This window comes from Janthinobacterium agaricidamnosum NBRC 102515 = DSM 9628, assembly GCF_000723165.1.
Taxonomy (GTDB): Bacteria; Pseudomonadota; Gammaproteobacteria; order Burkholderiales; family Burkholderiaceae_D; genus Janthinobacterium; species Janthinobacterium agaricidamnosum.
On record NZ_HG322949.1, the window covers coordinates 1,972,592 to 2,029,125 of the forward strand.

Sequence of the window (56,534 nt, forward strand, 5' to 3'; positions counted from 1 at the left end):
CCAATCCGGGCCAGACCCTGCCTTTGCCGGCCTGGTCGGGAACTGTTTCGCCGGGTAATTTTGGCAGCGGCCTCGGCGGCGGTTCCGGTTTCCTGTCGCGTTTCTGGACGCTGGAACCGGGCGCGATCGCCGCCTGGCAAAGTGCCTACAACGGCGTCGACCTGGGACCGAACTACCAGGGTAATTTCAAGATCAATGAAAAGGTCGCGGCCGCCTACGGCATGGTGAACCTGGCCGGCGACGGCTGGCGCGGCAATGTCGGTCTGCGGGTGGCGAATACCCGCCAAAGCAGCATGGGTTACAACTTCGACGCCACCACCTTGCCGGTGGCCTTGACGGTGGAACACAATTACACCGATGTGTTGCCTAGCGCAAACATCAAGTTCGACTTGAACCAGGACCTGGTGGCCCGCCTGGCCGCCTCGAAAACCATGTCGCGTCCGGATTATTCGGCGTTGACGCCGGCGGTGACGCTGAACAATATCAACAACACTGGATCGGCCGGCAACTCCGACTTGAAACCGATCCGTTCGAATAATGTCGATGCGACGCTGGAATGGTATTTCGCGCCCCGTTCGTTGTTGTCGGTGGCCGGCTTTTACATGGACATGCCGTCGTATGTCACCTTCGTCCAGAGCAACCGGCGCTACTTGAATACCTCGGTCAATCAGTTCGCCGATTTCTCGCTGACGTCGCCGGTCAACATCGCGGCCAAGAACAAGGGTGTTGAACTGGCCTGGCAGCAACCGCTGTGGCGTGACTTCGGCGCGTTGCTGAACTATACCTACGCCAATGGCCGCACGGCCGACGGCATGTCGCTGGTCGGTTCGTCGGCGAACACGTTCAACACCGAGGTCTACTACGAAAAAGAAGGGTTCAGCACGCGGCTGGCCTATACCTACCGCTCCTCTTTCCTGGTCGGCCTGGCCAATGTTTCGCCGCAATACGCCGCAGGCATGGGAACACTGGCGATGTCGCTCAATTACAAGATCAACGATCACGTAACCGTGACTTTCGATGCATTGAACCTGAACAACCCAGTATTGAAGTATTACGCGAACGCCGAGCGCCCGCAGGCATTTTATTCGAGCGGACGGCAGTTCTTCCTCGGCGTACGACTGGCCAATTAAGCGGCCGGTGATAGTCGCCAGGCATGACCTGGCGAACAACAGCATCACCCTGTAATTGGTTTCAATTTAAATAATATCCTGTCTCGGGAGGGGGGAGTATCGCCTGATGGTTTTGCATCCGGCGCTGCCGCCCGCCCAGGGGGGAGTGCATCCAAAAATTGCTGTTCATACGAACGGTGACCCGGGGCGTTTTGCTCCATAACCTGAAGAGGTAGCCAAATGAATCAATATTTTCCGCAGTTTTCCAAACAATTAGTGGCTTGCGTCGCCAGCGCCGTGCTGGTGGTCGGTTGCGGCGGCGGTAACGAGCCGATCGGCAGCAGCCGGCAAGCGGCCCAGTCGGTCGCCGTGGCGGCAGCGATCGACCACGATGCAAGGTTCCCTGCTGCGACGCTGCAGTTCTTGAAGGATACAACGGGACTGGACGGCGAACAATGGGACAACATCATGCAGTTAGTTAACAAGCCCGAGCAGGACCAGCTCGATTGGACCAAATTTTATGGTTACTGTGAAAAACTGGGCGATGGCCGCGGCTACACCATCGGTATCTTCGGCGCCACTACCGGCGGCTCGAACGACGCCAATCCGGATGGCCCGGAATTATTCACCGCCTTCGACCGTGCCAGCGGCACGGCCGTGCCCAGCATCGCCGGCGGATTGGCGCTTGCCGGCCTGAGCGCAGCAGCCACGCCTAGTGCCAACGGCAAAACCATCAAAGTGACGGACGGCCCGGCATTTATCGCCGGTGTTGCCAAATTGCAAGACAATCTTGCTTGGCAAGATGCGATGTGGAAAACCTTCTACAAGGTCTACATTCAATATTCCGTCCAGCAAGCGAGCCAGCGCGGTTTTGCCGATGCGCTGACGATCGGCTCCTTCGTCGATACCGCACTGAACCAGGGGGCCGACGGCGGCAAGAATACCTTGGAAGGCTTGTTGAAGCGCACCAGCACCAGCACGGACGAGGTGACGTTCCTGACAGATTTCTACGCCAAGCGCGCGCTGGTCGTCGATACCAACCAATTCAACCAGAAGCCGAACGGCGCCCACCGCGTCCAGCAATGGCTCGACCTGATGAATCTGCAATTGTTCTCGCTTAAAAACGCCGACGACGCGGTCGTCAAGGTGACCAGCTGGGTCGTGAAGTAATACCGGCAAGCCTGACCTTCGATGATCGCCGCAGTCGCCAGGCCAGCCCTGGCGACTGATGGCATCCCCCTGTAATGCATTGTAATTCAAGAAATATCCTGTTTCGGAAGGCAGGGCATCGCCTGATGGTTTGCCATGCGGCGATAGCGCCTGCCCGGAACAGGCTTACCCGGAGCATTTTGCTCCCTTGTTGTTAACCTGGAGAGGCATCTGATGAAGCAACATTTCAAACAATTAGTCGCTTGCGTGGCAAGCGCCGTGCTGGTGGTCGGTTGTGGCGGCGGCAACGAACCGGCCGGCAGCAGTCAACAACAACTGGCCAAGTCGGTCGCCGTGGCGGCAGCGATCAACCATGATGCGAATTTCCCTGCCGCGACGCTGCAGTTCCTGAAGGAAAAAACGGGGCTGGATGGCGAACAGTGGGACAACATCATGCGCGTGGTCAACAAGCCGGAGCAGGATTCGCCGGACTGGAACAAGTTTTATGGTTATTGCGAAGATATTAAAGATGACCGCGGTTACACCATCGGTATTTTCGGCGCCACCACCGGCGGCTCCAACGATGGCAACCCGGATGGCCCGGCATTGTTTACCGCTTTCGACGCCGCCAACGGCGCCGCGGTGCCTAGCGTGGCCGGCGGATTGCAGCGTGCCGGCGTGAACGGTGTCATGAACGGCAAGATCCTGAAAATTACCGACACCGCGAAAGTGTTTTGCAAACAGATCAAGGGTTTGCAAAACAATCCTGCCTGGCAAGATGCGATGTGGAAAACCTTCTACAGCGTCTATATCGACTACACGATTCAGCAAGCAACCCAGCGCGGTTACACCAGCGCGCTGACCATCGGCTCCTTCCTGGATACGGCGCTGAACCAGGGGGCGGACGGTGGTGAGAATACCCTGGAAGGCCTGTTGTCGCGCACCAGCGGCACGGATGAGGCAGCGTTCCTGACGGATTTCTATGCCAAACGCACGCTGGTGGTCGATACCCACCAATTTAACCAGGCGCCGAATGGCGCCCACCGCGTCAAACAATGGAGCGATTTGAAGAATCTGGGCCTGTTCACGCTCAAGGATGCCGACGCTGCCGTTGCGAAAGTCACCAAGTGGACCTTGAAATAAGCGATATCTGACGGTTGAAATCGACGACGGCCGCCTGCCGCAAGGCAGGGCGGCCGTCGCTTGGCAACTTCAGCTTCAGGCTGCCTGGGCGGGCGCTTCACCCAGTTGCGCCAGCATCCAGCATCCCAGCGCCACCAGCAAGCCGCCCATCACGCCGTAAGCCAGATTCAGCGCGCTGTCGAACAGCAATGGCGCGACCAGGCCCGACACCAGCGCAAAGATCAGCATCTGGATGAACGATTGCAGCGACGCGGCCAGGCCGTTATTGTTCGGGAAATGGTTCAATGCGATCAAGGACATCGGCGGCATCGCCAGCGATAGCGCGAACGAGTACAGGAACAGCGGCAGCACAGCCCACGGCACCGCGGCGGTAAACACATGGTTGTAGCCGATATTGATCGCGGCTGCCGCCAGCATCAAGCCGAACGCGCTCCAGATCAACTGGTTCTGGTGATAGCGGTGCGCCAGCTTGCCCGACAAGGCCGAACCGAACACCATGCCGCTGATCAAAGGAATGAACAGCCACGCAAACGCGGTCTCCGGCAGATGCAGGATATTCATGATGAAATACGCGGCCGAGCCGATGTACAGCGCAAAGCCGCTGAAGGCGGCGCCGACCGCGACCGACAGCAGCAGGAACTGGCGGTGGCGCAGCACTTTCCAGTAATTGCCGGCGATCACATTCAAGTGGAAAGCGTGGCGTTCCGGTTTCGGCAAGCTTTCCGGCAGCGCGCGGTACACGGTGACCATCATGATGATGCCGAAGGCGGTCAGGAACCAGAACACCGAACGCCAGCCGAACGACACTTGCAGCCAGCCGCCGAGAATCGGCGCGATGGCCGGCGCCAGGCCGAACACCATCATGATCTGCGACAGTATCTTTTGCGCTTCGGCGCCGGAAAAACGGTCTTGCACGACCGCCCGGCTGACCACCGAACCGGCGCCCGCCGCCAGGCCCTGCAACACGCGGCAGGCCAGCAGCCAGCCCAGCGACGGCGCCAGCGCAGCGCCGAACGACGCAATCACATACACTAGCAGCGATACCAGCAGCACCGGACGGCGGCCGAAGGAATCTGAAATAGTGCCGTAAAACAACATCATGAACGCAAAGGTGAACAAGAACACGCTCAGGGTTTGCTGGACCAGCAGCGGACTGGCGTTGAATGTGTGCGCGATGGCGGGAAAAGACGGCAGATAGGTGTCGATGGCGAGTGGGCCGACCATGGTCAGTCCCGCCAGGATGAAGGTAAGTTTCTTGTTCATTTTAGGCGCTGGTACGTTGGCCGTGTATTTTACGCTAGTCGCAATATTTAGGCTGCCGCCGCTTATTTATAAGAGGTATATCGATAGATGGAAAGCGTATATCGATGTGCGAAATTATTCTTTCGCTTTTTCAGGGCGGCTACTTAAGCTGTGCCGTTTGTTATGCTTGTCCTTAATGCTTGGCCCTCTTTGGCAGGATGAAAAAAAATGAAAATTGAACCATTTGAGCAAACCGGCGCCAGGTCATCGCACTGGAACCTGGGTACGATCATCGATGAATTGCGTATTTCGCGCGAAGCGACCCACAATATCCGGCATCAGGGCCGGGTGCGCGAGTTGCCGTCGCGCGAGGTCTTGACGGTGATCGTCAACGGCTTGTCGGCGGTGCTGTTCCCGACCCATTACGGGCGGCCCAACCTGACCGATGAAAGCATCGATTATTTTGTCGGCGACACCTTGAATACCACGCTGAACCGCCTGACCGAGCAGGTTCGGCGGGGTTTGCTGTTTGACGGGACCGGGCAAGCCGGGCCGGGCGGCAGCGCGGAAACGCTGGACGATGCGGCGCTGGCGCTCAAGGCCCACGAGATCACCCGCGAATTCGCCGCCGGCCTGCCCGCCATCCGCGCCTTGCTGGTGTCGGACGTGCAGGCGGCGTTCGCCGGCGACCCGGCCGCCACGTCGGTGGCCGAAATCATGCTGTGCTATCCGGGCACCATCGCGATCTTGTATTACCGCCTGGCGCACCGGCTGCACCAGCTGGGCGCGCGCTTCCTGGCGCGGCTGGTGTCCGACATCGGCCATTCGCTGACCGGCATCGACATCCATCCCGGCGCGCAAATCGGCGCCAGCTTTTTCATCGACCACGGCACCGGCGTGGTGATCGGCGAAACCGCCATCATCGGCCGGCACGTGCGGCTGTACCAGGCGGTGACGCTGGGCGCCAAGCGCTTCCCGGCCGATGAAACGGGCGCGTTGATCAAGGGCGTGCCGCGCCACCCCATCGTCGAGGACGACGTGGTCGTCTACGCCGGCGCGACGATACTCGGCCGCATCACGATAGGCGCCGGCTCCACCGTCGGCGGCAATGTCTGGCTGACCCAGAGCGTGCCTCCCGGCAGCAATGTGTCGCAGGCGCAAATGCTCAACGATTGTCCGGAATCCACGCGATTTGTTTGATCGAAATCAAGCCGCGTAATGGTGCGCGGCGGCATGTCGACAGGGCCGCGCTATGACCGCGCTGGTATGGTATTTGCCGTTTGAAACAAAAAAATACGGCGTGATTTTTGACGTATATTGACCGGAAAATAACGCTCAGAATAGCCCCCGGGCGATGCCCAGCTGGCGTCGCCGCGATACAGGAAGGGCAGCATCCACCTACTATCACAGAGGGAGACCGCGTCATGAGCTTTGATACCAAGTCCAAGTCCGCCAGCAACCCCGCCTTTACTTTTTCCACGCCAGCGTTTATCGAGGACCTGACTGGCGCCGCGCAAACGCAATTGAATTCCGAGTGGAACCGCCATGTCAGCGCGTTCACCGAACAAGCCATCACCGGCGTGCCGTGGAATACCGGTACTGTCGACGGCGCCGGCAATTTCACGCCATCGCCGCGGCAATCGTATTATTTCAACGCGGCCAGCACCGATATTCCCGGCAGCTCGGCATCGCTGGCGGTGGCCTGGGATGCTTTCCCCAACCGCCTGACGGTGTATTGCGGCAGCAGCACGCCGTCGACCAATCCGTACAACCTCAGCCTGGCGCAGTTGTGGGAATTGGCCGATACCGGCTACTACATCGATCAAAACAATGCCCAGGCCAGTTTTCCGCACATCCCGGTGAACCTGTGTCCATCGCCCGACTGGAACGGTGCGTTGCAGCCGTACGGACCGTACGGGCCGCGCGGCTGGCAAGATGAATATTGCGAATGGAGCGTCACGCGCAATGCGGCCGGCAAGATCAGCCGGGTCGATTTTGTCTGCGAAAATCCGGAATACTGGTACACCTTGTGGCGCGTCTCGCCGGACCGGGTGGCGCAGCTGTATCAAGACACGCTGAACGCCGGCTTGCCGCCCGGCAGCCCGAATGCGATCACCGTCAATGTCGCCGACCTGTACCTGACCGACCCGCTCAGCGGCGCGCCGGTGACCGATCCATTTACCGGCAATCCAGCCTACAATCCGCTCAATAAATGGAACCGCGGCCCCTTGTCCAGCCGCGGGAGCAACGCCAGCGGCGGCGCGATCCACCTGACCGCCACGCCGAACACGCTGCAGACGGAAATGGGCCTGGCCGGCGCGGCGACGGTGCAGCGCACGGTCGGCAATGTCGATCCGCAAGCGTTGATTTGCTGCAGCCAATATGGCCAGGCCAACCGCAACAGCGATCCGCATATCGGCCTGAGCGTCAACCAGGTGGTCGGCGGGCCGCCGGCCAGGCTGGTGTCGCTGGCCAATCCGGTCGGCCTGTATATCCAGCAACCCGATTTCAGCAACTATGCCTTGCCGGCCGATCCGAACTTGCCGGCCGGCGCCAAGGTCGAGGATTGCTGGCACATCGTGCGCGGCGGCGCGCAGTTGACCGATCCCGTGACCGGCCAGCCATTTCCCGGCAATTTCATCCTGCACGCGGCGTTCCAGATTCCGGCCGCGTGGATCGCCGCCGGCGTCAATTTCACCATCGGCGACATCACGCTGAAGACCGGCGGCGTGGCGACCCCGCTGAACTGGGGCGCGCAAATCACCGGCACCTTCCAGGTCGGCCTGTTCGCGCGCGGCTTGCCGGCCGCCGATCCATCGACCTTGCGCTGCCTGGTCAACCTGGATAATCCGGCCGGCGACGGTTTGCCGCCGGCGCAGGCCCAGCCGGTGCAACTGATGTATCAATCGGTATGGAACGCGCTATATGCGACGCAAGTACCGAACGTGGTGCGCTTCCCGATGAATTTGGCCAGCAATTCGGTGATCGTGCCGCTGGCGGTGCGCCAGGGCCAGCGCGGCATCAAGGCGGTACTGATCTGCGCCACGGCGGTGACCGGGCCCGGCAACGTGGCGCCCGCCGTCACCGCTCCCGGCGCGGAAATCGCCATCGCGGTGGCGCCCGGCTTGCAGACGGTGACGTATGCGGCGCCCGGCAACTCCTATCCGAGCCCGTTCCAGTTGCTGACGCTGAGCATCGATATCGGCGCCAACGTGGCGCCCGGCCTGTATGGCCTGCAAGTCAGCAACCCCGGTTCGGGCATGCCGCCGGACGTGGCCGGACCAGCCTACTTGAACGTGTACGCGGCATAAATCCGCTGTCTGGCCGTGTCTCGAACATGGCGCTGCGGCGCCATGTTGCTATCAACTATATGTCAACTATAAAGGAGTCCGCCGTGCGCACATCCTTCATCCGCTGTGTTTTCTGCATCTTGATGCCCCTCATCTGCATGTCGGCGGCCCGCGCCGCCGATGCGCCGCCGCCGGTACCCGGCAATTGCAACGCGCCGGCCATGTCGCCGGTGATGCCGCGCGATATGTCGCCGCCGAACTCCCAGGCTAGCGCTAATTGTTTCGCCTGGCAGCAATTCATCGTCTTGAACTGGCTGGCCAGCACCACCACTTGTGCGCCGGACAGCACGGTGCCGGCGTCGCGCTTCGGCACGCCGGGCGATACCAGTCCAGTCGCATGGGAAACCTACAAGGAAGCGTCGGAAGTGTTCCAAAAAGACGCCAGGCCGCCGACTCCGTGGTGTTCCCAGCAGCAATTACCGCAGCGCATGCGCAGCGCCTTGCGAACAGCCTCGGCAACAGCCTCGGCAACAGCCACGCCGGCACCCAGTTCGGCCCATGGTTATAAAAACCTGGCGTCGGTATCCAAGATCAACGCCAATCAAGCCTTGTCCGAGTTTGGCCAGGCCGGCACCGGCGATGCGTGGCTGACTGCGCAAAACGGCAATATCGCGCTGTATGAAATGCGCATCAACCAGGATGAATTCAATTTCATCGATCAAAACCAGCTCTATGACGCGGCCAGGCAAAAACCTTTCGCGATGACGCAGGGCTTGATCTTGCCGAACGGCACAGCCACCTTTGAGCAATACGGCACTGTCGGCGCGGTGGAGTTGAAAGCGGCGTGGGTCGAATTGCCCGATCCGACCAGCTGGCCCCATTTCAAGATTTCCAAGGCCTGGGTAGTTTATCCGTCGGCGCCGACTATGCCGAAGCTGGTGACGGTCGGCCTGACCGGCTTGCACATCATCCATAAAACCAGGAATTCGCCGCAAATCATCTGGGCCACCTTCGAGCACATCAATAACGCGCCCAGCACCAGCGATATCCAGAATGATAAATTCTTGCCGTGGTACACCTTCTACAACCGCCAGTGCGATCCGTCCACCGACCATTACCAATGTTATCCGAACGCCCAGCCGCCGGGCCAGTCGCCCGATAATCCGCGCTTACCGCGCGCGCCGGGCGACCCGTATTCGGCGCCGATCCAGGTGGTGCGCCTGAATCCGATCAGCGACAATTCGGCCGACAATGTAGCGGGCTTGAATGCGTGGGTCTGGCAATACGTGATCGATCCGGCCAGTCCGGATTCGGTGTTCAAGAATTATCAGCTGGTCGACGTGTTGTGGGCCAACAGTCCGGTGATGATACCGCCGGGCGCCGTGGTGCCGCTGCCGGCCGGCAATCCGCAACCGAGTCCGCAAACCCGCATCGTCGCCAACACCACCATGGAAACCTATTTCCAGACCACCAAGAACTGCCTGTTCTGCCATCAATACGCGGCGATTGCGAAAGAATCGGCGCCGGCCGGCAAGCAGGGCTTGCGCAAGCGGCTGGGTGTATCGAACGCCGACAAGATCCGCGACTTGCTGGGGGCGCACGCCGATATGGAGACGACACGGGTATTGAAGGCCAGCCAGGCTGATGCGGCAGCCAGTTTGGCGTCCGATTATTCCTTCCTGTTCAGCGATGCGCAAACCGCGCCGGTCATTGCCCCGGCGCTGAAAAAACGTGGCATGAAAAAACCGAAGGTGGGGGCGCCAGCCAATTAAGAGTGGGCGAGGCGATTATTACAGCTACGATTGATCTGCGGCAAAGCACCAGGTTGGGCCGGTTGCGTTTGCGGCTAGGCAAGCACACGCAAGATTGGAATAATGCCATACCGACAATAGTTGGTATGTATGTAATATCTTGGGGGGGATTGTATGTCTCTTGCCTTGCAAATCGCATTCGCCACCTGGGGGAACTCTCCATGAACTTGACCGACGCGCATATCCGCATTTTGACGGACAAGAAATAAGCAGGAGCACACATGGCCTACCCACGGGAACCATATTGTATTGGACAGGAAACCGGCATCCTGCACAGCAACCGCGCCTACGACAAGACGGTCAACGTCAGACCTGACCTGCCTGGCAACGTCATCATGATTCACGGCGTCAACGACGTCGGCACCAGCTACGAGGCGCTGGAGCAGGGATTGTGCCAAGGCCTCGATGCGCGGCTGCTCAGCATCCCGCCGGGTAAACTCGGGCTGTTCACGCCGGCCACGTACCGCATGCCGGGCAGCAAGCCGGACCGGGACGACAAGCAAACGCTGGAGGCCGATCCCGACGCGGTGTTCTTCAAGCGCCGCATCGACACCAGGACCCACAGCCCGGCGATCCCCTTCTACTGGGGTTTCCGGGAGACGGCACGGCAAGCGGGAACGAAGAACGGCCAGCGGACCGACCGCTTCGGCAACCGCATGGACAAAGACTTGTCCAAGGGCGGTGGGCCGTTCGGCAATGCGACCAGCACGCTGCCGGACATGTGGAACCGGGGATTGTTCTCGCCCAGGGAGGTGGGCGGCGATCCGGTGCGCCCGGTGCTGAGTGCGCCGGGGCGCATGTACATGGTGCTGGCGGCACAGCGGCTCGCGGCCCTGATCGCGATGATACGCGACTTCGACAAGGATGAGGTGGTCACGATCGTCGCGCATAGCCAGGGTTGCCTGATTTCGCTGCTGGCGCAGGCATTCCTGCTCGATGAGGGACTGCGGCCGGCCGATACGCTGATCCTGACCCATCCGCCTTACAGCCTGGTCGAGGACACGTCGATGTTTTTCGGCGCCGTCGAAGCGCCCAGAATGTTTGGCGGCGGAACGGACGCGGCGATGGCGGGCCACTATGGCACCATCGGCGACCGCCAGACTGCCGATGCGCGGCTGCAAACGCTGGCAAGGATCGTGCAGGGAGTCGTTGCGAAGAAACATGCGACACCGCCGCTGGCCGTGCTCACGGACCACGGGAAATACCACGGCATGGTCGGCCCGAAATGGGTGGCGGGCGCCGACCGCGACAACCGGGGCAAGGTGTACCTGTATTTTTGTCCGGAAGACATGACGGTCGCATTGGACAATATGCAGGGCATCGGCTGGCAGGGCGTGCCGGACTTCATGAAAGGAACCGCCCTTTCGAAGACAAGGAAGAAGGAGATGCCTGGTTTATGGGGCGCAAACCCGGCTCCGGCATGGCAGGCGGAGCGCAAGGAACTCAAGCCGCTGTCCACGCTGGGCGCCGGATTTTACCAACGGGTGTTCACCAACAGGCAACGGATGGCCCCGGCCAGGAAGACGCTTGAACCCGTGCTTGTGGGAATGCCGCCGCACGATTTCGCCTTGCATGTGAAAGATGAAGACGACCATGCGCATGTGGCCGCCTCGGGGCGCCCGCACCGCGCCCACGGCCCGGAAGTGGACTGGCCGCCCAAGCCCGGCGGCTGGGACAGTTTTCTGCACAGCGAGGCGGACCAGTGCGAAGGGATCGTCGCCATCACGGGCGAAGCCCTGCGCGTTCCGGCGCGTGCCGACTTGCGCGGCGCCGGTCAGATCGACCCGCAAGACATCCCCGGGAATTCCCCGCAGGCCCGCTTGCCGAAAGACGAGCAAGGTCCTTGCGAAGCCGTCGATCCGATCGATGCCGCGATTGCGACGACCAGCAAGCATGGACTCATGTTGCTGCGGCAGATGGCGATCGACGACCCGCGCCCGAAAGCGCAGCGCATCCCCGGCTCCGGCATGTTCGGCTCGGGTGAGCAGCGGCAGGTGCAGGATGCGTTGAACAAGGACAAGGAGCCCGGCGACCAATGCGCCAGGATTCAATCGATCACCCGGGCGGCAGGCGGCGATGACAAGCTTCTCATTACCCGCTACGAAACCCCGAACGAGGCGCGCCGCCGCTGGCAGCATGAGGTGAGCCCCAAATCGTTCCACGGCGCGATCATCGGCAGCAGCGAGAATCACCGCAACGTCACCGCTTACGACATGGCCATCGGCGGCGGCCAGGCGTCGAGCGATCCGAACTTTTATGCGTATCTGTGCGCGGTGGCGGATTGGCGTTTGAAAATGGATGACCGTCGCTTACGGCCAGGTATCCTCGGCTGGAATAAATTTCAAAAGCTGTTCTACGCCTACTGGGCAGCCGAGCCGAAGTGGCGCAAGGACGTAATCGAAGGCAACGCGAAGTATTACAGCTCGGGGGAAATGCCGGCCTGTGTGCCGCCGCTGCATACAGGTTTGCCATCGACGGTGGTGTGTGAAACGGTGGCCGGCATCCGTACGCTCGCCATGCCGCCCGATGCCAAATCCGCGACCGCCGCGTGTGTCACGCCCGCCCCGGCGAAGAAGGAGGGTGCATGAACGACATCGCACCAACGCTGTGGAAGTATTTGCTGGGCGCGTTGATCGCGCTCATTATCCTGATTCCACTGTGGACGATTTTCGTCATGGTGGTGGTACAGCCCGGAAGTCTCATGATGCAGGAGCAAACGATGAGTAATAGATTACTGTGGTGGGTCGCGGGACCGGTGGTGGTCGTTACGCTGTTCTTCGGCGTCCGCTGGATGGCCGCGTCGAATCAAGTACAGGCGAAAGAACAGCATGCACAAGCGGCCCAGGCGCAGCAGGTCGCCGCGAGCGAGCAGTCCAGGCGGGAATATGTGCTGGAGGTGATCGGCCTGGGCGTCACGCTGGACAAGTACCGCCAGGGAAAGTTGTGGGAGGCACTGCAAAAAGGCGACCCGTTCGTGACGATCCGCGAACAGGACAAGGAGAAATATGCCTGGAGCGAAATGGAAAGATCGGGAATTTCGGGTGGCCGTGGCGGCGATACGCTGGAGAACGGTGCGCAGTACACGCCGATGTACTACGGCGTCCCCGTCTTCAACGCGCAGTCTCCTAGCTTCGATCCCGAAAACATGGATTTGCCAAATGCGCCCGAAATGGGGCTTGCAGGTAGCGCAGTTTCATCCGGGATGGCCTGGCACTTGTTCGTGGCTGGTCCCCGGCGCTTCGACGAGCACCCTGACCGTATTCTGGAAGATGTGTTCGCTTTTTTCGATAATAATCCCGATGTGCCTTATATCGTGCTGAACTCGAATGACGACATGTACTTTCGCGACTTGTTCCGCGCCCCAGGCTCGCCACCACTGATGAAAAATGGCAAATACATCCCTGAAATGCCCGACGCCTCCGTGCTGTTGGTGTTGGCGCGGCGCGAACGGGTTGATCCGGTTCGTCCGTTCGTCTGGGACGATCCGGAAAACAACTTCGTGCAAAATGTCTTCCGCTCCATGTATGCTCATCTGATGGCAGCCGTTCCGCATCCACGGCGCGAAAAAGTCATTCGCACGTCGGCGCAGGTCGGCGCCGATCCCATCCGTCAAGAGAACCTTGACGGCACACAGCGCCAACCCCTCGTCAGCGAGTGGCTGGAGGCCGCCGCCGCCTTCGCACAGCGCTCCGACATTCGCGGTACGGGCACCGTTAGTCTGCTCAACAACCTCAATCCGTTCGCGCACCGGCCGCCCACCAACTGGAAGCCGACCCCCTGGTTTCCGATCCCCTGGAACAAGGATCAACTCGCCACGTTCGACCGGCTGCCCACGCTCGGTTTCATTCACCGCCCCACTTTCGTCAAGTTCACCGACGAACACGGCAAGCCGATCACGCGGCGCGACGAGCGCGGCAAGGTGCTACAAGCGGGCTGGCAGGCGGCGTTGCTGACCTTGCCGGAAGCGGAGCGGGCCAGGGCGCCGGCCCTGGTCGTCGCCGCGACCGGCGACGACACCAACCAGACCATCATGCTGCACAGCGCCTTGAACGTGTACGCCGCGCAGGGCGGGCCGGAAATCGACACCGGCAAATCCGGTCAGTTCATCGACACCGATAAGCGCTTGGGCAACACCGGGGCGGCCACCTTGTTCATGCAGATGGCCATCGGGGTGATGGGCAGCTACCGCGACGGCGGCGTCAGCGCGGCCGTCAATTTGCGCGACAGGAACGAGGCGTCCATCGTCTTCATCAGCCCGCCATCCGACCAGCAGCGCAAGAGCCAGAAGCATCCGCATGGCGGCGACGTGTTCGCGCACCACGGCGCCCCCGCGGTCGATCCCGCCAACTATCAGTAATGATCGAATTGACCGCGTATAATTTGTGGCGTGCCATTGATAAGTTCTAAACTATGCTGACTTGCCGGCCCGCATGTCCTTCAGGCAAGCGCGGGCCGTGGCCGAACACTTTGTGGCGCAAGGTGCCGGTGTCGTATTCCTTGCGGTAGCGGCCGCGCCGCTGCAATTCCGGCACGATGAATTCGACCACGTCGGCCATGCTGTCATGCGCCACCGCGAAGGCGAGATTGAAGCCGTCGATGCCGGTTTCGTCTATCCACGCTTCCAGCTGGTCGGCGACTTGCCGCGCATCGCCGACGATGACCGGGCCGCGTCCGCCGAGGCCGATGTATTCGGCCGCTTGCCGTACCGTCCACTGGCGGTCCGGGTCGGCCTGGCTGAACGAGGCCAGCGCCGAGCGGCCGGCGTCGGACTCGATGTAATCGATGGTGGCGTCGAGCGGAAATCGGCTGAAATCGACGCCGCTCCAGCCGGACAGCAAGGCCAGCGCCGCCTCGATATCGATATGGCGCCGGTATTGCTGGTATTTGGCTTGCGCCTCGGCCGTGCTGGCGCCGGTGACGATCAGCGCTTGCGCATAAATCAGCAATTGATCGCCGTCGCGTCCCGCTGCCCGCACCGCCTGGCGCAACTTGTCGGCATAGCCCTTGACCACGGTTTTGCCGGGGCCGCTGACAAACGTGCATTCGGCATGGCGCGCGGCGAAGGCGGTGCCGCGCGGCGAAGTGCCGGCCTGGTACAGCAGCGGCGTGCGCTGCGGCGACGGTTCGCACAAATGCATGCCCGGCACCTGGTAGTAGCGGCCGGCATGGTTGATGTTATGCACCCGGGCCGGATCGGCATAGATGCCGCGCCGCTTGTCGTTGATCACCGCGTCGTCGTCCCAGCTTTTTTCCCACAATTTATACACCACGTCCAGGTATTCGTCGGCCAGGTCGTAGCGTTCGTCATGGCCCGGTTGCCGCTCCAGGCCCAGGTTGCGGGCCGCGCTGTCGAGATAGCCGGTCACGATATTCCAGCCGATGCGCCCGCGCGTCAAATGGTCCAGCGTCGAGATGCGCCGCGCAAAGGTGTACGGATGTTCGTAAGTCAGCGCGCACGTCACGCCGAAACCGAGGTGGCTGGTGACTTGCGCCATCAGCGGCACCAGCGCCAGCGGATCGTTGAGCGGCACTTGCACCGCGTGGGCCAGCGCCGCATCGGGCTTGCCTTGATAGACGTCGTAGACGCCCAGCACGTCGGCCAGGAAGATCGCGTCGAAACGACCTTGTTCCAGCAGCCGCGCCAGTGCGGTCCAATGCTCGGGATCGGTGTAGCGGTGGCTGTTGTCGCGCGGGTGGGTCCACAAGCCGGGCGACTGGTGGCCCACCGTATTCATCTGGAAGGCGTTAAAACGGATCAGTTTCGGCATACTGGCTTACCTGGCGGCGTTTTGCAGCGCCAGTTGCTCATCGGTTTCCGAGCGGGATTGGTTGATGGATGAAGTCAGGAGCATGGCGTCAGGAGTACGGCGTCGGTTCGGGCAGTCTGCCTTGCAGCGCAAAGCGGCCCAGGTCGCGGTATTTGTAGTCGATCGGATCGTGCAGCGTATGCACCCGTACGTTGCGCCAGTAGCGGTCGTAGCCGAACCTGGCCGAGGTCGAGCGGGCGCCCGTCAGTTCGAACATCTGGCTGCTGATCTCGATGCCGGCCTGGTGCGCCAGGCACTTGGCTTCGGCTACCGCCACCGCCAGCAAGCCGCGGTCCTCGGCCGTGATCAGCGCGCCCTTGCGGAATACCCGTTCCAGTTCGCGCGCGGCATGGTCGGCCAGCAGTTCGGCGGGGCGCAGCAACAGCCACAACTGGCCGTAGCGGTGCTGCAGCAGCGTATCGTCGCTGGCCTGGCCGACGCCGGAAGCGGGCCACGCCTTCGATTGTTGCACCGTGTAGCTGCGCGCCGCCTCGAACGCGCCTTCGGCGATGCCGAGGTACAGATTGGCCATCACCAGTTGCGCCACCTGCGAACGCAGCGTCGCTTGCGGCGTGGCCGCTTGCGCCGGCGCCTGCAACACCAGTGTGGCCGGCAAGTGCACCTGGCTGAAATGCACATTGCCGCTGTCGGTCTGGCGCTGGCCGAACGCATCCCAGTCCGCTTGCACGTCGATCCCCGGCTGGCGCGCCGGCAGCACGCCGATCAGCGCGCTTTGCGTCGCTTCATGCCAGGCCGAGATGGTCAGCCAGTCGGCACCGACCGAACCGGATGAAAAGCTCTTGATGCCGTCCAGGATAAAACCGTCATCGGTGGCGCTGGCGCTGGCGGTGGTGCGGCGGTCGAGCGGGTTCAGCGCATTGCCCCAGAATAGATGGTGCTCCACCGTCTGGCTCAACAGGCTGCGTTGCTGCTGGGCGCTGCCATACAGTTGGATGCCGGCCAGTTGCAAGTGATGGAAGCCGAATACATGCGCCAGCGCGCTGTCGGCCCGCGCCAGGATGCGTATCACCTGGTACACGGTGCCCCAGTCGGCGCCCTGGCCGCCGAATTCGCGCGGTATCGACAGCGTCAGCAAACCCGAGGCCCGTATCCATTCGCGCTCCTCGGCCGCGTGGCCGCCGGCCCGGTCGCGCGCGACGGCGGTATGCGCCAGGCGGCGCGCCAGTTCGGCGGCGATGCGGATCGCATCGCCAGGCGGTGCGCCGGAAACAGAGGACGCTGCTGCTGCGAGTGCTGGAGACATGGTGCGAGATCCTGAAGCTGTGATTGATAGCATTATTGCATTGCGAAAGTGGCGCGGTACACGAAGAAAACCGCGCTTGCTTATGCGGAAAACCTGCGCGCCGGCGCGCGCCAGGCGGGCTGCGGATAGTCGCACGGGCATATCCGGAAAACACATATCGAAGCGCGAAAGCATTCGTTCTGATTTCTTGCTAATGGATTTAGGCTGCATTCGAATCAAGCAACCCGATCATTAGCGGAGTCGTATTCATGAATATCTTATTGTTGGGCGGTAGCCCGCAAGTTCCATCGAGTTCCAGCCGTTTGCTGTTGCATATCGGCGAGCAGCTGGCGCTGCAGGGCCACCGCTACAGCAAGCTGCATGTGCGCGACTTGCCGGCCAAGGCCCTCTTGCAGACCGACCATGCCGACCCTGTCATCGCGCGCGCGCTGCAGGCGGTGGCCGACGCCGATGCGGTGGTGATCGCCACGCCGATTTACAAGGCGTCCTACACCGGTTTATTAAAAGCGTTCCTGGATTTGCTGCCGCAAGACGGCCTGGCCGGCAAGCTGGTGCTGCCGCTGGCGACCGGCGGCAGCCAGTCGCACATGCTGGCGCTGGATTACGCGCTGCGTCCGGTATTGCAGGCGCTGGCCGCCAAGCAGGTGCTGACCAGCATCTACGCCACCTCGCAACAAGTGAGCTGGTCGGAACAGCAGGGCCTGAGCCTGGATGCGCCGATCGCGGCGCGGGTGCATGCCGGCGTCGAGGAATTGGCGTCCGGCCTGTTCTTGCTGCAAGGCTTGCGCGCCGAACCGGCGCTGGCGCTTGTGGCCGGCATCGATGGCGGCGCCGCGCCGGTGCGCTCTCTGCAAGACCACCCCTACAGCTCAAGCAGCCAGGCTGCCTGAGCTGTTCAACCTGACCCGATCAAGGAATTCCCGATGACGACGCATCGCCAGCAACAACGTTTTTCCCGCCGCCACACCCTGGCATGGTTGTTTGCCGCCGCCACCGGCGTGCTGGCTTGCGCGATGCCGGCCATGGCGCAGGAAAAAAACGTGGTCCGCATCGGTTATCAAAAATACGGCACGCTGACCTTGCTGAAAGGCCGCGGCACGCTGGAAAAACGCCTGGCTGAAAAAGGGATCACGGTCAAATGGACGGAATTCCCGGCCGGCCCGGTCCTGTTGGAGGGCATTAACGTCGGCAGCATCGATTTCGGCACCGTGGGCGAAGCGCCGCCGATATTCGCACAGGCCGCCGGCGCCGATATCGTCTATGTCGGCAACGAGCCGCCATCGCCGTCGAGCGAAGCGATCGTGGTGCCCAAGGGGTCCGCACTGCGCAGCCTGAGCGAATTGAGGGGCAAGAAAGTGGCGCTGAACAAAGGTTCCAACGCCCATTACCTGCTGTTGAAGGCGCTCGAAAAAGCCGGCATCGCCTACCGCGACATCGAGCCGGTGTACCTGGCGCCGGCCGATGCGCGCGCCGCGTTCGAACGCGGCAGCGTCGATGCGTGGGCGATCTGGGACCCGTTCCTGGCGGCCGCCGAAAAGCAGCTCGGCGCGCGCGTGCTGGCCGATGGCAAGGGCCTGGTGGCGAACCGCCAGTTTTACCTGGCGTCGCGCTCCTACGCCGAAAAGAACCAGGACATCCTGCGCATCGTGAGCGAGGAAATCGCCAAGGTCGATGACTGGGGCCGGCAAAACCTGAAGGAAGTCACCGCCATCCTCAGCGCGCAAACGGGGCTGGAACCGGCCGTGGTGGAACTGGCCGCGTCGCGTTACAGCTACGGCGTCAAGCCGGTCGCGATCGACGTCATCGTCGAGCAGCAAAAAGTCGCCGATGCCTTTTCCAATGTAAAACTGATACCAAAACCGATCGTCGTCAAGGACGCGCTGCTGCCGTTCAAGCTGTAATCCATTGTCTGTGATTTTGTAGATGAATGAAGGAAGCACCATGTCTTTGAATCTGTTCTGGTTTATCCCTACCCACGGCGACAGCCGCTACCTCGGCACGTCGCAGGGCGCGCGCCCGGTCGACGCCGATTACCTGCGCCAGGTGGCGGTGGCGGCCGATACGCTGGGCTACGACGGCGTGCTGCTGCCGACCGGCCGCTCGTGCGAAGACGCGTGGGTGGTGGCGTCGTCGCTGATCAGCGTCACGCAAAAACTGAAATTCCTGGTGGCGATCCGTCCCGGCCTGTCGACGCCGGGGCTGGCGGTGCGCATGGCGTCCACCTTCGACCGGCTGTCGAACGGCCGCTTGCTGATCAACGTCGTCACCGGCGGCGACCAGGGCGAGCTGGAAGCGGACGGCCTGTTCGCCGACCACGCCAGACGCTATGAAATTTCGGATGAATTCATCCGCGTCTGGCGCGCGTCGCTGGCCGGCGAGGGCGGCGACGCCGGTTTCGATTTCGACGGCAAGCATATCCAGGTCAAGGGTTCCAGAACCTTGTATCCACCGGTGCAGAAACCGTATCCGCCGCTGTATTTCGGCGGTTCGTCGGAACCGGCCCATGAATTGGCGGCCGGGCAGATGGATGTCTACCTGACCTGGGGCGAACCGCCGGCCGCCGTCGCCGAAAAAATCGCCGACGTGCGGGCCCGCGCCGCCAGGCATGGCCGCACGGTGCGTTTCGGCATCCGCCTGCATGTGATCGTGCGCGAAACCAATGAGGCCGCATGGCGCGCCGCCGATGAATTGATCAGCCACCTGGACGACGACATCATCGCCAAGGCGCAAGCCGCGTTCGGCAAGATGGATTCGGTCGGCCAGCAACGCATGGCCGCGCTGCACGGCGGCCGGCGCGACCGGCTGGAAGTGTCGCCGAATTTGTGGGCCGGGGTCGGCCTGGTGCGCGGCGGGGCCGGTACGGCGCTGGTCGGCGACGCCGCAACGGTGGTGGCGCGCATCCAGGAATATGCGGCGCTCGGCATCGATACCTTCATCTTTTCCGGCTATCCGCACCTGGAAGAGTCGTATCGGTTCGCCGAGCTGGTCTTCCCGCTGCTGGGCAAGGGCAAGGCGGCGGGTCAACAATCGCTGAGCGGACCGTTCGGCGAAATCATGGCCAGCAATATCTTGCCGAAAAAGGCGGCGTGAGCATGGCCGCCGCACGCCAGCGATCCGCGGCCGGCCAGGCATGGCGCGATGCGCTGCTGCCGTGGGCCTTGCCGGTGGCCTTGATCGTCGCCTGGCAAGTCGCGGCGCAAGCCGGCTGGCTGTCGAGCCGCATCTTGCCGGAACCATGGGCGGTGCTGAAGGCGTTCTGGAACTTGACGGTGTCGGGCGAGCTGTGGGTACATTTGCGCAAGAGCCTGTGGCGCGCCAGCGTCGGATTTGGCATCGGCGGCGTACTGGGATTATTGCTGGGATTGTTGACCGGCAGCTTCAAGCGCGCCGAAGTCTTGCTCGACACCACCTTGCAAATGGTGCGCAACATCCCGGCGCTGGCGCTGATTCCATTGGTGATCCTGTGGTTCGGCATCGATGAAACGGCCAAGCTGTTCTTGCTGGCGGTCGGCGTGTTTTTCCCGGTGTACCTGAATACCTTCCACGGCATCCGCTCGGCCGACCAGGGCTTGATCGAGATGGCCAGGAGTTACGGCCTGTCCGGCTGGCCACTGTACCGCGACGTGATCTTGCCGGCCGCGCTGCCGTCCATCCTGGTCGGCGTGCGTTTTTCGCTGGGCCTGGTGTGGGTCTTGCTGATTGTCGCCGAAACCATTTCGGCCCAGGCCGGCATCGGCTACATGACGATGAACGCCCGCGAATTCCTGCAAACCGACGTGGTGCTGGTCGGCATATTGCTGTACGCCCTGCTGGGAAAACTGGCAGACCTGTTTTCGCGCCGGCTCGAAAAACACTGCCTGCGCTGGAATCCCGCTTACCGTTGAGGCCACCATGATCCTTGCGCCTACCCAATTCGAATCCGATGTCCTGTCGTTCCTGACGCAGGCCGATGCCGTGGAACATACGCCGCTGCGGCGGACCACCGATCAGGCGGCGGCACGCCAGGGCGTGCCGCTGGCGCTGGCCGGCCTGTCGAAATCCTACGATCGCCGCCAGGTGTTGAAAAACGTCGACCTGCAATTGAAGGCCGGCGAATTTGTCGCCATTGTCGGCCGCAGCGGCTGCGGCAAGAGCACCTTGCTGCGCACCATCGCGCAACTGGAAACACCGGACGGCGGCAGCATTCAATACGGCAGCCATGCCGGCAATGGGGCGGGCAAGCCGAACTTGCGCATCATGTTCCAGGAAGCGCGTTTGCTGCCGTGGAAAACCGTGCTGGAAAACGTCGCGCTCGGCTTGCCGCGTTCGGTCGGCGCCGCCGCCGCATCGCTGTGGACGGTCGGTTTGGCCGACCGCGCCGACGAGTGGCCTTCGGCGCTGTCCGGCGGCCAGCGGCAACGGGTGGCGCTGGCGCGCGCGCTGGTGCACGAGCCGCAATTGCTGCTGCTCGATGAACCGCTGGGCGCGCTCGACGCGCTGACCCGCATCGAGATGCAGCGCCTGATCGAATCGCTGTGGCTGGCGCGCGGTTTTACCGCCGTGCTGGTGACGCACGACGTGGCCGAGGCGGTGGCGCTGGCCGACCGGGTGCTGCTGATCGAAGATGGCAACATCACGCTGGACGTGGCCATCGACTTGCCGCGTCCGCGCGCCCGCGGCAGCGCCGCTTTCGCCGCGCTGGAGCAGCGCATCCTGTCGTACGTGCTGAGCCCGGCGTAAGTTCGATACGAACGCGGCTTGGGTCGGTTGAGCAAGCCTGCGGGACGGTGCAATGCCGTCCTGTGCTGCATGGTTGATGCAACTGTTGTTTTCTGTTGATCCAAATCCTGCCGATATTTCCCCGCAGCGCTATAATCCAATAGTTAATTTTAATATAAGTTAATTTATTAATTGACATCGAAATTGGCGTGCTGATGACGTGTGCGGGTGTTCGTGTGAAACTTTTATAGGTAGGTCCATCATGTTGAAAAGAACCTTAGGCGCCGGCTTGCTGGCACTCGTTTCGGCGACGGCAATGGCTGTGCCGCAAGAATGGAAATTTGATTATGTCGGCTTTTTTGACCAGGAGCTGAATCTCTGGGATCCGTTGAAGACCATCAGCGGCAGCATGGTCGGGGAAGATTTGAACCATGATGGCAGCATCCAACTCGGCGAATTGCGCGCCCTGACGATAGGCAGCACCGATTTTGTCGGCTGCGCCAGCTTCGTCACGGTCTACTACCAATGCGGCATCACCAGTTTTTCATTCAATATGGGACGCGACTTGTCGTTTTCGTCGTATGTGAATGGCCGCGATCCGGAGGGGTACGTGTTTAACGGCTATGCGATCGACAGCGGCGTGAAGGAGTATCGCTACCATATCACGCCGGCGGCCAGCGAAGAACATACCGCCTTGTGGCGCCCTGAAACGCTGTTCAGCATTTCAGCGGTGCCGGAACCGGGCGCCTATGCAAGCATGGCGCTCGGACTCGGCGTGCTGGCATTATTCGCCAGGCGCCGGCGCTGCTCCTGACGTTCCCGGGCACTGCGGAGACAGGCTTACTTCCTGGCTTTTTCCATCGCCAGCTGGTAATCGGTCTTTTCGTAGCCGGCGAAGTATTTATTGGTGATGTCGAGGAATTCACGCGAACGGTAAGCCGCTTCCAGGTCCTTGACCCATGGCTTGCCTTTGTCGGCGGTGCGGATCGCCACCAGGTTGACGTAGCTGTCCGAGATTTTTTCGACCGCCAGCGCGCTGGTCAGTTTCATGCCGGCCGCCAGTGCGAAGTTGCCGTTGACAAAGGCAAAGTCGGTGTCGTCCAGCGAGCGCGGCAATTGCGCCGCTTCCAGCGGGACCAGTTTCAGTTTCCGGGTGTTGTCGGCGACGTCGCGTTCCGATGCGCGCAGCGGATCGGTGTTCGGTTTCAGCTTGATCCAGCCCAGCTTGGCCAGCACCACCAGCGCGCGGGCCTGGTTGGTCGGGTCGTTCGGCATCGTCACGCTGGCGCCATCCTTGATATCGGCCAGCGATTTGTGTTTCTTGCTGTACAGCGCGATCGGCGTGGTCGGGATCGTGATCAGCGAGCTGATGGCCAGCTTGTTGTCGGTGGCGAACTTGGTCAGGTAGACGATGTGCTGGAACACGTTGGCATCCAGCGAACCTTCGGCCAGCGCGTAGTTCGGCTGCACATAATCGTTGAATTCGACGATCTTGATTTTATAACCCTGCTTTTCCAGGATCGGCTTGATGCCGATTTTTAATTGGTCGGCGTACGGGCCGGCGCTGGTGCCGATCACCAGTTCTTTCGGGTCTTTTGCATAAGCGCTGTTGGCGGCCAAGGCCAGGCTGACGGCGGCGAGCAAGACGCTGCGGCGGAAATTGTTCATGTTTTATCCTATTGTGTGGGGGGAAATTAGCGTTTATCGAGGCGCTTGGCGATGCGCGTGCCGGCGAACTGGATGGTTTGCACCAGCACGATCAGGATCGCCACGGTGACCACCATGATATCGGTTTCGAAGCGGTAATAACCATAGCGGATCGCCAGGTCGCCGATGCCGCCGCCGCCGACCACGCCAGCCACCGCCGAGTACGACAGGAAGCTGATCGACAGCACGGTCAGCGCCAGCACCAGGCCGGAGCGCGCTTCGACCAGCAGCACGCGCAAGATGATTTGCATTTCCGACGCGCCCATCGCATGCGCCGCCTCGATGACGCCGCGCGGCACTTCGCGCAGGTTCTGTTCCACCAGCCGGGCAAAATACGGGATCGCGGCGAACGACAGCGGCACCGCCGCGGCCAGCGGGCCGATCGAGGTGCCGGCGATGATGCGGGTAAACGGCACCAGCGCGACCAGCAAGATAATGAACGGGAAGGAGCGCACGGTATTGACCAGCCAGCCGAGCACCATCGCCAGCGGGCGGTTTTGCAGCGACTGGCCTTCCGACACCAGGAACAGCAGGATGCCGAGCGGGCCGCCGACCAGCACCGCCGCCGTCAGGCCGATGCCGAGCATGGTCATGGTCTGGCCCAGCGCGACCCAGATTTCCGGCAGCAAGCCGATGACGTTGTTCAGGGTATCGTCAAACATGTGTGGCATCCTTCCATGCGCTGGCCTCGAACGCTTCGGTGCCGTAATACGCCAGCTCGCGTCCCAATGCCGTGTGGCGCGGGGTGCTGGTATCGCTCAATGCAAACTGTTCGGCGATGGCGCCGTTTTCGACCACCGCGACGCGGTTGCAGATCGCGCCCAGCACCGACAATTCATGGCTGACGATGACGATGGTCACGCCGAGGCGCTGGTTGATGTCGCGCAGCGTATCGAGCAGCGCGCGGGTGGTTTCCGCATCCAGCGCCGAGGTCGGTTCGTCGCACAGCAGCACGTCGGGACCGCTGGCCAGTGCGCGGGCGATCGCCACGCGCTGTTTCTGGCCGCCCGACAATTGCGCCGGATAGCTGTGCAGCTTGTCGGACAGGCCGACCAGCGCCAGGCATTCCTCGACCCGCGCGGTGATTTGCGGGCCTTGGACGGCGCCATGGATTTTCAGCGGGAAGGCGACGTTGTCGAATACGCTGGCGTTTTGCAGCAGGTTGAATTGCTGGAAGATCATGCCGATATTCTGGCGCGCGTCGCGCAGCGCGCTCTTGCCGAGGCTGGTCAGCTCGCGGCCGGCCACCGTGATGGTGCCGCTGTCCGGGCGTTCCAGTAAATTGATCAGGCGCAGCAAGGTCGATTTGCCGGCGCCGCTCTTGCCGATCAAACCGAAAATGTCGCCGGAATACACGTCCAGCGTCACCGATTTGACGGCGTGAAATTGGGCGCCCTTCGGCAGCGCGAACGTCTTGTTCGCGCCATCGATGCGTATCACCGGCGTGCGGTGGGTTGTGGTCATGCGGTGTTCCTTTTACGAATAAATGCGCGTCTCAGTCCAGCCGCTGTCGCTGGGCCTGGCAAGTCGCCCGCATCAAGGCGGGCGCTTCGATGACGCCGGTTGCCTAGTATACCTTGGCTTGCCTTATTACTCATACGATAGAATACTGCTTTGGTTATGCAATTTATGTCTATTGCGTGATTTTTGGCGCCAACAGGTTCAAGTTGCGTGGCACTTGACGGGAACCGACGATGTTACAGAGCGGACGCCGGCTTGGCGCGTCTAACAAAACGTTCAGGCAAGCGCATTGCCGTAGGCAGTACGGAGAATGGTCGACAAGGCAATCTAACGCCGCCATGATGTGTTGTCAGGCGCTCTTAGCTTTCAGCCGTGCCGGTGTCTGCTGCGAGCGGTATCTCAGGCCGCCGCAACAGATAAATCACCAGCACGATTTCCAGCACACCGACCAGCACGATGACCCACCAAGGCGGCCGTCCCAGGCACATCGCGACAAAACCGAGCGCGATGCCGGAACAGGCAAAGCGCTTGGCGCGGCGCGACATGGCGCGATGTTCGCGCCAGTGGCGCAGGGTAGGGCCGTAACGCGGATGGTCGAGCAGCTTTTGTTCCAGTCGCGGCGATGCGCGGCTGAAACAAGCCAGCGCCAGGATCAGGAAGATGGTGGTCGGCATCACCGGCAACAGCGCGCCGATCACGCCCAGCATCACCATCAGGCAACCCAGCACCAGATAACCCCAGCGCAGCAGGCGTGGCGACGTCAGATGGCGTTGCGGCGCACCGCTGGATGACTGGACTTGATCGTCAGGCATCAGTATGCGCGCTCGACTGTAAATAACGTTGCAACACTATTGCAGCCTCGTCTGGAAAAGGTGGCGATGATACCAAACCGATCAAATAATAACAAGAATCATTCTCATTTGATTGCGCGTAGCGTTGCACAATATTATATTTTCTTAGCTGTAAGGCAAGGAAAATGTGATTATAATCAAATGCTATTGCTTTATTATCGATTTTATCGATAGTAAAGAGGTAAATTTTTTGTTTTACAGATGGAATGTTGTCACGCATAATCATTCCAGCTTATCAACCATGCCGGGCTTGTCATCGCCTGGCGCGCTGCACGGTTGAGATCCTATTACTTATACTGGAGTCTTATCAAATGAAACAATTGTTAGCCTTGATCGCCGCCGCCGGTATCTCGATGTCCGCCATGGCGGCACCGGAAGTGTATGTCATCGAAGGCAGCCACACTTTCCCGCGTTTTGAATACAGCCACTTCGGTTTCTCGACCCAGCAAAGCCGCTTCAACAACACCACCGGCAAAATCACGCTGGACCGCGCCGCCAAGACCGGTTCGGTGGAAGTGCTGATCGACGCGAAATCGGTCGATACCGGTTTCCCGACCTTCAACACCCACATCCAGGGCGAAGATTTCTTCGATACCGCCAAGTATCCAGTCATCACCTACAAATCGACCAAGTTCAATTTCGACGGCGACAAGCTGGCATCGGTCGACGGTAACCTGACCGTGAAAGGCGTGACCAAGCCGGTCACGCTGACCGTGACCTCGTTCCAGTGCATTCCCCATCCGCTGCTGAAAAAAGATGCTTGCGGCGCCAATGCCACCGCCAAGATCAAGCGTTCCGAATTCAACGCCGGTAAATATGCACCGTACGTAGGCGATGACGTGACCCTGACCTTCGCGATCGAATCGATCAAGGAGTAAGGTTCCACGCATTCTGTCCGGTGCGGCTGCGCCGGACAGATGAATCGCGGCAAGGGCGGCGAACCCGGGTTCGCCGCCCTTGCCGTTTGTTGCGTCCCAGGTGGCGCCGCTTACAGTTTCTGGCTGCCCCGGTACCAGTCGTTACCGACCCGTCTCAGATCCGCCTGCTGTACCGACCCGCGCGCGCCCGAACCCGAGCGACTGGCGTCGATATAGCTGATCTGGTCGATCCGCACCGTCAAGTCGTTATTGTAGACAGTGCTGTGCAGCTTCACGGTGCCGCGCTCCCAATCGACGCTGACCAGCTTGCCCTGTTCGATGGTCGCGTTGATCGCGTTGCCATAATGGCCGTGCAGCATCAGGTAAGTGCCGGGTGCGATGTCGCGCAGCTCTTGCTTGATGCGCTCGGCCTGCGACAGCGGCGCGGCGCTTTCCCGTTCGTCTTCTTCGGTGGCGCCGGCCTCAAGGGCTTCGGCCACAAATTGCTCGTATTTTTCCGGGTCTTCCATGCTCAGGTCATCGATCACTTGCCGGGCGATGTCGAGCTGGTCCGCGTATTGCGCATAGGGCGGAATATGCAGCTCCTTGCGCCATCTCTCGTTTTTCGCCGCATAATCCGCAAAGGTATTTTGTTCAGCCATGATGTATTCTCCAGTTCGTCCGTTGGTCTGCTTGTCAGCAAAATTCCCCGTATGAAAAATCAACGGGAGCCTTACTTCCTGCAATCACTCTGGTGAAACCCCCGCTCCATTCGTGCATCCCGGCAGCGCTGCTATTGGCGCTGTCTTATTGGACCATGCGCTGCCCGGCAGGCGCGCTGGCGGCGCTTTAATGTTGAGTTTGTTAACATTGCCTTAAAAATAATGCTACGCTTTATTGAATGGCGCCGCAAGCGGGGTACGCAAGCGGGGTACGCAAGCAGGAGGCGCAAGCGCGACCGCGCCTCGGAGTAGATTTCGACCATGCAAGATCGTGTACACTCGGCGCTTGCTTAACCATCCATCCCAACACGTCATGCACGATCCGCTACTCGATTTCCACTACAAGGGTTTCCCGCCGGCCGCCGGCGCGCTGCACCGTTCCGCCATCGGTCTGCAGGGCTGGAATGTGTTGCGCGGCGATTTGCCGCTGCCGCTGGCGGTCTTGAAACGCTCGGCGCTGGAACACAATATCGCGTGGATGCAGGATTTCTGCCGCCAGCGCGGCGTCGATATCGCGCCGCACGGCAAGACCAGCATGTCGCCGCAACTGTTCCAACGTCAACTGGACGCCGGCGCCTGGGGCATCAGCTTCGCCAGCGTCACCCAATTGCTGACCGGCGTGGCCTATGGCGTAAGGCGCTGCATCGTCGCCAACCAGGTGTATATGGCGCAGGATTTGCGCAGCATCGCGGCGCTGGCCGCCAGCCAGCCGGAGGTGCGCGTGTATTTCCTGATCGATTCGGCGGCGCAATTGCGGCTGATCGACGACTGGTTTGCCACGCAGGGGGCGGCGGCGCCGTTTAATGTGCTGATCGAGATCGGCGTGACCGGCGGGCGCACCGGTTGCCGCACGCGCGAGGATGCCTTGGCGCTGGCGCGACAGGCGGCGGCCAGCCGGGCAGTGCGGCTGTGCGGCATCGAGTGTTATGAAGGCCCGTCGTTCGGGACCGACGCCGAAGCGGAGGCGGCCAAGGTGGCGGCGCTGCTGGAGCGGGTGCGCGACATCGCCTGCGATTGCGAGCGCGAAGGCTGGTTCGCCGAAGCGGAGGTGATCATTTCGGGCGGCGGTTCGGCGCTGTTCGACCTGGTCGCGGCCGGCTTGCGGCCGCGCTTGCAGCGGCCGGTCAGGGCGCTGCTGCGCTCCGGCTGTTATGTGGTGTCCGACCACGCTTTTTATCACGACATGAGCGCCGCGATTCGCCATCGCACCGGCTGTCCGGAAGCGTTGCATGCGGCGCTGGAAGTGTGGGCCAGCGTGCAATCGCTGCCGGAACCCGGCCTGGCGATCCTGGCGGTCGGCAAGCGCGATATCTCGTTCGACTTGCACATGCCGCTGCCGCTGTCGTATCTGCCCGGCGGCGCGCTGCGTCCGCGGGCGCTGCCCGACGGCTACTGCATCAGCGCGCTGAACGACCAGCATGCGTATCTGCGCTGGGAAGGCGACGACCGGGCCGGCCTGCAAGTGGGCGGCCTGGTGGCGCTCGGCATCGCCCATCCGTGCACCACGTTCGACAAGTGGCGCTGGATGCCGGTGGTCGACGACGATTACTCGGTGGTCGATGCCGTGACGATATCTTTTTAAGCGTCAGCTATTCTTGGCCTCGGCCGCCGACGGCAACCATCCCGGCAGCTTGTCTTGGTACAGCAGATTGCCCAGCGCCGCCAGTTGTTCTTGCGGCGTATCGGTCAGCAGCACATACGCCAGGCCGCCGCGGCGCCAGCTGACCATGTTCATATTCCGGACCTTCAATGTGTATGGCGCCACGTCCGGGCCTTTTTCGGGAATCACGCACAAGGCGACCGGGTCGCCCTGGCTGGGCAGGTACACCATCTGCACCAGCGGCCGGTAATTGAAACCGAGCCGCTGCACGCGCTTGAATTGCAGGCCGTAGGCGCTCATGTCCGGGATGGCGAGCCGGATATGGTCTTTTTCGTACAGATTGCTGATCACCGCGTGGCTGGCGGCCGGGTCGGCATGCACCATCTGCACCGTATCGCGCACATACAGGCTCTGGTAATTCGCGACCTGGGTCATCCAGCCGATTTTTTCCGGACTGTTCCAATAAGCGCTGCTCGCGGCGTGCAAGCCGACGCCCAGCATCAGCGCCGCGGCCAGTGCGCCCAGCAGCGGCCAGCGGCTGCGGGCATGCGCCGGGCGGGGCGCCGGCGCGGGTTCTTCCGCCGGCGGCGCGGCGGCGCTGATGCGCGCCATGTCCATGATGCGCTCGCGCAGGTGTTGCGGCATCTGCGGCAGCGCCTGCGCGGCGAACGCGGCCTGGTACGGCAGGCGCGACGCCTGCATCGCGGCGACCCGGTTGGCCAGCGCCGCATCGTGGCGCAGCAGCGTGTCGACCGCATCGCGCTCGCCGGGCGACAGCGAGTCGTTGGCGTAGGCCAGCAGTAAATTATCATCGACGATCATCGTATTGTTCCCTTCGCGGCCGCTTGCGTGCCATCCATCAGCGTGAAGTGTTCGCCGATGCTCTGGCGCGCCCGCGCCAGCCGGCTCATCACGGTGCCGACCGGGATTTGCAGGACTTCGGCGGTTTCCTGGTAGGTCAGGCCCTCGACCGCGACCAGCAGCATCACGGTGCGTTGCGCTTCGGGCAGCCGTTCCACTTCCTGGATCACCTGGCGGAAAAAAATCAGGCTTTGCGGATCCGGCGACTTGCTGTCGACCAGTTGTTCCGACCAATCCTCGGAAAAATCGAGCTGGCCGTGCTGGCGCAGCCGGCGCGCCCGTATTTCATTGAGCCATACCGAATGGGCGATGCAATACAGCCAGCTGATCAGCGAAGTGCCGCTGTGCCATTGCGCGCGCCGTTCCAGCGCGCGCACGCAGGTGCGCTGCACCAGGTCTTCGGCGTCGGCGATGTTGCGGCTCAGGCGCAGCGAGAAGCGCCACAGGCGCGGCAGCATCTCGGGGAGTTCGGCGGATAGGTCGTGCAAAGGAGGGGACATGGTAGCTCTGGTAGGGAGTCGCTGGCTGTATGGTTCCGGAAAATATCGCAGGCATTGATTAAAACACCCGTGTGCAAAAAATATTCCGGATTGCGTCAAAAATATTTATTTCTATGAGGGAATAAAAGTTGCACCAAACTGTTTTACATGGGGATACGGCGCATGGGACTGACGAGTCTGCATGCCCCGGTCACCCTATAAACAGAGGAGCAACTTATAATGCAAAGATATCTGATTCAAAGAAATTTCGTGCGCTATGTTAGCGCCGTTTCCTGCCTGGCGGCGATGATGTTGGCCCAAGCCGCCCATGCGGAGTGGAAAGTCGACAACAAACAATCGATTTTTCACTTCGTCACCACCAAGGCTGGCGCGGCCGGCACCAGCACCATCACCGAAGCGCACCGGTTCACCGAAGTCGGCGGCACCGTCGGCGACGATGGCAAGATCGATATCAATGTGAATACCGCCAGCGTCGACACGCTGATACCGCTGCGCGATACCCGCTTGCGCGACATCCTGTTTAAAAGTGTCAGTTTTCCAAATGCCAACTTTACGGCCCAGGTCGCGATGGAGGTGGTGCAAAAGTTGAAAGTCGGCGAACTGGCCAATATCGACGTGCCGGGTACCGTCAAGCTGCTCGATAAAAGCCAGCAGATTACCGCCAGGCTGCGCCTGGTTCGCCTCGGCGGCGGCCAATTGCTGGTCGAAACGCGCGAACCGCTGATCATCAACGCCAATGACTTTGCGTTGCAAGGCGGCGTAGAAACGCTGCGCGGCCTGATGGGCTTGAATGTCTTGTCGCCATCGGCGCCGGTCGATTTTGCGATCGTGCTGGTGCAGAAATAAGGCCGTTGATGTTACTGGCGGCCGGGCGCTTGCCCGGCCGCGCAGGCGCGGCGGCGATATAAAAACAAAGAAAAACACATGAATTTTAAACACCTGCGTATCGGCCAGCAATTGGCCTTGAGCTTCGGCCTGGTGGTGGCCTTGATGGTGCTGGTCGCCTTCCTGGCTTTTTTCCGTATCAGTTCGCTCAATACGGAAATCGACATGACCAACCGCGACCTGTATCCGAAGACCGTGCACGCGCACCTGATCAAGGACAAGGTCAATGAAGCCGTGATCAGCATGCGCAGCGCCTTGCTGTTGAGCGACCCGGCCAAGATCAAGGCGGAACTGGATAGCATCGAAACCGGCGCCAAGGTGATCGTGGCGCAGATCGGCAAGCTGGACAAGGCTGCCGTCAGTGCGCAAGACCGCCAGGCCATCAGCGACTTGACGCTGGTGCGCAAGAAATTTGTCGAGGCGCGCCTGAATTTCGCCAGGCTGGTGCTGGCCGACCAGAAACCGCTGGCGGCCGAATTATTATTCAGCGATGTCGGGCCGGCGCAGCAAGCCTATTTCGATGCGCTCGACGAATTGATCGATGTGCAAAACCGGCGCATGACCGATACGGGCGCGCAGTCCAGCGCCAATGCCGGCAAGACCCAGCAAATGGTGGCCGCCATCACCCTGTTCGCGCTGCTGGTCAGCGCGATGGTCGCGTGGTACACCACGGCGGTCATCACCCGGCCGTTGGCCAGCGCGGTGCTTATCGCGCGCACCGTGGCCGATGGCAACCTGGCCAACGACATCGTGGTCGACGCCGACAATGAAACCGGCCAGCTGATGGCCGCCTTGCGCGACATGAACCAGGGCCTGGTGCGCATCGTCACGCAAGTGCGCGGCGGCACCGACACCATCGCTGCGGCGTCGTCGCAAATCGCGTCGGGCAACCTGGATTTATCCAGCCGCACCGAACAGCAAGCGGACGCCTTGCAGGAAACCGCGTCGGCGATGGCGCAGCTGACCGCCGCCGTCAAGCAAAATACCGACAATGCGCGCAACGCCAATCAACTGGCCGAATCGGCGTCGGCCCTGGCGGTCAAGGGCGGCGCGGTGGTGCGCGACGTGGTCGGCACCATGAACGACATCGATGCGTCGTCGAAAAAAATCGTCGACATCATCGGCGTGATCGACAGCATCGCTTTCCAGACCAATATCCTGGCGCTCAATGCTGCCGTCGAAGCGGCCCGGGCCGGCGAGCAGGGCCGCGGTTTCGCGGTGGTGGCCAGCGAGGTGCGCAGCCTGGCGCAACGCTCGGCGTCGGCCGCCAGGGAAATCAAGGCGCTGATCGGCGACTCGGTCGACAAGGTCCGCCACGGCAGCATGCTGGTCGAGCGCGCCGGCATCACGATGACGGATGTGGTGAACAGCGTGCAGCGCGTCAGCGGCATGGTCGGCGACATTTCCGCCGCCAGCGAACAGCAGCGGGCCGGCATCGAAGAAGTCAACGGCGCGGTGGCGCAGATGGACCGGATGACGCAGCAAAATTCCGCGCTGGTGGAGGAAGCGTCGGCCGTGGCGTCGGCGCTGCGCGCACAAGTCGACGACCTGGTCAGGGTGGTCGGCGTGTTCAAACTGACAGGCAGCTCCGGCCACTTGCGCGTGCGCCTCGGCGCTCAGGGCCAGCAGGCCGGATAAGCGTCCAGCGGCGCCGGCGGCAACGCAAAATACGGCGGCGTGGCGGACATCCGCTCGGCCGGGGCGATGCTGCTGACGCTGCCGAATCGCGATGCGGTCTGGCTGCGCCACGGTCCGATTTCCTGCTCGTCCAGTTCGGCTTGTGCCAGGCCGCCGGCAAGCGGCGCCATCGATTGCAGCCATGCGCCGGTCTGCGCCAGCGATACGCTGACGCGCCAGCCGCCGCCTTGCAATGCGCGCCGTTTCAAGGCCGCCATGGCACCCAGCGCGGCGATATAGCCGCTGGCATGGTCGAGCGCCTGGCATGGCAGTTTGCCGGGCTGCGCCAGCCCTTGGGCCTGGCCTTCGGTCCAGGCGATGCCGCTGGCCGATTGCACCAGGCTGTCGAAGCCGCGCCGCTGCGCCCATGGGCCGGCCTGGCCGTAGGCCGACAGGCTGACTTCCACCAGGCCCGGTCGCAGCGCCTGCAGTTCGGCGCTGGAAAAACCACGCGCCGCCAGGGAACCGGGCCGGTAGGCGTGGATGAACACATCGGCGCCGCGTATCAGGTCGCGCAGCCGCTCGCGCCCGCTGTCCTGGCGCAGGTCGAGTTGCGCCGGACGCTTGCCGCGTCCGGTATCGATCACCAGCAGCGCAATATTCGGCAAATGCGCGGCGCTGATCGCCAGCACATCGGCGCCATGCTGGGCCAGCGTGCGGCCGGCCACCGGCGCGGCGATCACGCGCGACAAATCCAGCACGCGCACGCCGCCCAAGGGCCGGCCACGGTGATCGGCGGGCAGCGCTTGCGGCGCCGTCTCGGCGAGCCGCTCCAGCGCGAACAGCGGCAGCGCCGCGATGGCCGCCGCCTGCGGATGGACCTGCCATTCCCGCGGGCTGCGTATCAGCGCCGCGCACAAGCCTTCTTGCGCCAGACGGGCATCGAGCGCCTCGGCGGACCAGCCCCTGATCGCCGCCGCGACCGCGTCGCGCCGGTCGGCGCATCGCAAGACTTGCAGCACGCCATCGCGGTGATGCGGAAAATTGGTGTGCAACTGTATCCAGCGGCCATCGCCGGCCTGATAATAACCGGCGATCGCACTCCATGGATCGGGCGGCGGCTTGCCGTCGACTTGCAGATAGCGCTCGCTGCGGAACATGGCCAGCGCGTGGCGCTGGTCGACCCGCACATCTTGTGCGCGGCCGCCGCGCAAGCGCCACAGCTCGGCCGCCATCAGCGCTTGCGCACCGATGGTCGCGGCGGCCAGCGCACCCACCGGGAAAGTGGACGGCAATGACTGTTCGGTATTCGACAATGCCAGGCGCGGCAGCAGCGCGGGATCGCCGGCGGCCAGCGTCCACAGCGTATGCAGCATGGTATGTGCGCTCATAATGAACTCCTGGAGTGATGAATCAGTCTAGAATTCCAGCATGGGGGCGTCAATCTTGATTGCCGAAATCGATATAAAGAAATATATGAGCGACCAGACACTGAGCGCCGGCGAGGCGTGCCAATTGCTGGGCGTGACGCCGGCGACGCTGTATTCCTACGTCAGCCGTGGCTTGTTGCGTTCCCACTCCAGCGACGGCGCGCGCAGCAAGCGCTATGCGCGCGACGACGTGTTGCGGCTGGCCGCGCGCCGCCAGGATGGCCGCCGCGCCGGCCATGTGGCCGAGCAGGCGATAGACTGGGGCAGGCCGGTGCTGGAATCGCGCATCACGCTGATCGAACACGGCGTGATCCGCTATCGCGGCAGGGATGCGCTGCAACTGGCGCGCCATGCGACGCTGGAAGAAACGGCGGGCATCTTGTGGCAAACGGACGGCGCCGATGCCTTCGCCGGCGCCGCCGAAAGCGCCGCGCCAGCGCACTGGCCGATGCTGCGGCAGGCCTTGGGCCGGCGCTTGCCGCTGGAGCGGGCCATGGCGCTGCTGGCGGCGTGGCCGCCGTCGCCTGATTTGACGAACGCACAGTGGATGCGCATCCTGGCCGCCGCGCTGCTCGATGGCGCGATCGGCAGCCAGCCCTTGCATGTGCAGTGCCGCAGCGCGTGGGGATTGGCGCCGGGCGCCGACGCTGTGCTGCGCGCCGCGCTGGTCGCTTGCGCCGATCATGAATTGAATGTGTCGGCGTTTACCGTGCGCTGCGTGGCGTCGTCCGGAGCGGGCTTGCCGGCGGCGCTGGTCGCCGGACTGGCGGCGCTCGGCGGTCCGCGCCACAGCGGCGAAACCTTGCGCGTGCGCGACTTGATCGATACGGCCATGGCCAGCGGCGATATCGCCGGCTGTTTACGCGAGCGTATCGCGCAGGCCGACCAGGCGGGCTTCGCCTCGGTCTTGCCGGGTTTCGGCCACCCGCTGTATCCTGAACCGGCCGGCGATCCGCGCAGCCGGCTGCTGCTCGAATTATTGCAGGCGCATGCGCCGCGTCTGGCACGGCTGGATCCGCCATTGGCGATTGCGAGCGCCGGCAGTGCGCTGACGGGGCAGGCGCCAAACGTGGATTTTGGGCTGGCTGCCATCGAATACGCCTTCGACTTGCCGCGCGGCGCGGCGCAAACGCTGTTCGCGCTGGGCCGCAGCGCGGGCTGGATCGGCCACGCGATGGAGCAAACGGCGTCGGGCCGCCTGATACGGCCGCGTGCGCGTTATGTCGGATCGTTCGAGGCTGATTAGTTCGAGAGTGATTGGTTCAAGGCTGACGAATCAGCGTATCAGCTTCAATCCCGGCGGCAGCGCCTCGCCCAGCATGCGTTTTTCGCTGGCCTGGTCCAGCTGCACCACCTGTTGCACCATGCCGATCCAGCCGGCCGGCGCGCCGATCGCCGCGAGGCGCCGGATCACGCTGTCGCGCAATACCTGATCGATGTCGCGCGAGCGGTCGCCGGTCTTGCGCGCCAGGTGGGCCGCCGCGAATGCGGCCGGTTCGACCCGTTTCCAATCCATCGCCAGCAATACCTCCAGCCATTGCTGCACCGTGTCCAGCGCCACCACTTCGTGCGCGCTGCCGTGGAAGGACTGGCGCGCGCCGACCCGCGCCAAGGCCCACAGGCTGCTGGCGTCGGCCGCGTCGGTCTTGCTGGCCGACTGCTCCAGCCGTGCCAGCAGCCAGGCGCCGATCTCCGCCTTGTAATTGCCGGGGATGCGTTCCAGCGATGCGCCCAGGCGCAGCATGTCGTCGTCGCTGCCCTTGACCAGCGTCGCCGGGCGCTGGCTGCGCTGCTGCGCATCGGCTTGCAGGTTGAATGCGAAATCGTCCAGCAGGCGCAATTGGCGGGTGGTGTCGAGCCCGCCGGCGACCCGGCGCCACAAGGTCCACCATTCGGCGTTGACCTGGCTATCCTGGCGATGCTGCACGCCGCTGTCGAACAGCGCCCACAACTGGTCGATGCGCCATGCGTCGAGCGCATGGCCGAAACCGGGCCGCAGGCAATAACCGGCCAGGTTCAGCCAGGCCCGCTCGTGGTCGGCCGAACGGCGCCGGCCGCGCGCGCGCTCCAGCAAGGCGTCGAACAACTGGCGCAGCAGCGGCGTATGCCACTGCTCGCGCCCGCCCAGCAGCTGTTCCAGTTGCTGGCGCAATTGTCTGACTTCCCTGGGCGTGACTTTTTGCGCGCGGCCGCCGAAGATGCGGTCGATCTGCGCGATCGCTTCCGGCAGGCGCGGCATGGCCGGCGTTTCATCCTCGCTTTGCTCGCCGGCGCCCGCTGACTCGCGCAACTGGAATTCCAGCAGCCAGCGCTGGCTGGTATTTTCTTGGAGCGACACGCAATGTACTTCCAGCGTGCCGACTTCGCTTAGCGAGGTCGCCAGCTGCACCGGGATTTCGCGTTTCTCCGTTGTACCATCTTCATGCAATACCGTGGCGATCGGCGGCAGCCGTACAAAATCCCGATCATTGAGCTCGACGATGTCGCCCAGCGCCGGCGCGATACCCGTCGCGCCGCTCGACGATGCCAGGTGAAAGCGCACCGGCCGGCCCAGGCGCAGCGCGAACACCCGTTCGGGCAGGCGGATTTCGTGGCCGCTGTCGCTGCCGCGCGGCAGGATGCAAATCGCGCGGCGCGCCTTGTCGCTGTCGTCCAGTATCAAGAAATAACTGCGCGGCGAACCGCCGCCGATGGCGGGCGCCTGTTTCAGCCGGCCGAGCGCGTAGGCCACGCCGCCGCGCGCCACCGCGACATCCGGGTTATCGTTATGCAGCACGCGCAGCGGCTGGCCGCGCCAGCTTGCCAGCGTGTCGGCCAGCCGTTTGGCCAGCGCGTCGGCGCGGAATACGCCGCCGTTCAGCAGCAGCGTGTCGGGAATGGCGCCGCCATGCTGTTGTAAAAAACCGGCCAGGTGGCGCGTGATGGCGGCGTCGCTGGCGTAGGGCAGGCCGAATTCGACGATGCCGCCGCGCCCGCGCTTGGGCAGTTCATCGGCGCCGGCCAGCGGGAAGAACCCGTCGACCACCAGTTGTTCGACTTCGTCGCGTGCCAGTTGCACCGAGCGGCTGGCGCCGATCAGCCGCGAGCCGGCGCCGAGCAGCGTGACGTTGGTGGATTCGGGCGCGTCGGCCGCCAGCAGCAATTCCTTGGCGGCGCGGCAGCGCTCCATCAATTGCGACAAGCGCCCGGCCGACAGGCGCGGCGCGCCGGGTTCGGCCATCCGCGTTTCAACCAGGTGCGCCAGCGCCATGTCCATATTATCGCCGCCCAGGATCAGGTGGTTGCCGACGCCGATGCGGGTGATGTCGGGCTCGCCGCCCGTGTCATCGACCGCTACCTTGATCAGGCTGAAATCGGTGGTGCCGCCGCCGACGTCGCACACTAGAATCAAGCGCGTGTGCGCCAATTCCTGGCGCAGCGCGCCGCGATGGCGGTGCAGCCAGTCGTAGAACGCGGCTTGCGGTTCTTCCAGCAGGCGCAGTTGCGGCAAGCCGGCCTGGCGCGCCGCGCTGAGCGTCAGCGCGCGCGCGCCTTCGTCGAACGAGGCGGGGATGGTCAGTACTATTTGTTGCCGTTCCAGCGGCTGTTGCGGAAATGCTGCGTTCCACGCGGCGCGCAGGTAGGCCAGGTAGCTGGCGCTGGCCGCCACCGGCGACACCTTGGCCACGTCGGCCGCGGCGCCCCACGGCAAGATCGGCGCCAGCCGGTCGACGCTGGCGTGCGACAGCCAGCTCTTGGCGCTGGCCACCAGGCGGCCCGGCACTTGCGCGCCGAGTGTGCGCGCCAGCACGCCGGTGACGACCGGCTCAATACCTGTCACCTCGCCGGCGACGTCGCTGTGCGGCCATGGCAGTTGCAAGGCGCCGGCCGGCAGTTCGCCCGGCGCCGGGTGATAGCGCAGCGACGGCAGCAGCGCGCGCGGGCCGACTTCGCCCGGCGCCAGCAGTTGTTCGATGTCGAACAGCCGGATTTGCTGTTCGCCGATGCGGCTGTAGGCCAGCACCGTGTTGGTGGTGCCGAGGTCGATCCCGACCAGGTACTGGCTGTCGCTCACTGGCTGCTCTTTCATGCTCCGCTGGAGAGTCCGCGCACGTCGAATTCGACTTTCCAGCGCTCGCCGCGATCCTGGGTCGCGGCCATCAATTCCAGCGTGCCCGCTTCGGTGACCTTGGCCAGCAGCTTGACTTGCACCACGTCGCCGGCCTGGCGGCCTTCGGCGGACAAGGTGGCCTGGATTTCATTCAACTCCTGCAATTCATCGGCGCCCCAGAAATCGAGCATCGCGCCGATCTGGTCGTTGCGGCGCACCGACGAGCCGAAGAAGCGGAAATGCACCGGCTCGCCGACCACCAGGCCGAATTGCTGGCCTGGCAATTCCAGTTCGCTGCCTTCTTCCATGCCGAACGGCGCCACGCACAGCGCCTGGATCGGCGGTTCCATGCCGGGGATGGCCGGCATCGCCGATTCCACCGCGACGTAGAACGAACGCGCCGTGCCGCCGCGGATGCGCACGCCATGGCCGCGCCGCACGTAACTGTAATACGCCGCGCCGCGCGCCACCGCCAGGTCGAGGTCGGCGCCGCCCAGCATGCGCGCCGGTTCCGCGCCTTCCAGGTAGAGCCAGTCGTTGACGGTGCCGAGGATGCGCTGCACCAGCAAGTCGGACTTGAACACGCCGCCGTTGAACAGCACGGCGGTCGGGTGCAGGAAGCTGGCGTCGTCCGTTTGCTTGCCGGCGAAACCTTGCAGTTCGCTGGTCGCCGCGACTTGCCGGCCGAGGAAGGCGGCCAGGTGGCGCGTGATGGCCGCGTCTTGCGCGTACGGCAAGCCGAGCTGGGTCAGGCCGGCGCGGGTGCGGATGGTCGGGCGGGCCGACGCCTCGACTTGCGGGAAGAAGCCGTCGAGAATAAAGGTGCCGACTTCGGCGCGCGTCAATTCGGTGCGGATGCTGCCGCCGATCAGTTTCGAGCCCCGGCTCGCGATCACGATGGGCGCGCTGTCGATGCTGCCGTCGCCCAGCAGCGCTTCCTTGGCGCCACGGCAGCCGTAGGTCAGCGCGCGCATTTGCCACGCGTCGAGCTGGGTGCCGCTGGCCGCCAGCTTGCGCGCCACCAGGTGCGCCAGCGCGAGATCCATATTGTCGCCGCCCAGCAGGATGTGCTCGCCGACCGCGACCCGGTGCGGTTCCAGCACGCCGTCGCGTTCCAGCACGGCGATCAGCGAAAAGTCGCTGGTGCCGCCGCCGACGTCGACCACCAGGATGATGTCGCCCGGCTTGACTTCCTTGCGCCAGCGGCCTTCGCTGGTCTGGATCCAGCTATACAAGGCCGCCTGCGGCTCTTCCAGCAGCGTCAGCGACGCATAGCCGGCCGCATTGGCCGCTTCGGCGGTCAGTTCGCGCGCGGCCGGGTCGAACGAGGCCGGGATGGTGATGGTGATTTCCTGCCCGGTGAACGGCGCTTCAGGATGGGCGTTGTCCCAGGCCCGGCGCAAATGCTCCAGGTAGCGGGTCGACGCGGTAATCGGCGAAATGCGCGTCACTTCCGGCGGCGCATCGTTCGGCAAGATCGCCGCGCGGCGGTCCACGCCAGGGTGGCACAGCCAGCTCTTGGCGCTCGACACCAGCCGGATCGGCGTGGTGGCGCCACGGCTGCGCGCCATTTCGCCGACCACGTTGCCGGTCTCGGCTTGCCATGGCAAGCCCAGCTCGCCGGGCAACAGTTCTTCCGGATGCGGCAGATACAGGAACGACGGCAGCAGCGGCAATTCCTCGATGGTGCCGGGCGCCGTCAATTGCGGCACGGCCAGCACGCCGTGGCTGGACTGTTCGCCGTCGCTGGCGCCCAGGTCGACATACGACAGCGCGCTGTGGGTGGTGCCGAGATCGATGCCGATCGCGTATTTGGCGTTGTTGTTCGCTGCTTCGCTCATAATTCCACCTCCGCCGGCGCCAATACCGCCGCGTCATGGGTCTCGGTCAGCTTCGGCAGGCGCACGCTGGACGCGCGCCAGCCGCGATGGCTCAGGCTGCCGCGGAAGGGGGCGCTGCCGACCACGTTGCCGGTCAGGCGCACGGCGCTGGCGTCGAAACCTTCTTCCAGCACGATGCGGCTGCCTTCGGCTTCCGTGCGCACCGTGTCGATGGTGAAATAGTCGCGCAAGACCTTGGCGCAGCCTTCATGCACCACGCGGGCGGCGGCGCCGATGTCGGCGTCAGCATGATTCGCCAGGTTTTCCTGGGTGAAGTCGATCAGGCGGGCTTCGCGCTGCAGCAGCGCCAGCAATTGCAGCGCCGCGTCGGGGCTGGCTTCCTTCAAGGGCTTGGGCGCCGGTGTCGGTACTGGTACTGGTACTGGCGCTGGCGCCGGTTCGGTGGCCGGAGCGGGTGCCGGCTGATCCAGCTGGACGATGCGCGCCGCGTAGGCCGGATCGGACAGCGCAGTGAAGAAGGCGCCGAAGGCGATGGGAATTCTGCGCCAGAACGATGGCGCGCTATGCGAAGGTGGAGTGGTCATTAAAAGCTCGTCTGAGTAGGTTTTATCTAAAAGCCGGTTCGGCGCATAGGCGCCGCCGCTGTATGTTCTGCTTGCCGGCACGCCAAGACGCGGGTTTGTCGCGCGTTCCAGGTGGAGCGGTTGCGGAGGCACGGCGCTGCGCGCTTCCGCAAATTTGCCCGCATGATACCAGTTGCGCGCCGGTCGCCAAAATCGGGGCGGCCGGCAGCCATGCTGCACCGCGTCATAGTGTCAGGCAGTTTGGGGCGGTTTTGCAGTATTAAATGATTAATTCTTGTTTCACATCAGATGATTTGCTCTAAAATCGCTAATCTTTTGACCACTTTTCCATTTATGCCATGCAATCGTATTTAACGTTCAGTAGCTATATCGATGGCGACCATCCGGCGGTTGCCGCCAAGGCCGCCCAATTGGCGGCCGGCAGCAGCGATGACGAAGAGATCGCGCGCCGCTGTTTTGAATTCGTGCGCGACCAGATCAAGCACAGCTGGGATTACAAAATGAATCCGGTGACGTGCCGCGCGTCGGAGGTGTTGTTGCACGGCACCGGTTATTGCTACGCCAAGAGCCATTTGCTGGCCGCGCTATTGCGCGCCAACGGCATTCCGGCCGGCCTGTGCTATCAGCGCCTGATGATAGGCGTGGACGGACCGCCGTTTTGCCTGCATGGCTTGAATGCCGTGTATTTAAAGAAGCACGGCTGGTATCGCATCGATCCGCGCGGCAACAAGCCCGGCGTGAATGCGCTGTTTACGCCGCCGCAAGAGCAATTGGCGTTTTCGGTGCTGCCGCCGGAAGAAAGGGATTTGCCGGAAATCTGGAGTGAACCGATGCCGCACATCGTGTTTGCGTTGACCCATTACGGCACGGTGCAAGAGGTGGCGGCCAATTTGCCGGATATTGAGTTGCTGCCTTGATATTGACCGGTCCACCCGGGCACGCTGGAATGGACCGGACAAGACAGTGGGCCTTGCGGTTTGATCGGCACCTTAGCCACCTGCCGGTGATCGTAAATGACGCTGCCGTAGCCGACCCGGGTGGCGCCGCCGAGACCGGGGCCGTGCACCGGGCCGCTGACGTTGTGGATGACTAGCCGCCCATCCGGCGCGTGTTTTCGCCCGTAATCGTGCACAGTGCACCATTTCAAGTCACTCCGTGCACTTTTTCTTGAAAAATCACCAGGACAGCGCACGCGAACGCACCAAAAAGATAGTCTGGCGCCTCATTTGCACCAATAACTACATGGCATGCATTCTGCTTTATCAACTGGGTAGCGTCATCCTTGCAAACCCATTGATTTTCATCACTTCAGGAGCAACCATGTCACGACGTACCGTTTTGAAAGCGACCGCAGCCGGAGCACTGGCTTTAGCGACATCCTCCTTCATGCCATCCGCCTTTGCCGCCGACACCATCAAGATCGGCATCCTGCATTCCCTGTCGGGCACGATGGCGATTTCGGAAACCTCGCTGAAAGACGTGGCCTTGATGACGATCGATGAAATCAACGCCAAGGGCGGCGTGATGGGCAAGAAGCTGGAAGCGGTGGTGGTCGATCCGGCGTCGAACTGGCCGCTGTTCGCCGAAAAAGCGCGCCAGCTGGTGGCGCAAGACAAGGTGGCGGCGGTATTCGGTTGCTGGACCTCGGTCTCGCGCAAGTCGGTATTGCCGGTCTTTAAGGAATTGAACAGCTTGCTGTTTTACCCGGTGCAATACGAAGGCGAAGAGCTGGAAAAGAATGTGTTTTATACCGGCGCCGCGCCGAACCAGCAAGCGATACCGGCCGTCGAATACTTGATGAGCAAGGATGGCGGCGGCGCCCAGCGCTTTGTATTGCTGGGTACCGATTACGTGTATCCGCGCACCACCAACAAGATCCTGCGCGCCTACCTGAAAAGCAAGGGCGTCAAGGACAGCGACATCAGCGAAGTCTATACCCCGTTCGGCCATGCCGATTATCAAACCATTGTCGCCAATATCAAGAAATTCTCGGCCGGCGGCAAGACCGCCGTCATCTCGACCATCAATGGCGATTCGAATGTGCCGTTCTACAAGGAACTCGGCAATGCCGGCTTGAAGGCGACCGATGTGCCGGTGGTGGCGTTCTCGGTCGGCGAAGAGGAGTTGCGCGGCGTCGATACCAAGCCCTTGCTGGGCCATCTGGCGGCGTGGAATTATTTTGAGTCGGTCAAGAATCCGGTCAACGCAGCGTTCATCAAGCAATGGAAGGCGTACGCGCTGGCCAGGAAATTGCCGAACGCTGCCTCGGTGGTGACCAACGATCCGATGGAAGCGACCTATGTCGGCATCCATATGTGGGCGCAAGCCGTCGAAAAAGCCCAGTCGACCGACACCAATAAAGTGATCGCGGCGATGGCCGGCCAAAGCTTCAAGGCGCCATCCGGTTTTACGCTGACGATGGACGCCACCAACCACCATTTGCACAAGCCGGTGATGATCGGTGAAATCAAGGCCGACGGCCAGTTCAGCGTGGTGTGGAAAACCAGGGAGCCGATCCGCGCCCAGCCGTGGAGCCCGTATATCGTGGGTAACGAAGGCAAGCAAAAGCTGTAAATGTCATCTTGTGTTGTCGGCCGTATCAGCGCGCCTGATACGGCCTGTGCCGCTTATTTTGCGGCAGGGGCGGCTGTTGCCCAAAATCCTGTCACACCACGTCATCCAGGAACACTCAGGAAAATAATGAGACTCAAGCTGATCAATAAATTGCTGCTGCTGGGCTGTTTGTGCCTGCAATCGCTGCTGGCCCACGCCGCCATCGACGCGGCCATGCTGACACCGCTGGCCGGCGACGACCCCGATGCGCGCCTCGCGGCGGTGGCCCGGATCGCCGCGCTGGCCAATGACGACGCCAGCAAGGTCTTGCTGGCGCTAAAGAATGAAACCCTGTACGCGCTGCCCGACGGCACACTCTTGATCGTCGACGGCGACAAGGCGTATGACCCGGCCACCGGCCAGACCGGTCCGGTGCCGGACGGCGCCGATGGCGTGGTGGTCAACAACCGCTTGCGGGCGGCGGTCGACGGCGCTTTATCCGGCTTGAAATTGTTTGCGGCGGATCGCGGGCAACGCCTGGCCGCGGCGCAGGATTTGCAAAAATCGATCGATGCGGCGCAAGTGCCGCTGATACGCAAGGCGTGGCAAAAGGAAGCCGATCCCGCCATCCGGCAGATCCTGGAATTGCTGATCGCCACGGCCAACCTGCATGCGCCGGAAGTGGCCTTGCGCAAGGCCGCCGTGCTGCAACTGGCGGCCAGCAGCGACGCCAGGCTGTTGCCGCAATTACAGGGCATGCTCGATAAAAATGTCGAACCGGACGAAACGGTGCGCATCGCGGCGGTGGCCACCATCGAAGCGATCAAGGGCCGGGTGCAGCGCACCGAATTGGTCGGCAAGCTGTTTTACGGCATATCGCTGGGCAGCGTGCTGCTGCTGGCCGCGCTGGGCCTGGCGATCACCTTCGGCTTGATGGGCATCATCAATATGGCGCACGGCGAATTGCTGATGATAGGCGCGTACACCACTTATGTCTGCCAATTGCTGTTCCGTAAATTCCTGCCCGCCTATCTCGACGCCTACCTGATCGTCGCCTTGCCGGCGGCATTCCTGGTGGCTGGCGCGGTCGGCGTGGTGCTGGAACGCAGCGTGATCCGCTGGCTGTATGGCCGGCCGCTGGAAACCTTGCTGGCGACCTGGGGCATCAGCCTGATGCTGATGCAACTGGTGCGCACCATCTTTGGCGCGCAAAACGTCGAAGTCGCCAATCCGTCGTGGATGTCGGGCGGTATCACGGTGCTCGGTTCGCTGGTGCTGTCGTACAACCGCATCGTCATCATTTTCTTTGCGCTGTTCGTGGTGGTGGCCGTGTGGCTGATCCTGAACCAGACCCGTTTGGGCCTGTTCGTGCGCGCCGTCACGCAAAACCGCCGCATGGCCGATTGCGTCGGCGTGTCCACCGGCAAGATCGACATGCTGACCTTCGGCCTCGGTTCCGGTATCGCCGGCCTCGGTGGCCTGGCCTTGTCGCAACTCGGCAATGTCGGCCCGGACCTGGGCCAAAGCTATATCGTCGATTCCTTCATGGTGGTGGTGCTGGGCGGCGTCGGCCAGCTGGCCGGCACGGTGATCGCCGCGCTCGGTCTGGGCGAAGTCAATAAATTCCTGGAGCCGGTGGCGGGCGCGGTACTGGCCAAGATCGCCATCCTGGTATTCATCATCATCTTCATCCAGCGCCGGCCGCAAGGCTTGTTCGCGATGAAGGGACGGAGCATCGACTAATGCACACCATGCACGCATCCCATTCCCTGTTTTCGCGTCCGGCCTGGACCGGCATCGCCTTGTGCACCGTGCTGGCCGCCTTGCTGCCGCTGCTGAACCTGGCCTTTCCCGACGGCCACGCCTTGCACGTATCGAGCTACACGGTGGCGCTGGTCGGCAAATTCATGTGCTACGCGCTGGCGGCGCTGGCGCTCGACCTGGTGTGGGGCTACACCGGCATCCTGTCGCTGGGCCACGGCGTGTTTTTCGCGCTCGGCGCCTATGCCCACGGCATGTATCTGATGCGCGCCATCGGCCGCGACAGCGTGTATCAAAGCAATTTGCCGGATTTCATGGTGTTCCTCGACTGGAAAACCTATCCCTGGTATTGGTCGCTGACCGACAACTTCTGGTATTGCATGGCGCTGGTGGTGCTGGCGCCGGGTGTGCTGGCCTTCATCTTCGGCTTTTTCGCATTTCGCTCGCGCATCAAGGGCGTGTATTTCTCGATCATCACGCAAGCGATGACGTACGCCTTCATGCTGCTGTTTTTCCGCAACGACACTGGCTTTGGCGGCAATAACGGCTTTACCGACTTCAAGCGCATCCTCGGCTACAGCATCACCGCGCCGGGCACCAAGGCGGTGCTGTTCCTGGTGACGCTGCTATTGCTGCTCGGCGCGCTGCTGCTGTGCCGGCTGATCGTCACCTCGAAATTGGGCCGGGTATTGCAGGGCGTGCGCGATTCGGAATCGCGGTTGATGTTCATCGGCTACAACCCGCTGTGGTTCAAGCTGTTTGTGTGGACCTTGTCGGCGGTGCTGTGCGGCATCGCCGGCGCCTTGTACGTGCCGCAAGTGGGCATCATCAATCCGTCCGAAATGTCGCCTGCTAACTCGATTGAAATGGTGATCTGGGCCGCCGTCGGCGGGCGTGGCACGCTGATCGGACCGATCATCGGCGCCTTCGCCGTGAATGGCTTGAAAAGCTGGTTCACGGCGGCCTTGCCGGACTTGTGGCTGTTCGCGCTGGGCCTGCTGTTCATCCTGGTGACGCTGTTCATGCAAAAAGGCATCCTGGGATTGATGCAGAAAATCACGTTCAAACGCGGCGGGGAAGTGAACGCAGCCACCGAACCGGCAAACCAGGAGGCTGCATGAAGCACGAACAATATAGCGGCCAGCAGGGCGTCTCGTATGGCCGCGTCAAGGGCGAGGGTGTCGATACGACGCACGGCGCGATCCTGTACCTGGAAGACATTACTGTGTCCTTCGACGGCTTCAAGGCGATCAACAAGCTGAACCTGGATATCTCGGTCGGCGAATTGCGCTGCATCATCGGCCCTAACGGCGCCGGCAAGACCACCATGATGGATGTGATCACCGGCAAGACCCGGCCCAGTTCCGGCACCGCGTGGTTTGGCCAGACCATGGACTTGTCGAAAATGACGGAATACCAGATTGCCCACGCCGGCATCGGCCGCAAGTTCCAGCGCCCGACCGTGTTCGAGCAGCACAGCGTGTTCGACAACCTGGAACTGGCGATGAAGATGGACAAGCGGGTGCGCCCGACCTTGTTCGCCCGCCTGTCGTCGGAGCAAAAGGGCAAGATCGATGACATCCTGAAGTTGATACGGCTGCAAGGCCAGGAAAACCGCCTGGCCGGTTTGTTGTCGCACGGCCAGAAGCAATGGCTGGAAATCGGCATGCTGCTGATGCAGGAACCGCAACTGATCTTGCTCGATGAACCGGTGGCCGGCATGTCCGACGCCGAAACGGCGCGCACCGCCGAATTGCTGAACGAATTGCGTGGCAAGCATTCGATCATGGTGGTCGAACACGATATGGGGTTCGTGACGGAAATCGCGCAACAGGGCATCGTCACCGTGCTGCATGAAGGTTCGGTGCTGGCCCAAGGCCGCATGGACCAGGTGCAAGCCGACGAACGTGTCATCGAAGTTTATCTGGGACGCTAACGCGGAAGGAAACCCATGCTGCAAGTCGAACAATTACATCAATATTACGGTTCGTCGCATACCTTGCGCGGCGTCTCGCTGTCGCTCGACCAGGGCGAATGCCTGACTTTGCTGGGCCGCAATGGCGTCGGCAAGACCACCTTGCTGAAATGCCTGATGGGCGTGCTGCCGGCAGCGCAAGGCAGCGTGACCTTTAACGGACGCAACATCACCAGATTGACGCCGCACGAGCGTGCCCGGCTGGGCATTGCCTACGTGCCGCAGGGCAGGGAAATTTTCGCCCGGCTGACGGTCGAGGAAAATTTGCTGATGGGCATGGCGGTGCATAGCGGCAAGAACGCCTCGGTCATCGATGGCGAAGTGTATGAATTATTTCCGGTGCTCAAGGAAATGCTGCACCGGCGCGGCGGCGACCTGTCCGGCGGCCAGCAGCAGCAATTGGCGATCGCGCGCGCCTTGCTGGCCAAGCCGCAATTGATCATCCTCGACGAACCGACCGAGGGCATACAGCCATCGGTCATCAAGGATATCGGACGGGTGATCCGCTTGTTGCGCGAGCGGGGCGATATTGCGATTTTGCTGTGCGAACAGTATTTCGATTTCGCGCGCGAACTGGCCGACAAATTTGTCGTGCTGTCGCGCGGCGAAGTGGTGGCCAGCGGCTTGCCGGAACAAATGGATGGCGACGACGTGAAACGCCACCTGGCGGTGTAGCCGGATTACACCAGGTTCAACCAGCCCAGCAGCGCGCCGGCGCCCAGCAGCCACAATAAGTGGATTTTGGTGCGCCAGATGAGCAGGCCGGCCAGCACCGACAGCGTCCACAAGGGCCAGTCGGTGGCCAGCGTGTGATTGGCGCCGCCGAGGATGATGCCGGTCGAAATCAGCAAGCCGACTACCACCGGCGCCATGCCTTGCTTGAACGCCCGCACGCCGCGCAAGTCGCGGTTGCGGTAGCCCCATTGCGCCGCCAGATAGGTCAAGGTGGTACTGGGCAGCATGATGCCAAACATGGTGACAAATACGCCGAGGAAAGCCGCCGCATAACTGCCGGCGTTCAAGCCGACATTCCAGCCCATCAAGGCGACGAACAAGACATTCGGGCCGGGCGCGGCCTGGGCGATGGCGATCGATTCATTGAATTGCGCCTGCGTCAGCCAGTGGTTTTGTTCGACCAGGTAGCGGTGCATTTCGGACGAGGTCGAAATGGCGCCGCCGACCGACATCAGCGATAGCAGCAAATAATGACCGAACAGGCTGAACCAGTCGCCAACGCCGAGTACCAGTTGCAGCGGCGCGCTCATGCCGCCAGCCTGCGGTAAGTCATGATGCAGCCGGCGCCGCCCAGCACCAGCAAGATGTAGAACAGCGGCCAGTGCATCACCGCGACGGACAGTACGCCCAGCAGGCAGATGCAGACGCTCAGGTACAGCGGCAGCGGATGTTTTTTCAGCGCCGCCGCCAGTTTCAAGCCGGTCGCGGCGATCAGTCCGGCGGACACGGCGGCCATGCCGCGCAGCGCGCCGGTCAGGTTGGGATGGTCGCCAAAGCGGGTGTACAGCAAGCCGAGCAGGATCACCAGCACCAGCGGCACGGCCAGCATGCCGGCCAGCGCGCTCAAGGCACCCTTGAGGCCGAAATAGCGGCCGCCGACCATCAATGCCAGATTGGCCACGTTAGGTCCCGGCATGATTTGCGCGACAGCCCAGTCTTCGATGAATTCTTCCTGGGTCAGCCAGCGTTTGCGGTCGACCAGTTCGCGCTGCACCACGGCCAGCACGCCGCCAAAACCTTGCAAGGCCAATAAGGTAAACGAGATGAACAGATCGCCCAGCGATGAGGGACGGGGGCGCGGCAAGTCGGGCGGCGCTGCGGGAGGAGGAGGGGCGGGCGTCATCTGCGCATTATGGCGCTGGCCGCGCCGCCTTGTCCATGCAGAAATGAGCGGCTGCGCACCGGATGGCAAGTAGGGATTGACTTTGCAGGGTCTTGACCAATACTGCTTGCAACGCGGCCTGATTCTCCCGGTCCAATGATGGCGATCTTGATCAACCAGAGGATAGCGATGAATACACCCAGACTATTGCAAGCTCCTGCTGCCCCGGTGGCATCAAAACTGTTTCACCAGCGCGTGGATCAAGCGCAGCGACAGGTGGTCGATATGGGTATTTCGGTGCAGGCCAATTTTAATACCATTTGTGCGGTTGAATACCTGAAGTCTTACAACGTCGACGCCGGCCTGATCGAGCGCGTGCTGCTGCATCCTGAGCAGCGCCGCAAGACCCAGCATTGAAGCCCGCATGCAACTTTGGTGGCGTCTTGATAGTCACACAAGATAAAAACTTGCCTTCCGGACCGCTTATAAGGCTTGCCGGATTGATCATTTTGCATGGGTTATGCACAGATTTTGACTTCAAGAAATGGTCTAAATTATTTTGTCGTGATAATCGGTGATTTTGTAAGTACTTGATTTTATACGGATTTATTTCTGCTGTTTGAATGGGCAGTTTATTGAAACCCGCATGGGGACTCGCTTGCGGACCTGTCAAGAGGCGCTTATCCACAAAGATATCCACAGTCGGTGTGGATATCTGAAAAAGTGCTTAACAATCCGCCACTTACAAAAACAAGCTTTGATCTGACCGCTTGACAGACGATTTTGGAGCCGCCTTGCCGCCCCCCCAAAGGCGGTAAACCGGTCCACTGGATGGGTATCCAGTGGTATGGATTTTTTACTAAAAGTCAACCATGCTGATCCGTTTTTTGCGGGCTGGCCGCACTCAACAATAGCGTGGCCAGCGGATCTTGTTCTGTGGAAATCAGCAATGCTTTTAAGGCATGGCTGGCGCCTGTCCGGTCGTGCACGGTCAAGTCGCCGGCCCAGGCCTGCCGGTCTGTTAACGCATCGAACAGCGCTTGCTGCGGTTGCGCCAGCATGCCGGACAACGGCAGTCCCAGCAATTGTTCGCGCGGCGCCTGGACCAGCGCGCACCAGCCATCGTTGGCGCTGTCGATCGCGCCATCGGCCCGCAGCCCGATGTGCAGCGGCGCCGCGTGCGCCCGGGCCAGCGCCGCGCTGGCGTGGACCAGGCGCTGTTCGGCCTCGGCCAGGCTGGCATAAGTGCGCAGCGACGTAATCACCGTGGTAAACAGTTTGCGCGTGGTCAAGTCGGTCTTGCACCAGAAATCGTTGATGTCGTAATCGACGATGATGCTGTGTTCCAGTGCTTGGCCGGGCTGGCCGGTGCGCAAGATGATGCGCACCAAATGGTTGTGCAATTGTTCGCGGATTTGCCGCGCCACTTGCAAGCCGGCGTGATTGGTTTCCATGATTACGTCGAGCAAGACGATGGCGATGTCGTGATTGTTGCGCAGCACGGCCAACGCTTCGGCGCCGTTGTAGGCGTGCAGGAAGCTGAGGCGGCGGCCCTGGAAGTTGGTGTTACTGAGTGAAAATTTGGTGACGACATGCACATCCACATCGTCGTCGACGATCAGGATGCGCCATGGCGCCGCATTGGCGCTGTCCGCCTGATGTTCCTCGGCGGGCAAATCCTCGTCGATCAGCCAGCCTGAATCGGCGTCATCGTTACCTGGTTTGGCGTCCATGTCTGTCCCTTGTGGATAAACTCCCCCTGCAAGCACGCTATCGGTAAGGATCACTGTCCGTGACCGACACTATGCTTGTGCGGAACATTTGTCAAAGGATTCCGCACACACCCTTGGCTATCACTTATGCACACAAAATATATTTTCAAGTCGACAGAAATATTTTGATACATCTCAATTTTAGCTTTATAAGTCGTTGATTTTATTGGGGGAAAATATTGCCTGTCGAATGGGCAATTTGTTGAAACCCGCATCAATACTGGGCTTGCAGGCTGTCAAGGGGTGCTTATCAACAACTTTATCCACAGTTGCTGTGGATATCTGAAAAATGCCTGTAAAAACCTGCGCTTGCGGCAATTTGATACCGCGCAGACTGTGTTGCGAGGGCAGGCGCGCGTTGATTATAACCAGACTGGGCAGATCTTGCCCAGTCTGCTTGTGTGCTGATGCGGAGCGCAGGATCAGGCGCGCGGCGTCTGCAACGCGAAACGGAATACCGCGCCTTTGCCTTCGACGGCCAGCAACTGGATGTCGCTCTGGTGCAGTTGCACGATGCGCTGCACGATCAGCAGGCCCAGTCCGCCATTGCGGCGTTCGTCGCCCAGCCCGAACGGCCGCTTGAACAGCTTGCTCAACAGCTCGGGCGCAATCCCGGGGCCGCTGTCGCTGACCGTCACCTGCACGCTGCCGTGGGCCTGTTCCAGCGCCACTTCGATCGCGCCGCCGGGTGGCGTATGACGGATCGCATTGTCGATCAGGTTGGTCAATACCCGTTCGATCATGCCGAGGTCGGCGTTGACGATGGCGGCGCCGCGCGGCAATACCGCGCTCAGGATGGACTGGCTCGCTTGCGCCTGCAATTCGAATTTCTGGAACACGTCCTGGATCAAGTCGCTGAGCGAAAAATCTTCCCGTTCCGGTTCGATCAAGCCGTGCTCCAGCCGGGCCAGTTCAAACAGGGTTTGCGCCAGCCGGCCGACCTTGCGGCTTTGGCTCAACGCGATCTCCAGGTAGCGCTTGCGTTCGTCGGCGGACAGCGTCTGGTTTTTCAGCAACAGCGTTTCGAGGTAGCCATGCAGCGAGGCCATCGGCGTGCGCAAGTCGTGCGAGATATTGGCCACCAGCTCGCGCCGGTCCTGGTCCAGCTGGGTCAGGCTGTGCCATTGTTCGCCGATGCGCGCCGCCATCTGGCTGAAGGCCAGGTCGAGCACGGCGATTTCATCGCGCCGTCCGGCGGCATGGGCGTGCGGCGCCGGCAGCAGCAGCGGATTGGCGTTGGTGTCGAAGTCGCGCATGGTGTCGGTCAGCCGGCGCAGCGGACGGGTGATCAGGCGGAACGCCATCAAGCCGGCCAGCAAGCCGAGCAGGGCCACCACCGCCATCGACCACAAGGTGGTGCGCAGCACATTGCTGGCCGACACGCGCGCGGCGATCCGGTCGTGCGCCTCGCCCAGCAAGATCACGTAGACATAACCGGCCTCGCGTCCGCCCGCATGCAGCGCGGCGGCGCTGAATACCTTGCGGCCGCTGGCGCTGCGCGGGTCGTCGCCCTGGATCGGCAGCGGCTGGCCCTGCAGCAGGCGGCGCAGCGGCGCCAGGTCGACCCGGTCGCGCTTGACATGGCCGGCCGGCGCCGCGTGGCCGATGATCTTGCCGGCGCTATCGAGCAAATACACTTCGACGCTGGGATTGACGTTCATCAGGCGGCCGAACAGGCGCCGCAGCGCGTCCGGCCGCAAGCCGTCGTCGCCCATGATCTGGGTGTCGACCGCGATGCTTTCCGCCAGGCCGCGCGACAAGCCTTGCACCACTTCCTGTTCATGCATGTCGTTGGCGCGGATCTGCAGCCATGCCGAGGCGCCGCAACAGGCCAGCAGCAATACCGAGAACGCGATCGACAGGCGTTGCGAGAGCGTCAAGTTCATGCCGCCGGCCCCGGATGGGCGGCGAAGCGGTAACCCAGGCCCCACACGGTCAGAATGCGGCGCGGATCGGTTGGATCGGTCTCGATCTTGGCGCGCAGCCGGTTGATGTGGGTGTTGACAGTATGTTCATAACCGTCGTGCTGGTAGCCCCAGACGTGGTTCAGCAAATCCATCCGCGAAAATACCTTGTCCGGATGCTTGACGAAGAAATACAGCAAGTCGAATTCGCGCGGCGTCAATTCGAGGCGCTTGCCATTCACCTTGCCTTCGCGCGCCAGCGGATCGAGCGACAGGCCGTTCAATTCGATATTGCCGGTATCGCCGCGGCGCTCCCTGGCCATCGCATCGACCCGGCGCAGCAGCGCCTTGACCCGCGCCACCAGTTCCAGCACCGAAAACGGTTTCGCCAGGTAATCGTCGGCGCCCAGTTCCAGGCCGACGATGCGGTGGGTTTCGCTGGCGCGCGCGCTGGTGATGATGATCGGCGTGTAGCGCGTCATCGCGCGCGCCTGGCGGCAGATTTCAAGGCCGTCCACGCCGGGCAGCATCAAGTCGAGGATCAGCGCGTCCCAGCCGCCTTGTCCCAGCTGGACCAGGCCGGCGTAGCCGTCGGCGCAATGGGTCACCGCGTAGCCCTCGTCCTTCAAGTGCATGGTCAGCAAGCCGGCCAGGTGCATATCGTCTTCGACAATCAAGACGCGTTTGGGTAAATCCATGATGTTCTTTCCAGTTGTTGCAAGTTGATTACCTTTGCACGTTTATTGCCTTGTTTTTGCTTTGGCAAAACCGTGGCGCTTTCATTGTGCATGAATTTTAAAAGATAAATATCACATTTAATTTAACTTTACGTGAGGATTCGGCGACCGCTTGCGGGGAACAATAGTGCATATCTTTTCATTTCCATCAGGAGCGATCATGCAATCGAGAAGGAAATTCCTTGTCACCGGCGCCAGCACCGCGGTGGGCGCGGCGGTCCTGTTCCAATGGCACGCGCTGGCCATGCCGGCCGCTGCGGCCGCCGGCCAGCCGGCCGCCAGGTTTGCCGTCATGCATAGCGACGCCGAGTGGCGCGCGCTGCTCAGCGCCGACCAGTTCGCCGTGCTGCGGCGCGAGGCCACCGAGCGGCCGTTCAGCAGCCCGCTCAATAACGAACACCGGGCCGGCCGTTTTGCGTGCGCCGGCTGCAAGCTGGACTTGTTTTCTTCCAGCCGCAAGTTTGACAGCGGCACGGGCTGGCCCAGTTTCTGGGAGCCGTTGCCGCACGCGGTCAGCGACAGCAGCGATACCTCGTTCGGCATGCTGCGCTCGGAAGTGCATTGCAGCCGCTGCGGCGGCCACCTCGGCCATGTGTTCGACGATGGACCAAAACCGACCGGCTTGCGTTATTGCATGAATGGCGTGGCGATGACGTTTAGCGCCGGCCAGGCTTGAACACCGTTTTTCAAGGAATTTTCCAATGTTATTGATCTTGTTATCTTTTCTCGGCGGCGCGCTGACCATCGTCAGCCCGTGCATCTTGCCGGTGCTGCCGTTCGTGTTTGCCCGTTCCGGCCAGCCCTTCCGCCGCAGCGGCTTGCCTTTGCTGGCCGGCATGGCGCTGACCTTCGCCGCGGTCGCCACGCTGGCCGCCGTCGGCGGCAGCTGGGTGGTGCAAACCAACCAGTACGGCCGCTGGCTGGCGCTGGTCCTGATGGCGTTTTTCGGCGTGACCCTGTTATTCCCGCACCTGGCCGAGCGCCTGGCCAGCCCGCTGGTCGCGGCGGGCGATCGCCTGTCCCGTTCGGCGCAAGATAGCCAGGGCCGTTCCAGCCCGGCGGCGTCGTTGCTGCTTGGCGTCGCCACCGGCCTGTTGTGGGCGCCCTGCGCCGGCCCGATCCTGGGACTGGTGTTGACCGGCGCAGCGCTGAACGGCGCCAGTATCGGCACCACCTTGCTGTTGCTGGCCTATGCGGCCGGCGCGGCTACCTCGCTGGCGATCGCGCTGTTGATTGGCGGCAAGGTATTTGCTGCGATGAAACGCTCACTGGGCGCCGGCGAATGGCTGCGCCGCGGTTTGGGCGGCGCCATGCTGTGCGGCGTGGCGGCGATTGCGCTGGGTCTCGATACCGGCTTGCTGACCCAAGTGTCGACCGTCACCACGGCCGGCCTGGAGCAGGGCTTGCTGGATCGTCTTTCTCCGAAAAAAGAAGCCGACGGTGGCGCGATGATGGCCGCCAACGTGAATGCCGGCGCGATGATGTCGGCCAATCTGCCGAAGGCCGACGCAGCCGGCGGCAGCATGATGATGATGGCCGCCCATGCACCCGCACCGGAGCTGGCCTTGCCGGTGGAAGGCGTGTTGCCTGACTTGTCGGGCGCCGTCAAATGGTTCAATTCGGCCCCGCTGACCGCCCAGCAATTGAAAGGCAAGGTGGTGCTGGTCGATTTCTGGACCTATTCCTGCATCAATTGCCTGCGCACCTTGCCTTATGTCAAAGCCTGGGCCGAGAAATACCGCGACCAGGGCTTGGTGGTGATCGGCGTGCACGCGCCGGAATTCGCCTTTGAACGCGACCTGGGCAATGTCGGCAAGGCGGTGCACGAGCTGGGCGTGACGTATCCGGTCGCGGTCGATAACAATTATGCGATCTGGCGCGCGATGAAGAATCAATACTGGCCGGCGCATTATTTCATCGATGCCCAAGGCAAGGTACGCCATCACCACTTTGGCGAAGGCGAATATGCCGAATCGGAAAAAGTGATCCAGCAATTGCTGGCCGAAGCCGGTAATAAGAATATCGCCAGCGATGTCGTCGCGGCCGACGCCAAGGGCGTGCAGCAAGCCGCCGACATGAATCAAGTCGGCTCGCCGGAAACCTATGTCGGTTATGAACGGGCGCAAAACTTCGCTTCCGCCGGTGGCCCGCTGAAAGACCGGCCGCACGTGTATGCCGCTCCCAGCCAGCCTGCGCTGAACCAGTGGGGCCTGGGCGGCAGCTGGACCGTCAAGGACGAGCAAGCCACGCTGGACAAACCATCGGGCAGCATCGTCTACCGTTTCCATGCCCGCGACTTGCATCTGGTGCTAGGCCCTGGTCCGAATGGCAAGCCGGTGCGTTTCCGCGTCAGCATCGACGGCGCGGCGCCGGGCGCCGATCACGGCAGCGACATCGGCGCCGACGGCAGCGGCACCGTCACCGGCCAGCGCTTGTATCAACTGGTGCGCCAGTCCGGTCCGGTCAAGGACCGTACGTTTTCGATTGAATTTCTCGATTCCGGCGTGCAGGCCTATGCCTTCACGTTCGGCTGATTCCGCAGTTTATTAATTTCAACTAATCTTGACGATTAAAGGATGAAAAATGCAAACCGATACCTATAAAGACGGTGATGTGAACCCGCCATTCATGCTGAAACTGGCGGCCGGCGCGGCGCTGGCCCTGTCCTTGCTGTGGTTGCAAATGCCGTCGGCCGATTCGGCCGAGATGGCGGTGGTGATTGCGCCGCCGGCGGTCGATTTGCCGGCCGGTACTTCGCATGCCGAAACGGCGGTGTTCGCCGGCGGTTGCTTCTGGGGCGTGCAGGGCGTGTTCCAGCATGTGCGCGGCGTCAGCAGCGCGCTGTCCGGTTATGCCGGCGGCAGCGCCAGTACCGCCCATTATGAATCGGTCGGTGCAGGCGACACCGGCCATGCCGAAGCGGTCAAGGTGACGTATGACCCGGCCGTGATCAGTTATGGCCGCTTGCTGCAGATTTTCTTTTCGGTCGCGCACAATCCGACGCTGCTGAACCGCCAGGGCCCGGATACCGGCACGCAATACCGTTCGGCAATCTTCCCGGCCAATCCGCAACAGCACCAGGTGGCCCAGGCGTATATCGCCCAGCTCGATGCATCGAAGGCCTTCAAGGCGCCGATCGTCACCAAAATCGAGGATGGCAAGGGGTTTTATACCGCCGAAGCCTATCACCAGGATTACCTGACCCGCTACCCGGATAATCCGTATATCGCGATCAACGACTTGCCGAAAGTCGACAACCTGAAACGCGTGCTGCCGCAGTTGTACCGCGCCGATCCGGTGCTGGTGGCGCGCCGCTGATATCAGCTGACCCATGGCGTGGTGTGGAGCCGCTGCGCCAGGAAGTCGATCAATTGCCGCAGTTTCAGCGGCAAATGTTTGCGTGTCGCATACACCGCATGGATGGTCAGCGCTCCGGCCTGGTAGCTTGGCATGATTTCCACCAGCGCGCCGGAGCG

General features: G+C 62.3%; 50 protein-coding genes (2 of these 50 running past the window's edge). 29 read left to right on the forward strand and 21 right to left on the reverse strand.

Features of this window, described 5'->3' with window-relative positions; translation table 11 throughout:
* The 3 genes from GJA_RS08405 to GJA_RS08415 form a co-directional block, all read left to right on the forward strand.
* A protein-coding gene (locus tag GJA_RS08405; RefSeq protein ID WP_038490926.1) for a TonB-dependent receptor crosses the window boundary here: on the forward strand, positions 1-1,130 show its 3' end. Its footprint begins 1,573 nt before the window's first position; 1,130 of the gene's 2,703 nt are visible here — the last part of the coding sequence; the start codon falls outside the window, past its left edge; its stop codon occupies positions 1,128-1,130.
* A 219-nt stretch (positions 1,131-1,349) separates the two neighbouring features.
* Entirely contained in the window at positions 1,350-2,279 is a 930-nt protein-coding gene (locus tag GJA_RS08410) for a chitosanase (RefSeq protein WP_051780493.1), read from the forward strand.
* 213 nt (positions 2,280-2,492) lie between these two features.
* On the forward strand, positions 2,493-3,401 hold the full coding sequence (locus GJA_RS08415) for a chitosanase (protein WP_038490929.1): 909 nt from the start codon (positions 2,493-2,495) through the stop codon (positions 3,399-3,401).
* A 75-nt stretch (positions 3,402-3,476) separates the two neighbouring features.
* On the opposite strand, the gene GJA_RS08420 is transcribed toward GJA_RS08415, so the two are convergent.
* The gene (locus tag GJA_RS08420; RefSeq protein WP_038490932.1) at positions 3,477-4,664 is read right to left on the reverse strand and encodes a multidrug effflux MFS transporter; all 1,188 of its coding nucleotides are present in this window, start codon (positions 4,662-4,664) and stop codon (positions 3,477-3,479) included.
* Positions 4,665-4,871: 207 nt separating this feature from the next.
* Between GJA_RS08420 and epsC the strand changes: the two genes are divergently transcribed.
* The 5 genes from epsC (at position 4,872) to GJA_RS08455 (ending at position 14,101) form a co-directional block, all read left to right on the forward strand.
* Positions 4,872-5,843 (forward strand): serine O-acetyltransferase EpsC, encoded by a 972-nt coding sequence (gene epsC / locus GJA_RS08425; RefSeq protein ID WP_038490934.1) that lies wholly within the window; start codon positions 4,872-4,874, stop codon positions 5,841-5,843.
* Positions 5,844-6,067: 224 nt separating this feature from the next.
* Positions 6,068-7,954: a hypothetical protein gene (locus GJA_RS08430; RefSeq protein WP_051780495.1), complete on the forward strand. Its 1,887-nt coding sequence runs from the start codon at positions 6,068-6,070 to the stop codon at positions 7,952-7,954.
* Between the two features lie 122 nt (positions 7,955-8,076).
* A complete protein-coding gene (locus GJA_RS08440) occupies positions 8,077-9,705 on the forward strand; it encodes a hypothetical protein (protein WP_144241463.1) in 1,629 nt (542 codons plus the stop codon).
* A 260-nt stretch (positions 9,706-9,965) separates the two neighbouring features.
* Positions 9,966-12,332 carry a T6SS effector phospholipase Tle3 domain-containing protein gene (locus tag GJA_RS08450; RefSeq protein WP_038490942.1) on the forward strand — a complete coding sequence of 789 codons (2,367 nt, stop codon included), beginning with the start codon at positions 9,966-9,968 and terminating at the stop codon, positions 12,330-12,332.
* A complete protein-coding gene (locus GJA_RS08455; RefSeq protein WP_038490944.1) occupies positions 12,329-14,101 on the forward strand; it encodes a type VI lipase adapter Tla3 domain-containing protein in 1,773 nt (590 codons plus the stop codon). Before GJA_RS08450 ends, GJA_RS08455 begins: the two co-directional genes overlap by 4 nt.
* A 46-nt stretch (positions 14,102-14,147) precedes the next feature.
* Here GJA_RS08455 and GJA_RS08460 read toward each other — a convergent pair whose 3' ends face one another.
* Together GJA_RS08460 and GJA_RS08465 are read right to left on the reverse strand one after the other, a co-directional pair.
* Positions 14,148-15,512 (reverse strand): LLM class flavin-dependent oxidoreductase, encoded by a 1,365-nt coding sequence (locus GJA_RS08460; RefSeq protein WP_038490946.1) that lies wholly within the window; start codon positions 15,510-15,512, stop codon positions 14,148-14,150.
* 88 nt (positions 15,513-15,600) lie between these two features.
* Positions 15,601-16,815, reverse strand: a complete 1,215-nt coding sequence (locus GJA_RS08465; RefSeq protein ID WP_051780497.1) for an acyl-CoA dehydrogenase family protein — start codon at positions 16,813-16,815, stop codon at positions 15,601-15,603.
* Between the two features lie 248 nt (positions 16,816-17,063).
* Here GJA_RS08465 and ssuE point away from each other — a divergent pair, with 248 nt between their 5' ends.
* The 6 genes from ssuE to GJA_RS08495 all read left to right on the forward strand — a co-directional run bounded on the left by ssuE (position 17,064) and on the right by GJA_RS08495 (position 22,327).
* Positions 17,064-17,705 (forward strand): NADPH-dependent FMN reductase, encoded by a 642-nt coding sequence (gene ssuE / locus GJA_RS08470; protein WP_038490948.1) that lies wholly within the window; start codon positions 17,064-17,066, stop codon positions 17,703-17,705.
* Positions 17,706-17,738: 33 nt separating this feature from the next.
* On the forward strand, positions 17,739-18,716 hold the full coding sequence (locus tag GJA_RS08475) for a sulfonate ABC transporter substrate-binding protein (protein WP_038490950.1): 978 nt from the start codon (positions 17,739-17,741) through the stop codon (positions 18,714-18,716).
* Positions 18,717-18,762: 46 nt separating this feature from the next.
* Positions 18,763-19,905, forward strand: a complete 1,143-nt coding sequence (ssuD, locus tag GJA_RS08480) for an FMNH2-dependent alkanesulfonate monooxygenase (protein WP_197539832.1) — start codon at positions 18,763-18,765, stop codon at positions 19,903-19,905.
* Between the two features lie 2 nt (positions 19,906-19,907).
* Positions 19,908-20,699 carry an aliphatic sulfonate ABC transporter permease SsuC gene (ssuC, locus tag GJA_RS08485; RefSeq protein WP_038490954.1) on the forward strand — a complete coding sequence of 264 codons (792 nt, stop codon included), beginning with the start codon at positions 19,908-19,910 and terminating at the stop codon, positions 20,697-20,699.
* A 7-nt stretch (positions 20,700-20,706) separates the two neighbouring features.
* Complete coding sequence (locus GJA_RS08490; RefSeq protein ID WP_051780500.1) at positions 20,707-21,534, forward strand: ATP-binding cassette domain-containing protein; 828 nt, start codon at positions 20,707-20,709, stop codon at positions 21,532-21,534.
* A gap of 295 nt (positions 21,535-21,829) precedes the next feature.
* Entirely contained in the window at positions 21,830-22,327 is a 498-nt protein-coding gene (locus tag GJA_RS08495; RefSeq protein ID WP_038490956.1) for a PEP-CTERM sorting domain-containing protein, read from the forward strand.
* A gap of 26 nt (positions 22,328-22,353) precedes the next feature.
* Here GJA_RS08495 and GJA_RS08500 read toward each other — a convergent pair whose 3' ends face one another.
* The 5 genes from GJA_RS08500 to GJA_RS27190 form a co-directional block, all read right to left on the reverse strand.
* Positions 22,354-23,181, reverse strand: a complete 828-nt coding sequence (locus GJA_RS08500; RefSeq protein WP_038490957.1) for a MetQ/NlpA family ABC transporter substrate-binding protein — start codon at positions 23,179-23,181, stop codon at positions 22,354-22,356.
* A 26-nt stretch (positions 23,182-23,207) separates the two neighbouring features.
* Entirely contained in the window at positions 23,208-23,882 is a 675-nt protein-coding gene (locus GJA_RS08505; protein ID WP_038490959.1) for a methionine ABC transporter permease, read from the reverse strand.
* On the reverse strand, positions 23,875-24,684 hold the full coding sequence (locus tag GJA_RS08510; RefSeq protein ID WP_038490960.1) for a methionine ABC transporter ATP-binding protein: 810 nt from the start codon (positions 24,682-24,684) through the stop codon (positions 23,875-23,877). The genes GJA_RS08505 and GJA_RS08510 overlap by 8 nt, the downstream gene beginning before the upstream one ends.
* 356 nt (positions 24,685-25,040) lie before the next feature.
* On the reverse strand, positions 25,041-25,493 hold the full coding sequence (locus GJA_RS08515; RefSeq protein WP_197539787.1) for a YbaN family protein: 453 nt from the start codon (positions 25,491-25,493) through the stop codon (positions 25,041-25,043).
* Positions 25,486-25,752, reverse strand: coding sequence for a hypothetical protein (locus GJA_RS27190; RefSeq protein WP_144241464.1), 267 nt, complete (start codon positions 25,750-25,752; stop codon positions 25,486-25,488). The genes GJA_RS08515 and GJA_RS27190 overlap by 8 nt, the downstream gene beginning before the upstream one ends.
* 91 nt (positions 25,753-25,843) lie before the next feature.
* Here GJA_RS27190 and GJA_RS08520 point away from each other — a divergent pair, with 91 nt between their 5' ends.
* A complete protein-coding gene (locus tag GJA_RS08520) occupies positions 25,844-26,410 on the forward strand; it encodes a YceI family protein (RefSeq protein ID WP_038490961.1) in 567 nt (188 codons plus the stop codon).
* 110 nt (positions 26,411-26,520) lie between these two features.
* On the opposite strand, the gene GJA_RS26075 is transcribed toward GJA_RS08520, so the two are convergent.
* Positions 26,521-27,051 carry a hypothetical protein gene (locus GJA_RS26075; RefSeq protein WP_051780502.1) on the reverse strand — a complete coding sequence of 177 codons (531 nt, stop codon included), beginning with the start codon at positions 27,049-27,051 and terminating at the stop codon, positions 26,521-26,523.
* Between the two features lie 373 nt (positions 27,052-27,424).
* Here GJA_RS26075 and GJA_RS08530 point away from each other — a divergent pair, with 373 nt between their 5' ends.
* Positions 27,425-28,693 (forward strand): alanine racemase, encoded by a 1,269-nt coding sequence (locus tag GJA_RS08530; protein ID WP_051780504.1) that lies wholly within the window; start codon positions 27,425-27,427, stop codon positions 28,691-28,693.
* 3 nt (positions 28,694-28,696) lie between these two features.
* Here GJA_RS08530 and GJA_RS08535 read toward each other — a convergent pair whose 3' ends face one another.
* Complete coding sequence (locus GJA_RS08535) at positions 28,697-29,533, reverse strand: anti-sigma factor family protein (RefSeq protein WP_051780506.1); 837 nt, start codon at positions 29,531-29,533, stop codon at positions 28,697-28,699.
* A complete protein-coding gene (locus GJA_RS08540) occupies positions 29,530-30,072 on the reverse strand; it encodes an RNA polymerase sigma factor (protein WP_038490965.1) in 543 nt (180 codons plus the stop codon). The genes GJA_RS08535 and GJA_RS08540 overlap by 4 nt, the downstream gene beginning before the upstream one ends.
* A gap of 249 nt (positions 30,073-30,321) precedes the next feature.
* Here GJA_RS08540 and GJA_RS08545 point away from each other — a divergent pair, with 249 nt between their 5' ends.
* Both GJA_RS08545 and GJA_RS28495 read left to right on the forward strand, forming a co-directional pair.
* Positions 30,322-30,918, forward strand: a complete 597-nt coding sequence (locus tag GJA_RS08545) for a YceI family protein (protein ID WP_167541093.1) — start codon at positions 30,322-30,324, stop codon at positions 30,916-30,918.
* Between the two features lie 78 nt (positions 30,919-30,996).
* On the forward strand, positions 30,997-32,595 hold the full coding sequence (locus GJA_RS28495; protein ID WP_051780512.1) for a methyl-accepting chemotaxis protein: 1,599 nt from the start codon (positions 30,997-30,999) through the stop codon (positions 32,593-32,595).
* Here GJA_RS28495 and GJA_RS08555 read toward each other — a convergent pair.
* The gene (locus GJA_RS08555) at positions 32,574-33,965 is read right to left on the reverse strand and encodes a CoA transferase (protein ID WP_038490968.1); all 1,392 of its coding nucleotides are present in this window, start codon (positions 33,963-33,965) and stop codon (positions 32,574-32,576) included. The two genes, GJA_RS28495 and GJA_RS08555, sit on opposite strands and share 22 nt — an antisense overlap.
* A gap of 85 nt (positions 33,966-34,050) precedes the next feature.
* Here GJA_RS08555 and GJA_RS08560 point away from each other — a divergent pair, with 85 nt between their 5' ends.
* The gene (locus GJA_RS08560; protein ID WP_038499178.1) at positions 34,051-35,250 is read left to right on the forward strand and encodes a citrate synthase family protein; all 1,200 of its coding nucleotides are present in this window, start codon (positions 34,051-34,053) and stop codon (positions 35,248-35,250) included.
* Positions 35,251-35,280: 30 nt separating this feature from the next.
* On the opposite strand, the gene GJA_RS08565 is transcribed toward GJA_RS08560, so the two are convergent.
* The 3 genes from GJA_RS08565 to GJA_RS08575 are packed head-to-tail and all read right to left on the reverse strand — an operon-like array spanning position 35,281 to position 40,519.
* Positions 35,281-38,073 (reverse strand): Hsp70 family protein, encoded by a 2,793-nt coding sequence (locus GJA_RS08565; RefSeq protein WP_038490969.1) that lies wholly within the window; start codon positions 38,071-38,073, stop codon positions 35,281-35,283.
* On the reverse strand, positions 38,070-39,935 hold the full coding sequence (locus GJA_RS08570) for an Hsp70 family protein (protein WP_038490971.1): 1,866 nt from the start codon (positions 39,933-39,935) through the stop codon (positions 38,070-38,072). The genes GJA_RS08565 and GJA_RS08570 overlap by 4 nt, the downstream gene beginning before the upstream one ends.
* On the reverse strand, positions 39,932-40,519 hold the full coding sequence (locus GJA_RS08575; RefSeq protein ID WP_038490974.1) for a DUF2760 domain-containing protein: 588 nt from the start codon (positions 40,517-40,519) through the stop codon (positions 39,932-39,934). The genes GJA_RS08570 and GJA_RS08575 overlap by 4 nt, the downstream gene beginning before the upstream one ends.
* A 338-nt stretch (positions 40,520-40,857) precedes the next feature.
* Between GJA_RS08575 and GJA_RS08580 the strand changes: the two genes are divergently transcribed.
* The 6 genes from GJA_RS08580 to urtE all read left to right on the forward strand — a co-directional run bounded on the left by GJA_RS08580 (position 40,858) and on the right by urtE (position 47,483).
* A complete protein-coding gene (locus tag GJA_RS08580; protein WP_038490977.1) occupies positions 40,858-41,436 on the forward strand; it encodes a transglutaminase-like domain-containing protein in 579 nt (192 codons plus the stop codon).
* A gap of 403 nt (positions 41,437-41,839) precedes the next feature.
* Positions 41,840-43,093: an urea ABC transporter substrate-binding protein gene (gene urtA, locus GJA_RS08585; RefSeq protein WP_038490980.1), complete on the forward strand. Its 1,254-nt coding sequence runs from the start codon at positions 41,840-41,842 to the stop codon at positions 43,091-43,093.
* Between the two features lie 126 nt (positions 43,094-43,219).
* The gene (gene urtB, locus GJA_RS08590) at positions 43,220-44,815 is read left to right on the forward strand and encodes an urea ABC transporter permease subunit UrtB (RefSeq protein ID WP_038490983.1); all 1,596 of its coding nucleotides are present in this window, start codon (positions 43,220-43,222) and stop codon (positions 44,813-44,815) included.
* Positions 44,816-44,823: 8 nt separating this feature from the next.
* Positions 44,824-45,954 carry an urea ABC transporter permease subunit UrtC gene (gene urtC, locus GJA_RS08595; RefSeq protein WP_422567930.1) on the forward strand — a complete coding sequence of 377 codons (1,131 nt, stop codon included), beginning with the start codon at positions 44,824-44,826 and terminating at the stop codon, positions 45,952-45,954.
* Entirely contained in the window at positions 45,951-46,769 is an 819-nt protein-coding gene (gene urtD / locus GJA_RS08600) for an urea ABC transporter ATP-binding protein UrtD (protein WP_038490989.1), read from the forward strand. Before urtC ends, urtD begins: the two co-directional genes overlap by 4 nt.
* Before the next feature lie 15 nt (positions 46,770-46,784).
* Entirely contained in the window at positions 46,785-47,483 is a 699-nt protein-coding gene (gene urtE / locus GJA_RS08605; protein WP_038490992.1) for an urea ABC transporter ATP-binding subunit UrtE, read from the forward strand.
* Positions 47,484-47,488: 5 nt separating this feature from the next.
* Here urtE and GJA_RS08610 read toward each other — a convergent pair whose 3' ends face one another.
* Complete coding sequence (locus GJA_RS08610; RefSeq protein WP_038490996.1) at positions 47,489-48,073, reverse strand: chromate transporter; 585 nt, start codon at positions 48,071-48,073, stop codon at positions 47,489-47,491.
* Positions 48,070-48,666 (reverse strand): chromate transporter, encoded by a 597-nt coding sequence (locus GJA_RS08615; protein ID WP_051780514.1) that lies wholly within the window; start codon positions 48,664-48,666, stop codon positions 48,070-48,072. Before GJA_RS08615 ends, GJA_RS08610 begins: the two co-directional genes overlap by 4 nt.
* 168 nt (positions 48,667-48,834) lie before the next feature.
* Here GJA_RS08615 and GJA_RS08620 point away from each other — a divergent pair, with 168 nt between their 5' ends.
* Entirely contained in the window at positions 48,835-49,062 is a 228-nt protein-coding gene (locus GJA_RS08620; RefSeq protein WP_051781383.1) for a hypothetical protein, read from the forward strand.
* A 449-nt stretch (positions 49,063-49,511) separates the two neighbouring features.
* Here the strand turns inward: GJA_RS08620 and GJA_RS28210 are convergent, their stop codons facing one another.
* The 3 genes from GJA_RS28210 to GJA_RS08635 all read right to left on the reverse strand — a co-directional run bounded on the left by GJA_RS28210 (position 49,512) and on the right by GJA_RS08635 (position 53,019).
* Positions 49,512-50,378, reverse strand: coding sequence for a response regulator (locus GJA_RS28210; protein WP_242404488.1), 867 nt, complete (start codon positions 50,376-50,378; stop codon positions 49,512-49,514).
* 461 nt (positions 50,379-50,839) lie between these two features.
* Positions 50,840-52,303 carry a sensor histidine kinase gene (locus tag GJA_RS08630; RefSeq protein ID WP_038491006.1) on the reverse strand — a complete coding sequence of 488 codons (1,464 nt, stop codon included), beginning with the start codon at positions 52,301-52,303 and terminating at the stop codon, positions 50,840-50,842.
* Positions 52,300-53,019, reverse strand: a complete 720-nt coding sequence (locus GJA_RS08635; RefSeq protein ID WP_038491008.1) for a response regulator transcription factor — start codon at positions 53,017-53,019, stop codon at positions 52,300-52,302. The genes GJA_RS08630 and GJA_RS08635 overlap by 4 nt, the downstream gene beginning before the upstream one ends.
* A gap of 199 nt (positions 53,020-53,218) precedes the next feature.
* Between GJA_RS08635 and msrB the strand changes: the two genes are divergently transcribed.
* The 3 genes from msrB to msrA are packed head-to-tail and all read left to right on the forward strand — an operon-like array spanning position 53,219 to position 56,376.
* The gene (gene msrB, locus GJA_RS08640; protein ID WP_038491011.1) at positions 53,219-53,734 is read left to right on the forward strand and encodes a peptide-methionine (R)-S-oxide reductase MsrB; all 516 of its coding nucleotides are present in this window, start codon (positions 53,219-53,221) and stop codon (positions 53,732-53,734) included.
* A 25-nt stretch (positions 53,735-53,759) separates the two neighbouring features.
* Positions 53,760-55,592, forward strand: a complete 1,833-nt coding sequence (locus GJA_RS08645) for a cytochrome c biogenesis protein DipZ (RefSeq protein ID WP_038491014.1) — start codon at positions 53,760-53,762, stop codon at positions 55,590-55,592.
* Between the two features lie 49 nt (positions 55,593-55,641).
* Positions 55,642-56,376 carry a peptide-methionine (S)-S-oxide reductase MsrA gene (msrA, locus tag GJA_RS08650; RefSeq protein ID WP_051780516.1) on the forward strand — a complete coding sequence of 245 codons (735 nt, stop codon included), beginning with the start codon at positions 55,642-55,644 and terminating at the stop codon, positions 56,374-56,376.
* 2 nt (positions 56,377-56,378) lie between these two features.
* Here the strand turns inward: msrA and GJA_RS08655 are convergent, their stop codons facing one another.
* Positions 56,379-56,534 carry the final stretch of a LysR family transcriptional regulator gene (locus tag GJA_RS08655; RefSeq protein ID WP_038491018.1) on the reverse strand. Its footprint extends 744 nt past the window's final position, so only the last 156 of its 900 coding nucleotides appear in the window; the start codon falls outside the window, past its right edge; its stop codon occupies positions 56,379-56,381.

Excerpts from the sequence above, each read along its gene's own strand:
- GJA_RS08410 (WP_051780493.1), top strand. The coding sequence starts at position 1,350 with ATGAATCAATATTTTCCGCAGTTTTCCAAACAATTAGTGGCTTGCGTC.
- GJA_RS08415 (WP_038490929.1), top strand. The coding sequence starts at position 2,493 with ATGAAGCAACATTTCAAACAATTAGTCGCTTGCGTGGCAAGCGCCGTG.
- GJA_RS08420 (WP_038490932.1), bottom strand. The coding sequence starts at position 4,664 with ATGAACAAGAAACTTACCTTCATCCTGGCGGGACTGACCATGGTCGGC.
- epsC (WP_038490934.1), top strand. The coding sequence starts at position 4,872 with ATGAAAATTGAACCATTTGAGCAAACCGGCGCCAGGTCATCGCACTGG.
- GJA_RS08430 (WP_051780495.1), top strand. The coding sequence starts at position 6,068 with ATGAGCTTTGATACCAAGTCCAAGTCCGCCAGCAACCCCGCCTTTACT.
- GJA_RS08440 (WP_144241463.1), top strand. The coding sequence starts at position 8,077 with ATGCCCCTCATCTGCATGTCGGCGGCCCGCGCCGCCGATGCGCCGCCG.
- GJA_RS08450 (WP_038490942.1), top strand. The coding sequence starts at position 9,966 with ATGGCCTACCCACGGGAACCATATTGTATTGGACAGGAAACCGGCATC.
- GJA_RS08455 (WP_038490944.1), top strand. The coding sequence starts at position 12,329 with ATGAACGACATCGCACCAACGCTGTGGAAGTATTTGCTGGGCGCGTTG.
- GJA_RS08460 (WP_038490946.1), bottom strand. The coding sequence starts at position 15,512 with ATGCCGAAACTGATCCGTTTTAACGCCTTCCAGATGAATACGGTGGGC.
- GJA_RS08465 (WP_051780497.1), bottom strand. The coding sequence starts at position 16,815 with ATGTCTCCAGCACTCGCAGCAGCAGCGTCCTCTGTTTCCGGCGCACCG.
- ssuE (WP_038490948.1), top strand. The coding sequence starts at position 17,064 with ATGAATATCTTATTGTTGGGCGGTAGCCCGCAAGTTCCATCGAGTTCC.
- GJA_RS08475 (WP_038490950.1), top strand. The coding sequence starts at position 17,739 with ATGACGACGCATCGCCAGCAACAACGTTTTTCCCGCCGCCACACCCTG.
- ssuC (WP_038490954.1), top strand. The coding sequence starts at position 19,908 with ATGGCCGCCGCACGCCAGCGATCCGCGGCCGGCCAGGCATGGCGCGAT.
- GJA_RS08490 (WP_051780500.1), top strand. The coding sequence starts at position 20,707 with ATGATCCTTGCGCCTACCCAATTCGAATCCGATGTCCTGTCGTTCCTG.
- GJA_RS08495 (WP_038490956.1), top strand. The coding sequence starts at position 21,830 with ATGGCTGTGCCGCAAGAATGGAAATTTGATTATGTCGGCTTTTTTGAC.
- GJA_RS08500 (WP_038490957.1), bottom strand. The coding sequence starts at position 23,181 with ATGAACAATTTCCGCCGCAGCGTCTTGCTCGCCGCCGTCAGCCTGGCC.
- GJA_RS08505 (WP_038490959.1), bottom strand. The coding sequence starts at position 23,882 with ATGTTTGACGATACCCTGAACAACGTCATCGGCTTGCTGCCGGAAATC.
- GJA_RS08510 (WP_038490960.1), bottom strand. The coding sequence starts at position 24,684 with ATGACCACAACCCACCGCACGCCGGTGATACGCATCGATGGCGCGAAC.
- GJA_RS08515 (WP_197539787.1), bottom strand. The coding sequence starts at position 25,493 with ATGCCTGACGATCAAGTCCAGTCATCCAGCGGTGCGCCGCAACGCCAT.
- GJA_RS27190 (WP_144241464.1), bottom strand. The coding sequence starts at position 25,752 with ATGCGTGACAACATTCCATCTGTAAAACAAAAAATTTACCTCTTTACT.
- GJA_RS08520 (WP_038490961.1), top strand. The coding sequence starts at position 25,844 with ATGAAACAATTGTTAGCCTTGATCGCCGCCGCCGGTATCTCGATGTCC.
- GJA_RS26075 (WP_051780502.1), bottom strand. The coding sequence starts at position 27,051 with ATGGCTGAACAAAATACCTTTGCGGATTATGCGGCGAAAAACGAGAGA.
- GJA_RS08530 (WP_051780504.1), top strand. The coding sequence starts at position 27,425 with ATGCACGATCCGCTACTCGATTTCCACTACAAGGGTTTCCCGCCGGCC.
- GJA_RS08535 (WP_051780506.1), bottom strand. The coding sequence starts at position 29,533 with ATGATCGTCGATGATAATTTACTGCTGGCCTACGCCAACGACTCGCTG.
- GJA_RS08540 (WP_038490965.1), bottom strand. The coding sequence starts at position 30,072 with ATGTCCCCTCCTTTGCACGACCTATCCGCCGAACTCCCCGAGATGCTG.
- GJA_RS28495 (WP_051780512.1), top strand. The coding sequence starts at position 30,997 with ATGAATTTTAAACACCTGCGTATCGGCCAGCAATTGGCCTTGAGCTTC.
- GJA_RS08555 (WP_038490968.1), bottom strand. The coding sequence starts at position 33,965 with ATGAGCGCACATACCATGCTGCATACGCTGTGGACGCTGGCCGCCGGC.
- GJA_RS08560 (WP_038499178.1), top strand. The coding sequence starts at position 34,051 with ATGAGCGACCAGACACTGAGCGCCGGCGAGGCGTGCCAATTGCTGGGC.
- GJA_RS08565 (WP_038490969.1), bottom strand. The coding sequence starts at position 38,073 with ATGAAAGAGCAGCCAGTGAGCGACAGCCAGTACCTGGTCGGGATCGAC.
- GJA_RS08570 (WP_038490971.1), bottom strand. The coding sequence starts at position 39,935 with ATGAGCGAAGCAGCGAACAACAACGCCAAATACGCGATCGGCATCGAT.
- GJA_RS08575 (WP_038490974.1), bottom strand. The coding sequence starts at position 40,519 with ATGACCACTCCACCTTCGCATAGCGCGCCATCGTTCTGGCGCAGAATT.
- GJA_RS08580 (WP_038490977.1), top strand. The coding sequence starts at position 40,858 with ATGCAATCGTATTTAACGTTCAGTAGCTATATCGATGGCGACCATCCG.
- urtA (WP_038490980.1), top strand. The coding sequence starts at position 41,840 with ATGTCACGACGTACCGTTTTGAAAGCGACCGCAGCCGGAGCACTGGCT.
- urtB (WP_038490983.1), top strand. The coding sequence starts at position 43,220 with ATGAGACTCAAGCTGATCAATAAATTGCTGCTGCTGGGCTGTTTGTGC.
- urtC (WP_422567930.1), top strand. The coding sequence starts at position 44,824 with ATGCACGCATCCCATTCCCTGTTTTCGCGTCCGGCCTGGACCGGCATC.
- urtD (WP_038490989.1), top strand. The coding sequence starts at position 45,951 with ATGAAGCACGAACAATATAGCGGCCAGCAGGGCGTCTCGTATGGCCGC.
- urtE (WP_038490992.1), top strand. The coding sequence starts at position 46,785 with ATGCTGCAAGTCGAACAATTACATCAATATTACGGTTCGTCGCATACC.
- GJA_RS08610 (WP_038490996.1), bottom strand. The coding sequence starts at position 48,073 with ATGAGCGCGCCGCTGCAACTGGTACTCGGCGTTGGCGACTGGTTCAGC.
- GJA_RS08615 (WP_051780514.1), bottom strand. The coding sequence starts at position 48,666 with ATGACGCCCGCCCCTCCTCCTCCCGCAGCGCCGCCCGACTTGCCGCGC.
- GJA_RS08620 (WP_051781383.1), top strand. The coding sequence starts at position 48,835 with ATGAATACACCCAGACTATTGCAAGCTCCTGCTGCCCCGGTGGCATCA.
- GJA_RS28210 (WP_242404488.1), bottom strand. The coding sequence starts at position 50,378 with ATGGACGCCAAACCAGGTAACGATGACGCCGATTCAGGCTGGCTGATC.
- GJA_RS08630 (WP_038491006.1), bottom strand. The coding sequence starts at position 52,303 with ATGAACTTGACGCTCTCGCAACGCCTGTCGATCGCGTTCTCGGTATTG.
- GJA_RS08635 (WP_038491008.1), bottom strand. The coding sequence starts at position 53,019 with ATGGATTTACCCAAACGCGTCTTGATTGTCGAAGACGATATGCACCTG.
- msrB (WP_038491011.1), top strand. The coding sequence starts at position 53,219 with ATGCAATCGAGAAGGAAATTCCTTGTCACCGGCGCCAGCACCGCGGTG.
- GJA_RS08645 (WP_038491014.1), top strand. The coding sequence starts at position 53,760 with ATGTTATTGATCTTGTTATCTTTTCTCGGCGGCGCGCTGACCATCGTC.
- msrA (WP_051780516.1), top strand. The coding sequence starts at position 55,642 with ATGCAAACCGATACCTATAAAGACGGTGATGTGAACCCGCCATTCATG.